52 protein-coding genes and 1 pseudogene (2 of these 53 running past the window's edge) are annotated in these 56,260 nt (G+C 68.5%); 24 read left to right on the top strand and 29 right to left on the bottom strand.

Going from position 1 to position 56,260, the window contains the following annotated elements; all coding sequences use genetic code 11:
- Positions 1-3,294 carry the 3' portion of an ATP-binding protein gene (locus DWG18_RS13565; RefSeq protein ID WP_115647685.1) on the top strand. The gene continues 615 nt to the left of window position 1, outside the view, so only the last 3,294 of its 3,909 coding nucleotides appear in the window; its start codon lies beyond the left edge, outside the window; the stop codon is at positions 3,292-3,294.
- A gap of 213 nt (positions 3,295-3,507) precedes the next feature.
- The gene (locus tag DWG18_RS13570) at positions 3,508-4,569 is read left to right on the top strand and encodes an energy transducer TonB (protein WP_240318535.1); all 1,062 of its coding nucleotides are present in this window, start codon (positions 3,508-3,510) and stop codon (positions 4,567-4,569) included.
- A 457-nt stretch (positions 4,570-5,026) separates the two neighbouring features.
- Here the strand turns inward: DWG18_RS13570 and DWG18_RS13575 are convergent, their stop codons facing one another.
- From DWG18_RS13575 to DWG18_RS13600, 7 genes are all read right to left on the bottom strand, one after another.
- Positions 5,027-6,211: an ABC transporter permease gene (locus DWG18_RS13575; protein WP_115647687.1), complete on the bottom strand. Its 1,185-nt coding sequence runs from the start codon at positions 6,209-6,211 to the stop codon at positions 5,027-5,029.
- Positions 6,208-6,954: an ATP-binding cassette domain-containing protein gene (locus tag DWG18_RS13580; RefSeq protein WP_115647688.1), complete on the bottom strand. Its 747-nt coding sequence runs from the start codon at positions 6,952-6,954 to the stop codon at positions 6,208-6,210. Before DWG18_RS13580 ends, DWG18_RS13575 begins: the two co-directional genes overlap by 4 nt.
- A 6-nt stretch (positions 6,955-6,960) precedes the next feature.
- The gene (locus DWG18_RS13585; protein WP_115647689.1) at positions 6,961-8,466 is read right to left on the bottom strand and encodes an alpha/beta hydrolase; all 1,506 of its coding nucleotides are present in this window, start codon (positions 8,464-8,466) and stop codon (positions 6,961-6,963) included.
- A 40-nt stretch (positions 8,467-8,506) separates the two neighbouring features.
- Entirely contained in the window at positions 8,507-8,671 is a 165-nt protein-coding gene (locus DWG18_RS15345; RefSeq protein WP_162823861.1) for a hypothetical protein, read from the bottom strand.
- On the bottom strand, positions 8,668-8,868 hold the full coding sequence (locus tag DWG18_RS13590) for a helix-turn-helix transcriptional regulator (protein WP_115647690.1): 201 nt from the start codon (positions 8,866-8,868) through the stop codon (positions 8,668-8,670). The genes DWG18_RS15345 and DWG18_RS13590 overlap by 4 nt, the downstream gene beginning before the upstream one ends.
- A 3-nt stretch (positions 8,869-8,871) precedes the next feature.
- A complete protein-coding gene (locus DWG18_RS13595) occupies positions 8,872-9,450 on the bottom strand; it encodes a hypothetical protein (RefSeq protein ID WP_115647691.1) in 579 nt (192 codons plus the stop codon).
- Positions 9,451-9,601: 151 nt separating this feature from the next.
- Entirely contained in the window at positions 9,602-10,327 is a 726-nt protein-coding gene (locus tag DWG18_RS13600) for an FAD-binding oxidoreductase (protein WP_115648195.1), read from the bottom strand.
- A 152-nt stretch (positions 10,328-10,479) separates the two neighbouring features.
- Between DWG18_RS13600 and DWG18_RS13605 the strand changes: the two genes are divergently transcribed.
- The 9 genes from DWG18_RS13605 (at position 10,480) to DWG18_RS13645 (ending at position 21,117) form a co-directional block, all read left to right on the top strand.
- Positions 10,480-11,430: an ABC transporter ATP-binding protein gene (locus DWG18_RS13605; protein WP_115647692.1), complete on the top strand. Its 951-nt coding sequence runs from the start codon at positions 10,480-10,482 to the stop codon at positions 11,428-11,430.
- A 32-nt stretch (positions 11,431-11,462) separates the two neighbouring features.
- Entirely contained in the window at positions 11,463-12,263 is an 801-nt protein-coding gene (locus tag DWG18_RS13610; protein ID WP_115647693.1) for an ABC transporter permease, read from the top strand.
- Positions 12,264-12,343: 80 nt separating this feature from the next.
- Entirely contained in the window at positions 12,344-13,027 is a 684-nt protein-coding gene (locus tag DWG18_RS13615) for a YIP1 family protein (RefSeq protein WP_115647694.1), read from the top strand.
- Positions 13,028-13,034: 7 nt separating this feature from the next.
- Positions 13,035-14,294 (top strand): efflux RND transporter periplasmic adaptor subunit, encoded by a 1,260-nt coding sequence (locus DWG18_RS13620; protein WP_115647695.1) that lies wholly within the window; start codon positions 13,035-13,037, stop codon positions 14,292-14,294.
- Positions 14,291-14,989: an ABC transporter ATP-binding protein gene (locus DWG18_RS13625; RefSeq protein WP_205289360.1), complete on the top strand. Its 699-nt coding sequence runs from the start codon at positions 14,291-14,293 to the stop codon at positions 14,987-14,989. The genes DWG18_RS13620 and DWG18_RS13625 overlap by 4 nt, the downstream gene beginning before the upstream one ends.
- Positions 14,989-16,209: an ABC transporter permease gene (locus DWG18_RS13630; protein ID WP_115647696.1), complete on the top strand. Its 1,221-nt coding sequence runs from the start codon at positions 14,989-14,991 to the stop codon at positions 16,207-16,209. Before DWG18_RS13625 ends, DWG18_RS13630 begins: the two co-directional genes overlap by 1 nt.
- 65 nt (positions 16,210-16,274) lie before the next feature.
- Positions 16,275-16,637, top strand: a complete 363-nt coding sequence (locus DWG18_RS13635; RefSeq protein WP_115647697.1) for a hypothetical protein — start codon at positions 16,275-16,277, stop codon at positions 16,635-16,637.
- A gap of 236 nt (positions 16,638-16,873) precedes the next feature.
- Positions 16,874-18,037: an efflux RND transporter periplasmic adaptor subunit gene (locus DWG18_RS13640; RefSeq protein WP_115647698.1), complete on the top strand. Its 1,164-nt coding sequence runs from the start codon at positions 16,874-16,876 to the stop codon at positions 18,035-18,037.
- A complete protein-coding gene (locus DWG18_RS13645; RefSeq protein WP_240318536.1) occupies positions 18,034-21,117 on the top strand; it encodes an efflux RND transporter permease subunit in 3,084 nt (1,027 codons plus the stop codon). Before DWG18_RS13640 ends, DWG18_RS13645 begins: the two co-directional genes overlap by 4 nt.
- Before the next feature lie 9 nt (positions 21,118-21,126).
- Here the strand turns inward: DWG18_RS13645 and DWG18_RS13650 are convergent, their stop codons facing one another.
- On the bottom strand, positions 21,127-21,918 hold the full coding sequence (locus DWG18_RS13650; protein ID WP_115647699.1) for a TatD family hydrolase: 792 nt from the start codon (positions 21,916-21,918) through the stop codon (positions 21,127-21,129).
- A 124-nt stretch (positions 21,919-22,042) separates the two neighbouring features.
- Between DWG18_RS13650 and hrpB the strand changes: the two genes are divergently transcribed.
- Complete coding sequence (hrpB, locus tag DWG18_RS13655; protein ID WP_115647700.1) at positions 22,043-24,553, top strand: ATP-dependent helicase HrpB; 2,511 nt, start codon at positions 22,043-22,045, stop codon at positions 24,551-24,553.
- A gap of 220 nt (positions 24,554-24,773) precedes the next feature.
- Here hrpB and DWG18_RS13660 read toward each other — a convergent pair whose 3' ends face one another.
- Complete coding sequence (locus DWG18_RS13660) at positions 24,774-25,445, bottom strand: Fe2+-dependent dioxygenase (protein ID WP_115647701.1); 672 nt, start codon at positions 25,443-25,445, stop codon at positions 24,774-24,776.
- A gap of 119 nt (positions 25,446-25,564) precedes the next feature.
- Between DWG18_RS13660 and DWG18_RS13665 the strand changes: the two genes are divergently transcribed.
- Complete coding sequence (locus tag DWG18_RS13665; protein WP_205289361.1) at positions 25,565-25,966, top strand: hypothetical protein; 402 nt, start codon at positions 25,565-25,567, stop codon at positions 25,964-25,966.
- Between the two features lie 144 nt (positions 25,967-26,110).
- Here the strand turns inward: DWG18_RS13665 and DWG18_RS13670 are convergent, their stop codons facing one another.
- From DWG18_RS13670 to DWG18_RS13680, 3 genes and pseudogenes are all read right to left on the bottom strand, one after another.
- Positions 26,111-27,196, bottom strand: a complete 1,086-nt coding sequence (locus DWG18_RS13670; protein WP_115647702.1) for a hybrid sensor histidine kinase/response regulator — start codon at positions 27,194-27,196, stop codon at positions 26,111-26,113.
- A gap of 121 nt (positions 27,197-27,317) precedes the next feature.
- Positions 27,318-27,854: a pseudouridine synthase gene (locus DWG18_RS13675; RefSeq protein WP_115648198.1), complete on the bottom strand. Its 537-nt coding sequence runs from the start codon at positions 27,852-27,854 to the stop codon at positions 27,318-27,320.
- Between the two features lie 45 nt (positions 27,855-27,899).
- A pseudogene (locus DWG18_RS13680) lies at positions 27,900-28,646 on the bottom strand (methyltransferase); the annotation flags it as partial.
- Between the two features lie 233 nt (positions 28,647-28,879).
- Here DWG18_RS13680 and DWG18_RS13685 point away from each other — a divergent pair.
- Complete coding sequence (locus DWG18_RS13685) at positions 28,880-29,068, top strand: hypothetical protein (protein WP_162823862.1); 189 nt, start codon at positions 28,880-28,882, stop codon at positions 29,066-29,068.
- A 48-nt stretch (positions 29,069-29,116) separates the two neighbouring features.
- Here the strand turns inward: DWG18_RS13685 and DWG18_RS13690 are convergent, their stop codons facing one another.
- On the bottom strand, positions 29,117-31,345 hold the full coding sequence (locus tag DWG18_RS13690) for an NADP-dependent isocitrate dehydrogenase (RefSeq protein WP_115647705.1): 2,229 nt from the start codon (positions 31,343-31,345) through the stop codon (positions 29,117-29,119).
- 159 nt (positions 31,346-31,504) lie between these two features.
- Complete coding sequence (locus DWG18_RS13695; protein ID WP_115647706.1) at positions 31,505-31,864, bottom strand: YkgJ family cysteine cluster protein; 360 nt, start codon at positions 31,862-31,864, stop codon at positions 31,505-31,507.
- Positions 31,865-32,080: 216 nt separating this feature from the next.
- Between DWG18_RS13695 and DWG18_RS13700 the strand changes: the two genes are divergently transcribed.
- The 4 genes from DWG18_RS13700 to DWG18_RS13715 all read left to right on the top strand — a co-directional run bounded on the left by DWG18_RS13700 (position 32,081) and on the right by DWG18_RS13715 (position 35,831).
- A complete protein-coding gene (locus DWG18_RS13700) occupies positions 32,081-33,133 on the top strand; it encodes an SPFH and helix-turn-helix domain-containing protein (RefSeq protein WP_115647707.1) in 1,053 nt (350 codons plus the stop codon).
- Between the two features lie 3 nt (positions 33,134-33,136).
- Positions 33,137-34,255 carry a Trm112 family protein gene (locus DWG18_RS13705; RefSeq protein WP_115647708.1) on the top strand — a complete coding sequence of 373 codons (1,119 nt, stop codon included), beginning with the start codon at positions 33,137-33,139 and terminating at the stop codon, positions 34,253-34,255.
- Between the two features lie 3 nt (positions 34,256-34,258).
- Positions 34,259-34,888 carry a 2-hydroxychromene-2-carboxylate isomerase gene (locus tag DWG18_RS13710; RefSeq protein ID WP_115647709.1) on the top strand — a complete coding sequence of 210 codons (630 nt, stop codon included), beginning with the start codon at positions 34,259-34,261 and terminating at the stop codon, positions 34,886-34,888.
- A gap of 61 nt (positions 34,889-34,949) precedes the next feature.
- A complete protein-coding gene (locus DWG18_RS13715; RefSeq protein WP_115648199.1) occupies positions 34,950-35,831 on the top strand; it encodes an MBL fold metallo-hydrolase in 882 nt (293 codons plus the stop codon).
- Positions 35,832-35,850: 19 nt separating this feature from the next.
- On the opposite strand, the gene DWG18_RS13720 is transcribed toward DWG18_RS13715, so the two are convergent.
- From DWG18_RS13720 to DWG18_RS13750, 7 genes are all read right to left on the bottom strand, one after another.
- The gene (locus DWG18_RS13720; RefSeq protein WP_205289362.1) at positions 35,851-36,117 is read right to left on the bottom strand and encodes a DUF5985 family protein; all 267 of its coding nucleotides are present in this window, start codon (positions 36,115-36,117) and stop codon (positions 35,851-35,853) included.
- Positions 36,118-36,381, bottom strand: a complete 264-nt coding sequence (locus tag DWG18_RS13725) for a DUF5985 family protein (RefSeq protein ID WP_115647710.1) — start codon at positions 36,379-36,381, stop codon at positions 36,118-36,120.
- Positions 36,378-36,740, bottom strand: a complete 363-nt coding sequence (locus DWG18_RS13730; protein WP_205289363.1) for a hypothetical protein — start codon at positions 36,738-36,740, stop codon at positions 36,378-36,380. The genes DWG18_RS13725 and DWG18_RS13730 overlap by 4 nt, the downstream gene beginning before the upstream one ends.
- A gap of 178 nt (positions 36,741-36,918) precedes the next feature.
- Entirely contained in the window at positions 36,919-38,106 is a 1,188-nt protein-coding gene (locus DWG18_RS13735; RefSeq protein ID WP_115647712.1) for an ABC transporter permease, read from the bottom strand.
- Positions 38,106-39,008: an HlyD family efflux transporter periplasmic adaptor subunit gene (locus DWG18_RS13740; protein ID WP_115647713.1), complete on the bottom strand. Its 903-nt coding sequence runs from the start codon at positions 39,006-39,008 to the stop codon at positions 38,106-38,108. Before DWG18_RS13740 ends, DWG18_RS13735 begins: the two co-directional genes overlap by 1 nt.
- Positions 39,005-39,721 (bottom strand): ABC transporter ATP-binding protein, encoded by a 717-nt coding sequence (locus tag DWG18_RS13745; RefSeq protein ID WP_115648201.1) that lies wholly within the window; start codon positions 39,719-39,721, stop codon positions 39,005-39,007. The genes DWG18_RS13740 and DWG18_RS13745 overlap by 4 nt, the downstream gene beginning before the upstream one ends.
- 20 nt (positions 39,722-39,741) lie before the next feature.
- Entirely contained in the window at positions 39,742-41,541 is a 1,800-nt protein-coding gene (locus DWG18_RS13750) for a DUF885 domain-containing protein (protein WP_115647714.1), read from the bottom strand.
- Positions 41,542-41,695: 154 nt separating this feature from the next.
- Between DWG18_RS13750 and DWG18_RS13755 the strand changes: the two genes are divergently transcribed.
- From DWG18_RS13755 to DWG18_RS13770, 4 genes are all read left to right on the top strand, one after another.
- The gene (locus DWG18_RS13755) at positions 41,696-42,094 is read left to right on the top strand and encodes a hypothetical protein (RefSeq protein ID WP_115647715.1); all 399 of its coding nucleotides are present in this window, start codon (positions 41,696-41,698) and stop codon (positions 42,092-42,094) included.
- Between the two features lie 95 nt (positions 42,095-42,189).
- Positions 42,190-44,016 (top strand): copper resistance system multicopper oxidase, encoded by a 1,827-nt coding sequence (locus DWG18_RS13760; protein WP_115647716.1) that lies wholly within the window; start codon positions 42,190-42,192, stop codon positions 44,014-44,016.
- Entirely contained in the window at positions 44,013-44,975 is a 963-nt protein-coding gene (locus DWG18_RS13765) for a copper resistance protein B (protein WP_115647717.1), read from the top strand. The genes DWG18_RS13760 and DWG18_RS13765 overlap by 4 nt, the downstream gene beginning before the upstream one ends.
- A gap of 45 nt (positions 44,976-45,020) precedes the next feature.
- Positions 45,021-46,313, top strand: a complete 1,293-nt coding sequence (locus DWG18_RS13770; protein WP_115648202.1) for an NAD(P)/FAD-dependent oxidoreductase — start codon at positions 45,021-45,023, stop codon at positions 46,311-46,313.
- 302 nt (positions 46,314-46,615) lie between these two features.
- Here the strand turns inward: DWG18_RS13770 and DWG18_RS13775 are convergent, their stop codons facing one another.
- The 5 genes from DWG18_RS13775 to DWG18_RS13795 form a co-directional block, all read right to left on the bottom strand.
- A complete protein-coding gene (locus DWG18_RS13775) occupies positions 46,616-47,332 on the bottom strand; it encodes a UPF0149 family protein (protein WP_115647718.1) in 717 nt (238 codons plus the stop codon).
- 113 nt (positions 47,333-47,445) lie between these two features.
- Positions 47,446-47,964, bottom strand: a complete 519-nt coding sequence (locus DWG18_RS13780; RefSeq protein ID WP_162823863.1) for a hypothetical protein — start codon at positions 47,962-47,964, stop codon at positions 47,446-47,448.
- Between the two features lie 14 nt (positions 47,965-47,978).
- Positions 47,979-48,278 carry a LysM peptidoglycan-binding domain-containing protein gene (locus tag DWG18_RS13785; protein ID WP_115647720.1) on the bottom strand — a complete coding sequence of 100 codons (300 nt, stop codon included), beginning with the start codon at positions 48,276-48,278 and terminating at the stop codon, positions 47,979-47,981.
- 83 nt (positions 48,279-48,361) lie between these two features.
- Positions 48,362-49,171 carry an NADPH-dependent 7-cyano-7-deazaguanine reductase QueF gene (queF, locus tag DWG18_RS13790; RefSeq protein ID WP_115647721.1) on the bottom strand — a complete coding sequence of 270 codons (810 nt, stop codon included), beginning with the start codon at positions 49,169-49,171 and terminating at the stop codon, positions 48,362-48,364.
- On the bottom strand, positions 49,171-50,490 hold the full coding sequence (locus DWG18_RS13795; RefSeq protein WP_115647722.1) for an amidohydrolase: 1,320 nt from the start codon (positions 50,488-50,490) through the stop codon (positions 49,171-49,173). Before DWG18_RS13795 ends, queF begins: the two co-directional genes overlap by 1 nt.
- Positions 50,491-50,604: 114 nt before the next feature.
- Here DWG18_RS13795 and DWG18_RS13800 point away from each other — a divergent pair, with 114 nt between their 5' ends.
- On the top strand, positions 50,605-51,939 hold the full coding sequence (locus DWG18_RS13800) for an APC family permease (RefSeq protein WP_115647723.1): 1,335 nt from the start codon (positions 50,605-50,607) through the stop codon (positions 51,937-51,939).
- Between the two features lie 3 nt (positions 51,940-51,942).
- On the opposite strand, the gene fghA is transcribed toward DWG18_RS13800, so the two are convergent.
- From fghA to DWG18_RS13815, 3 genes are all read right to left on the bottom strand, one after another.
- Entirely contained in the window at positions 51,943-52,770 is an 828-nt protein-coding gene (gene fghA, locus DWG18_RS13805; RefSeq protein ID WP_115647724.1) for an S-formylglutathione hydrolase, read from the bottom strand.
- Positions 52,770-53,879: an S-(hydroxymethyl)glutathione dehydrogenase/class III alcohol dehydrogenase gene (locus DWG18_RS13810; protein WP_115647725.1), complete on the bottom strand. Its 1,110-nt coding sequence runs from the start codon at positions 53,877-53,879 to the stop codon at positions 52,770-52,772. Before DWG18_RS13810 ends, fghA begins: the two co-directional genes overlap by 1 nt.
- 72 nt (positions 53,880-53,951) lie before the next feature.
- On the bottom strand, positions 53,952-56,063 hold the full coding sequence (locus DWG18_RS13815; RefSeq protein WP_115647726.1) for a TonB-dependent receptor: 2,112 nt from the start codon (positions 56,061-56,063) through the stop codon (positions 53,952-53,954).
- A gap of 140 nt (positions 56,064-56,203) precedes the next feature.
- Here DWG18_RS13815 and DWG18_RS13820 point away from each other — a divergent pair, with 140 nt between their 5' ends.
- On the top strand, positions 56,204-56,260 hold the start of the coding sequence (locus tag DWG18_RS13820; protein WP_162823864.1) for a hypothetical protein. The gene runs 141 nt beyond the window's last position; 57 of the gene's 198 nt are visible here — the first part of the coding sequence; the start codon lies at positions 56,204-56,206; its stop codon lies off the right edge, out of view.

Here is a 56,260-nt window from a genome sequence, read left to right on the forward strand (position 1 = left end):
TACCGGCTCGAGGGTGGCATCGCCCGTCGAGTCGCCGCGACCCGCGCCGCCGCCGCGCCGATCGAGATGACGACGCTGCCCGCGGACGTCACCCGACTGATCGAACTTCATCACGCCGGCGTCGTCGATGCCTTCGAAGGCCTGCTGCCCGCCTCCAGCGAATGGGGCGATCCGGTGGAACGCGCCTACGTGGTGCCGCTGCGCCGCGCTCCGCAGGACGAACGTGCAAGTGTTTTGTTCGTTGCCGGTCTCAGTCCGCGGCTGGTGCTCGACGGGGAATACGAACGCTTCCTGCAACTGGCCGGTGCGCAGGTCGCCAATGCCACCGCCGACGCCGCCGCGTTCGAAGACCAGGCGCGCCGCGCCGAGCAGCTCGCCGAACTCGATCGCGCGAAGACCGCGTTCTTCTCCAACGTAAGCCATGAACTGCGCACGCCGCTGACGCTGATCCTGTCGCCACTCGACGAACTCGAAAGTCACGTCGACACCGATGCGCGGGAGTTGCTACACACCGCGCGGCGCAACGGGCGCCGCCTGCAGCGCCTGGTCAACACGCTGCTCGACTTCTCGCGCATCGAAGCCGGGCGCATGGAAGCCAACTTCCAGCGCCTCGACGCGGCCGCCTACACGCAGGATCTCGCGAGCATGTTCCGCTCCGCGGTCGAGCGCGCGGGCATCGACTTCGACATCCGCGTCATGCCGGTAGTGGAACCGGTCTACCTCGATCGACGGCTGTGGGAGAAGGTCGTCTTCAACCTGCTGTCGAACGCGTTCAAGTTCACGCTGGCCGGGCGCATCACCGTCGAAGTGATCGACCGCGGGCCGCGCTTCGAACTCGTGGTCAGCGATACCGGTGGCGGCATTCCGCTCGATGCGCAGGCGCGCCTGTTCGAGCGCTTCTATCGTGTCGAAGGCGCGCGTGGGCGTTCGATCGAAGGCAGCGGTATCGGTCTGGCGCTGGTGCAGGAACTGGTGCGCCTGCACGGCGGCCAGGTCGGCGTGCACAGCGTGCCGGGCCAAGGCAGCCGCTTCACCGTTTCGATTCCGACCGGTCGCGCGCACCTGCCCGATGCGCAGGTCGGCGAGCGCGCGGTCGACGACGCCGGCGGCGCGTGGACCACCGGTTGGCTGGAAGAGCTGGAAGGTTGGCTCGACACCGCGGCGGCAGTGTCGCCGGAGGCACCGCGCGCGAGCGGCATCGGCGCCGATCCGACGACGCGCTACCGCGTGCTCGTCGTCGACGACAACGCCGACATGCGCGCCTATCTCGAGCGCCTGCTCACGCCGCTGTACGACGTGGTCACCTGCGCCAATGGCCTCGACGCGCTGGCACAGGTGCATGCGCGCCGACCCGACCTGATCCTGTCCGACGTGATGATGCCGGGCATCGACGGTTTCGAACTGCTGCGGCGCCTGCGCGACGACGATGACACCGCGGCGCTGCCGCTGATCCTGCTGTCCGCGCGTGCCGGCGAGGAAGCGCGTCTGGAAGGCCTGCAGGCCGGCGCCGACGATTACCTCACCAAACCATTCCAGGCGCGCGAACTCATCGCCCGCGTGCAGGGCGTGCTGCAGCTCGCGCATGCGCGCGGCGAGATCGCGCGCGCGAACGAGGCACTGCGCGACAGCGAATCGCGGCATCGCCTGCTCGCACAGCTCGCCGACCACGCGCAGACGCTCGACGATCCGCACGAGCTGCTCACGCAGAGCGTGGCGTTGCTCGGTCGCCATCTCGGGCTCGACCGCTGCACGTTCTGCAAGGTCGACGAGGCGCAGGGCGTGGTCGAAGTGCTGGGCGGTTTCGTGTCGGATCCGGCGCTGGACACGCTCGAAGGGCGCTGGCGTCTGGCCGATTTCGGCATCGACCAGGTCGAGGCCTACCGCGCCGGTCGGCCGTTCGTGGTCGACGACGTCCACGCCGATCCGCGCCTGCGCGACGTGGCCAAGGCCTACGCGGCGCTCGACATCATCGCGCACGTGTCGGTCGGGCTCGTGGTCGACGGCCGCCTCGTGGCGGTGATCGCCGCGCACCAGCGGGTGCCGCGCCGCTGGACCGAAAGCGACGTGCACCTCGTCGAAGCCGTCGCCGTGCGCTGCTGGGAGGCGCTGCAACGCCTCGATGCCCAGCGTGCGCTCACCGAAGCCCTGACCGAACTGCGCGTCGCCGATCGTCGCAAGAACGAGTTCCTCGCCACGCTCGCGCACGAACTGCGCAATCCGCTGGCGCCGCTGCGCACCGCGATCACGCTGCTCGAGCACGACGCGCCGTCGGTCACGCCGGCGCGCCTGCACGGCATGATGCGGCGTCAGGTCGATCATCTCGTGCGACTGGTCGACGACCTGCTCGAAGTCGCGCGCATCAGCCAAGGCAAGATCGAACTCAAGCGCGAACGCATCACCGTGCAGGCGATCGTCGACGCCGCCGTCGAAGCGGCGCGCCCCGTGATCGAGGCGCAGGGCCATCGCCTCGGCGTGCAGTTGCCGCCGCTGCCGCCGATCAGCGTCAATGGCGATCCGGTGCGACTCACGCAGATCCTGGTGAACCTGCTCAACAACGCGGCGAAATACACCGCGCCCGGCGGCGACATCGCGTTGGCGGTGATGCGCGACGGTGCCGACGTGGCGATCGAAGTGCGCGACACCGGCATCGGCATCGAACCGGAACTGTTGCCGCAGCTGTTCGATCTGTTCGTGCAGGGCCGGCACATCGAGGGTGAAGCGATGCCGACCGGCCTGGGCATCGGCCTCGCCCTCGTCAAGCAACTCGTCGAACTGCACGGTGGCCAAGTCGGCGCGCGCAGCGACGGCATCGGCCGCGGCAGCGTGTTCCGGGTGACGCTGCCGACGCTGGCGTGGACGGACGCACCGGCGGCGTATGCGGACGTTCCCACCGCTTCGGCGGACGCAAGCGCGCTGCGGGTGATGGTCTGCGACGACAACCGCGATGCCGCCGACAGCCTGCGCATGCTGCTCGAATGCAGCGTCGATGAGGTCGGCGTGGCCTACGGCGGCAGCCCGCTGCTCGCCGCGGTCGAGGCGCGTGCGCCGGATCTGGTCTTCCTCGATCTCGGCATGCCGCCGCCCGACGGCTATGCGGTCGCGCGCGAGCTGCGCGCACGGTTCGGCACGACGATGACACTGGTCGCTCTCACCGGCTGGGGCCAGGCCGAGGACCGCGAACGCACGGCGGCCGCCGGCTTCGACATGCATCTCGTGAAGCCCGTCGATGTCCCGGGCCTGGAACAGGCGCTCGCCCTCGCGCGATCCAACCGCCGCCCCGCCACCCATTCGTGATCGCCGGCGATCACGTCGCGTCCGTCGGCGAACGCCCGGACGCGGTGTCGCACCACGTCGATCTTTGACGCGCCGGGGCGACCGTCCCGCGCCGCGTGCGACGGACTTCACGATCCGCGCTCGCAAGCGGCTGCGCGGCGCTTGACAAAGCCCGGCGCGCCGAGCGATCTAGGCGCGTGCGCGCGCCGCGTGCACTCCTGGGGAGTGAGACCGATGAACACCGATACCTGCGTCCGGCCGATGCCGCGCGTTTCCGTCCTGCCGCGCGTGGCCCTGGTGCTGGCGCTCGGTGGCCTGCTCGCTGCATGCGGCAAGAACGACACCGCGCCGAACGCCGCCAATCCGGCTGCGTCCGCCGCCGCCCCGGCCGCCACGCCGGCGACGGTGATTTCCGACAAGGTCCAGGCGATGACCGCGGACCAGCTGCGCGACGCCGCCAGCAAGGCCTACAACGAGAACCGCCTGTACGCGCCGGCCGGCGACAACGCGATCGAGTACTACCTCGCGCTGCGCGACAAGTCGCCGAACGATCCGGCGGTGTCGAGCGCGCTCACCGACCTGCTGCCGATGGCGGTCATCGCGACCGAGCAGAGCGTCGCGCGTGACGACTTCACCGAAGCGCAGCGCCTGACCGCGCTGCTCGAAAAGGCCGACCCGAAGCACCCGGCACTGACGCGCCTCAAGACCTCGATCTCCGAGCAGCAGCAGGTCGCGCAGCAGCGCGCCGTGCAGCAGCAGCTCTCGGCCGAGGATCAGGCGAAGAAGCAGGCCGAGCTCGAGAAGCAGCGCCTCGAAGACCAGAAGAAGCAGCAGGAAGTGGCCGCCAAGCAGCTCGCCGACAAGACCAGCGCCGATCGCGTCGCCGCTGATCGTGCGGCGGCGGACAAGGCCGCTGCGGACAAGGCTGCTGCCGACAAGGCCGCCGCCGATCGCGCCGCCGCCGAGCGGGAAGCCGCGCAGCGTGCGGCTGCCGCGCAGACCGCCGCCAGCACGCCGACGCGTCCGGCCGCCGGCGGCAACTCCGAACTGCGCCCGCTGTCGACGCCCGCCCCGGCGTTCCCGCCGGAAGCACTGCGTTCGGCGCAGTCGGGTGAGGTGCAGGTCGAGTTCACCGTCGCCGCCGACGGCTCGGTTTCGGCCGCGCGTGTGGTGCGTGCGAACCCGCCGCGCGTGTTCGACCGTGCCGCCGTCGCGGCCGTGAAGCGCTGGCGCTTCCAGCCGGTGGACGCGCCGGTCACCACGCGTCGAACCATCACGTTCAACCCGGGCACCTGATCGGGCCGAAAGTGACGGACGAGAAAAGCCCGGCTTCGGCCGGGCTTTTTCTTTGGTCGCTTGTGGGCGGGTGATGTCGATGGCATGAATCCACGGCGCTAGCGAAGTCGCGTCGTGCGTGCATGCGCTGGTGCAATGTCGCTTTCGAGCGTCGAGCGTCGAGCCGTGCGGCGCAGCAGTGCCACCGCATCGCCAATGACACGGGATGCGGGACAGCGCGTCGCCGCGATCACGTGCGGCAACTATCGATACCGGCTTCAAGTACGTCGCCATCGGAACGTGCGCGAGGGTCGCTGCGGCGGAGCGAGAGGCGCGCGACTCCGCGAACACCGTGCGTCCCGATTCCGCCGATCGCATGCGCCGCCCACAACATCGCGCGCAACACATCGCCGCACACACTCCCGAAAACAAGCGGGCCGACCCCCGAAGGCCGGCCCGTTGTCATCCGAATGGTGCGTCAGCCCGAGATTGCGAGGCGTTCCTGCTGGTAGCGACGCACCGCGGCGAACCAAAGCACCAGCGCGAGGCCGAAGCCGCAGGCCAGATACACCATCCACACCTGCGGATCGATGCTCTCGCCGCGCACGATCTTCAGCAGCAACTGGTTCTGCGCGAGGAAGGGCACGGCGAACTGCCACAGCTGCGTCTTGATCGGATTCGCCATCAGCACGATCGACGGCAGCATCGGCAGCAGCATCAGCCAGGTCATGTGGCTCTGCGCCTCCTTCATGCTCTTCGCCGACGCCGCGAGGAACGTGAGCAGCGAGGTGCCGATCAGCAGCATCGGCAGCAGCGTGAACAGCATCTTCGCGATCGCCGGGAAGCTGACGTCGAGCATGCGTGCGGTCGTCGCCAGCTGCGCGCTGAGCTTGAACGACAGCAGCGTGAGCAGCATCGACAACAGACCCAGCGAACATGCCGCGAGGATCTTGCCGCTGACGATCGCACCGCGACGCGCCGGCGTGGCGAGCAACGGTTCCAGCGACTGGCGTTCGCGCTCGCCCGCGGTGGCGTCGAGGATCAGGTACGCGCCGCCGAGGAACGAACCGAGGATCAGCAGGTAAGGCAGCAGGATCGACAGCACCTGTCCCTTCTTCGCCTGTTCGCTGGCGACGTCGCGGCTGCCGACGTTCACCGCGCGCGTCACCGACGGATCGACGCCGCGCGCGAGCAGGCGCAGCGCACCCATCTGGTCGCGATAGCCCTCGAGCGCCGCCCGCACGCGCGCCATCGGGATCTCCGCATTGCGACGCGTGCTGTCGGCGACGATCTCGACCACCGCCGGCTTGCCGGCACGCCAATCCTTCGCGTAGCCCTCGTCGATACGCAGACCGACGTCCTCGCGCTGGTCGGCGACCGATGCATCCAGGTCCTTGGCCGCCTTCTTCGCCACGATGCCCTGCGTTGCCAGGAACGCGACGAGGTTCGGCGCGCGTTCCATGCCTTCGACAGGAATCGTCAGCGTGCGATCGAGCTCGGTCTTCGCACGCTTTTCCGCAATCGAACCGGTGCCGATGATGATCAGCGGATACAGCAGCGGGCCGAGCAGCAACGCGATCGCGAGCGTGCGGCGATCGCGCGAGATGTCGCGCAGTTCCTTGCGCATCACCGACCACACGGTGGAGAACAGTCCGGTCTTCATGCGTGCAGGCCCTCGTCCGAACCGATCGCCTTGACGAAGGCGTCCTCGAGATTGCTTTCATTGAATCGCGCGCGCAGCTCGTCCGGCGTACCGCTGGCGACCACCTGTCCCTTCGCGATGATCACGATGCGATCGCAGAGCGCGGCGACCTCCTGCATGATGTGGCTCGAGAAGATCACGCAGCGTCCTTCCGCCTTGAGTTGCTGCAGGAACCCGCGCATTGCACGAGTCGTCATGACGTCGAGGCCATTGGTGGGCTCGTCGAGGATCACGTTCCTCGGGTCGTGCACGAGTGCACGCGCGATCGCCGTCTTGGTGCGCTGGCCCTGCGAAAAGCCTTCGGTCTGCCGATCGAGGATGTCCTCCATCTGCAGCTCGCGGGCGAGCAGCTGCGTGCGCTCGGCGATCGCCGACGCCGACATACCGTGCAGCTCACCGAAGTAGGCGATGTTCTCGCGCGCGGTCAGGCGCTTGTAGACGCCGCGCGCGTCCGGCAGTACGCCGAGTGCGCGACGCACCGACACCGGATCCTTCGCGGTATTGATGCCACCGACCAGCACTTCGCCGCTGTCGGGATGCATCAGCGTGTAGAGCATGCGCAGCGTGGTGGTCTTGCCGGCGCCGTTGGGGCCGAGCAGGCCGGTGATCTGGCCGTCGCGGGCTTCGAATTCGACGCCGTCGACCGCCTTGACCGTACCGGTCTTGGTCTTGAACGCCTTGTGCAGATTGCGTGCGGTGATCATGCCGACTTACGGCTCCCATCCGTTGAAGCTGGTGAACGGCGGCACGGGCGCGACCGTTTCCAGGCATTTCGTGTCGAGCGCTTTCGCGTTCGCGGTTTCGATGAACTTGCCGATGAGCTTGGGCATGCAGCCCGTGCCCATCACGTTGTGGCCCTGGCCCTTCAGCACGACCGCCTTCGAATTCGGCAGCGATTTCGCGACGCGCTCGGCGTAGTAAGGCGGCGTCACCGGATCGAGCTCACCGGACATCAGCAGCACCGGCACGTTGCCGGTCAGCGGCTTGTTGAAATCCGCAGGACGCGTGCCGTGCGGCCAGGTGCGGCAGGCCGCGAAGAACGACTTCGCCGCATCGAGGCCGAGCGCCGTGTCCGCATCACGCGGATCCTCGGCATAGCGATCCGCATCTTCCGCGCAGATCACCGACCACTGCATGCCGCGGTTCATGCTGCCCGCCATCGATTCACCGCCGAGCGAGGCCAGCGCCATCAACGGGCCGTAGCGCTCGTGCACGGCCTCGTCGACCACCACCGGCAAAAGCGCGGCGGCCTGCGGCACGTACGAGAACAGCTGCGTCAGGCCGACGACGGTCTGCGCGGTGAGCTTGTCGTGCTTGGCTTCGCCGGTCGCGGGGTCGCGGTATTCGACGTCGATCGGGGCTTTCGCGAGGCGCTGCTTGAGCGTCGCCAGCTGGGTACGCAGGTCTTCCGGATAACGCGCCTTGCAGGTCTTGTCGGTGTCGCAGGCCTTGGCGCGCAGTTCCAGCGTGCGTTCGAAGGTGCGCGCGAACTCGCCACCGGCGACCACGTCGTTCGGCAGCACGCCGTCGAGCACCACCGCGCGCGTCTGCTGCGGATGGCGCATCGCGTACTGCTGCGCCACGCGCGTGCCGTACGAGACGCCGACGAGATCGACCTTCTCCGCGCCCAACGCCTTGCGCACGGTGTCGAGATCCTCGACCGCGACCGTCGTCGTGAACTGGCGGGGATCGCTCTTGAGCGCGGCGGCGCACTTGCCGGCGTACTCGGCGATCGCGTCGTCGCCGTCGCGATCCTTGTATTCGTCGAGCAACCCCTTCGGGCAGTCGAGCGGCGCGGACTGGCCGGTGCCGCGCTGGTCGACGAGGAAGACGTTGCGCGTCTTCAGCACTTCGCGCAGCGCGCCCTGCACCGCCGCGGCGTATTCACTCGCCGCCTGGCCGGGACCGCCGGCGAGGAAGAACACCGGGTCGGCTGCGGCATCGACGTTGTCGTTGGGACGCAGCCAGGCGATGCGCAGATCGATCTTGCGACCGTTCGGCTTCGACGGATCTTCCGGCACGGCGAGCGTGCCGCACATGCCGTCGAGCGTTTGCGCGGCAAGTGCGCTCGACAACGCGCAGGGCTCGAACGCGACGCGACCGACGGTGCGCTTGGCCGACTCGGCGTCCGGCCGGGCGACGGGCCCGTGCGCGGCGCCGTTGCAGCCGGCGAGCGCGAGCGTCAATGCGCTCGCGAGTATTCGGGTGCGGGACATGGATTCCTTCCGGTAGGACAGCAGTGAACGACGAGGTGGATCAGAGCGGCGCCGGGCAACGACGCTGCGCGCCGCCGAAGGCCGCGATGTAGAGCGCGGGAAACAGTGTGGTCGCGAACATCGGGCGGTCACCGACGATGGCGATCACCGCGCAACCGATCGCGACGACGAAAAGCGCAAGGACGCGCGGGTGCTGCGGGTTCATGCCAGGTCTCCAGGAATGAAGATGGATTCGATCGGTTCGCCGAATAGGCGGGCGATGCGGAATGCGAGCGGCAGACTGGGGTCGTACTTGCCGGTCTCGATCGCGTTGATGGTCTGGCGCGACACCGCGAGGCGATCGGCGAGTTCGCCCTGCGACCAGCCCTGCGATTCGCGAAGCTCGCGCACGCGGCTCTCCATGGCCTAGGCGTACCGCCGCGAGATCACGGCCTTGGCGATGCCGTAGACCAGGCAGATCAGCGGGAACACCCAGATCATCGCGACCGCGGACGGCACGTCGATGACCTTCGCGGCCTGCAGCAGGCCGGCGGTGAAATAACCCAGGGAGACGAGCGCCGTCGCGAAGCTCACCGCTTCGACTTCGATGCGTCGCTGCAGCTCGTCGGTGTCGCGGATGTAGCGGACCACCGCGCGCATCGCGAGCGCGATGAAGGGCACGGGCGCGAGCGCGACGAGCGCGCGCAGCGCGGGATCGGTCACCGACTTCAGCAGCCAGACCGAGCCCATGATGGTCGCGATGTAGCCGACCATCGGCGGCACGAACTCGCGCATGTAGCGGCGGCGCAGCGCCGGCGTGCTGGCGTCGCAGGCGTCGGGCATCTGCGAACGCAGCAGGCCGCCGAACACCAGGGCGATGCCGAGGCCGTAGAGCAGGCCGCGCACGAAGTCCGGCACGTGCGGCGCGAAGAAGCCGATCGCCACGGCGGCCGCGAGGACGGCGGCGCCAGCGGCGATGAAAAGGCGGGGCGACAAACGGGTCATGGCGGCCTGTCAAACAAACTTGACAGGCACGTTAGGACCGGCGGCAGCGGCCTGTCAAGCGAGCTTTACATGGCGGCCGACGGACGGCGAGCGACGGCATAAAGGTTCAGCGAGCTCATTGCGGAGGTGCGACGTGCACCGACGCGCGGCGCTACTTCGAGCTGACGTACTTCTCGCGACGAACCTGCTGCACCGGCAGCCCATGGCCCTTCAGCGCTTCGAAGCAGGCGTCGACCATGTTCGGATTGCCGCAGAGATAGGCGATGTCGCCGTCGGCGTTCGGCGCGAACTCGTCGAGGAACTGCTGCACGTAACCGTGGCGCACGTCCGCATGCGCCTGCGGCGAATCGGCCGCAGGCAGCTCGCGCGAGAAGCACGGCACGAAGCGGAAGTTCGACGGATGCTTCGTCGCGAACGCACGGAACTCGTCGCCATACAGCAACTCGACCGGCGTACGCGCACCGAACAGCAGCACGACTTCGATGCCGCGGCTCGCGATCTGCTTCTCGAGCTCCGGCAGCATCGCGCGGTACGGCGTCACGCCGGTACCGGTGGCGATGAGCAGGTAGCGACGGTTCGCATCGGCCGGCATCAGGCAGAAGCGACCGAACGGGCCGCTCGCGTTCACCGCGCCGCCGATCTCCAGGCTCTCGAACAGCGCCGTCGCCGCGCCACCCGGCACGTAGCTCACCGCGATCTCCACCGCTTCGCCGGGGCCGATCGCGTGATCGTGGATCGTCGCCAGCGAATAGCTGCGCTTGGTCGCCGTGCCGTCCGCGTACTCGAAGTGCACCTGGATGAACTGGCCCGGGATGAAGTCCAGCGGCTGCCCGTCGCTGCGCACGAAGGCGTAGTGGCCGACGCTGGGCGCGAGCATGCGGCGCGAGACGAGCTGGAGCGGAAACTGGACGATGGCCAAGGCGTGGTTCCTGTCGATGCAGGCATCGATGCGGCGGCTGGAACGCAGCGGCGCGCGGGTCGTGCACGGCGGCTGCCTATACTACCGGCATCGCCGTTCGACCCCCTGACATGGCCGCAACCGTTTCGACCGCCGCGCTGTCCGTGCGCGAGCTGCGCAAGACCTACGACAACCGCGTCGAAGCGCTCAAGGGCGTCTCGCTGGACGTGCAGCCGGGCGACTTCTTCGCGCTGCTCGGCCCGAACGGCGCCGGCAAGTCGACGCTGATCGGCATCGTCAGCTCGCTGGTGAACCTGACCTCCGGCGCCGTGGACGTCTTCGGCATCGACCTCACGCGCGATCGCGCGGCGGCGATGCGGCAGATCGGCCTGGTGCCGCAGGAAATCAACTTCAACATGTTCGAGAAGCCGATCGACATCCTCGTGAACTACGCCGGTTTCTACGGCGTGCCGCGCGAGGAGGCGCTCAAGCGCGCGGAGGTCGAACTGCGCCGCTCGCAGCTGTGGGAGAAGGCGAACGTCATGAGCCGCACGCTGTCGGGCGGCATGAAGCGTCGCCTGATGATCGCGCGGGCGATGATGACGCAGCCCCGGCTGCTGATCCTCGACGAACCCACCGCGGGCGTCGACATCGAGATCCGTCGCGGCATGTGGAAGACGCTGCGCGAGATCAACGCGCAGGGCACCACCATCATCCTCACCACGCACTACCTCGAGGAAGCGGAAAGCCTGTGCCGCAACGTCGCCATCATCGATCGCGGCCTGATCGTCGCGCAGGGTTCGATGAAGGCGCTGCTGTCCAAGCTCGACGTCGAAGGTTTCGTGCTCGACATCGACGGCGTGCTGCCGGGTGCGTTGCCGCAGGTGGAGAACACCACGATGGTCGCCACCGACGACCACACGCTCGACGTCGAGATGCCGCGCGCGATGGATCTCAATCGGGTGTTCGCTGCGCTCGACGCCAGCGGCATTCGTGTGCGCTCCATGCGCACCAAGTCCAACCGCCTCGAAGAACTGTTCGTGCGACTCACCGGCGAGAACGCCGGCACCGCCGCGGTCTGATCGTCGAACGTCACGCTTTCACGGAACCATCGATGTCCACCACGCCCGCCACCGTCCAGACGCCGCCTTCGGGCCACCTCATCGCGCTCGGCACGATCGTGCGTCGGGAGGTGCACCGCATCCTGCGCATCTGGGGCCAGACGCTGGTGCCGCCGGCGATCACGATGACGCTGTACTTCCTGATCTTCGGCGGACTGATCGGTTCGCGCGTCGGCCAGATGGACGGCATCAAGTACATGGACTTCATCGTGCCGGGCCTGGTGATGATGTCGATCATCCAGAACAGCTACGGCAACATCTCGTCGAGCTTCTTCGGCGCGAAGTTCGGCCGCCATGTCGAAGAGCTGCTGGTCAGCCCGATGCCGAACTGGGTGATCCTCACCGGTTATGTCGCCGGCGCCGTGCTGCGCGGGCTGATGGTGGGCGCGATCGTGCTGATCATCGCGATGTTCTTCACCCACGTGCGCGTGCCGCACCCGTTCGTCACGTTCACCACCGTGCTGCTCGGCGCGACCATCTTCGCGCTCGCCGGCTTCGTGAACGCGGTGTACGCGAAGAAGTTCGACGACATCGCGATCGTGCCGACCTTCATCCTCACCCCGCTCACGTACCTCGGCGGCGTGTTCTATTCGGTCAAGCTGCTGCCGACGTGGGCCGAAGCGGCGACACACCTGAATCCGATCTTCTACATGGTCAACGCGTTCCGTTACGGCCTGCTCGACCGCAGCGACGTGCCGCTCGCGGTCGCCTACGGTCTGATGCTCGCGTTCGTCGCGGTGCTGGCGTCGCTGGGCCTGTGGCTGCTCAAGCGCGGCGTCGGCCTGCGCAGTTGAAGATGTGACCTCCGGCCCATTGCGATGGGGATCGCAGGGGTCCACAGTCCGCGCCACCTAAGTCCGGGGAGGGACATGGAATGGCCAAGCTCGTCGATATTTTCCTGCAGCCGTCGAAGGTGTTCGCCGAAGAGCGCGAGCGCCCGACGTTTCTCGTGCCGTGGTTGGTGCTCGCGGCGCTCGCCGTGGCGTTGAGCCTCGCCTACTTCATGCGCGTGGATGCCGCGTGGTACGCGGACCACATGTTCGACGCCAAGCGCGCGAGCATGACGGCGAAGGAGATGGCGCAGGCGAAAGCCATGATGCCGGGCACGCGCGTGATGGCGATCTTCGGTGCCGTGCTGGGCCCGGTCGCGGTCGCGTTGATCTTCGCGTTGATCGGCCTCTACTACTGGCTGGCCTCGAAGATCACGGGCGCAGGCCTCGGCTTCAAGCACGGCGTGAGCCTCACCGCGTGGTCGGCGATGCCGGGCGCGCTGGGCTCGGTGGTCGGACTCGTCGGTGCGCTCACGATGACCGGACAGGCCACGATGGAGTCGCTGATGCTGACCCACGTCGATCCGTTGCTGATCGACACGACCGGTTCGCATTGGCAGAAGCTCGCCCAGAGCCTCGACCTGCTGTCGCTGTGGTCGCTGTTCCTCGCCGCACTCGGCTGGCGCACGTTCACCCGCGCGTCGTGGGGCAAGTCGATCCTGATCGCGGTGCTGCCGTATGTCGTCCTCTACGGCGTGATGGCGGCGGTCGCGGTGGCCTTCGGCTGAGACGTTGATGAAACCGAATACCAAGAAGGCACTGGCCGGCGGGCTGGTGGTCGCGGTCCTCGTGCTGCCGTTCGCGCTGCGCGGCATGCGCGGTGAACACGGCACGCCGGTGCAGATGCAGCCGGCGGCGGCGCGCGCAGTGCGTCCAACCATCCTCGCCTCCGGCACGTTGGCCTACGGCACCGAGGTGAACCTCACCTCGGAAGTCGTCGCCAAGGTCGATCGCATCCTCGTCGCGGAAGGCGACACGGTGCAGAAGGGCCAGCTGCTGCTGACGCTGGATCCGAAGATCTACCGCAACGCGATCGACCGCGAATCCGCCGGGCGACGCCAGGGCACGATCGACATCTCGCGCCAGCGCGCCACGCTGCAGCTGCGCGCCGCGCAGTACGCGCGTGCGCAGAAGCTCGCGTCGCAGCAGCTGATCGATCGCAATTCGCTGGAAGAGGCACGCCTCGCCCTCGAACAGGCCCGCGCCGAGCTCGCGACCAGTACGCAGAGCCTGCAGCGCCAGCAGGCAGTGCTCGGCGACGCCTACGAGCAGCTGTCGAAGACCGAGATCCGCGCGCCGATTTCCGGCCGCATTGTCGACCTGCCGATCAAGGTCGGTGAAACCGCGATCCCGTCGACGAACGCCCTCGCCGGCGCCAAGCTGATGAAGATCGCCGACGTCTCCGCGCTCACTGCGGAGCTCAAGGTCGACGAGGCCGACATCGGCCAGGTGTCGATCGGCCAGGCGGTCGACGTCTACCCTGCCGCGTATCCCGATACCGCGCTGCACGGCCGCGTCGACAAGATCGCGCTCGCCCCGACGGTCGAAGGCCAGGCGCGTGCGTACAAGGTGACCGTGTCGCTCACGCTGCCGGGCTCGCTCAATCCGCGTTCGGGCATGAGTGCGCGTGCGGACATCTATCTCGGCGACGGCCGTCCGCAGCTCGCGGTGCCGGTCGAAGCGGTGATGGACGACGGCGACGAACTCGCGGCCGCCGCGGCCGAAGGCGACAGCAATGCGCCGAAGCACGAAGAGGCGAAGGCGACCGTCGCCAAGACCTACGTCTGGATCGAGCGCGACGGCCGCGCGCGCAAGCAGTCGGTGAAGACCGGCGTGGCCGACGATCGCTGGCAGGTCATCGCGTCCGGCTTGAAGTCGGGCGACAAGGTCATCGTCGGCCCGGCCAAGACGCTGCGCACGCTGCACGACGGCGATCGCGTGAGCGAGAAGAGCGCGAAGGAGCTCGAAGCCGCGAAGGACGGCGACGCGAAGTGATCGAGCTCGCCGGCATCGTCAAGCGCTACACGATGGGCGAAGAGACGGTGCACGCCCTGCGCGGCGTCGATCTCTCCATCGGTCGCAACGAATACGTCGCGCTGACCGGGCCGTCGGGTTCAGGCAAGTCCACGCTGATGAACCTGCTGGGCTGCCTCGACTCGCCGAGCGAAGGTCATTACATGCTCAACGGTCGCGACGTCGCCGGCATGGCCGACGACGAGCTCGCGCACGTGCGCAATCGCGAAATCGGTTTCGTATTCCAGAGCTTCCATCTGCTGCCGCGTCACAGCGTGCTGCAAAACGTCATGCAGCCGCTGGTGTATCGCGGCCTGCCGCGTGCCGAGCGCGTGCGTCGCGCCACCGACGCGCTGACGAAGGTCGGGCTCGGCAACCGTCTCGATCATCGGCCCAACCAGCTGTCCGGCGGCCAGCGCCAGCGCGTCGCGGTGGCGCGTGCACTGGTCGGCGAGCCGTCGCTGCTGCTCGCCGACGAACCTACCGGCAATCTCGATTCGCAGACCTCCGCCGAGATCATGGCGCTGTTCGATGCGCTGCATGCGCAGGGGCAGACCGTCGTCGTCGTCACGCACGAACCCGACATCGCCGCGCACTGCCATCGCGTGCTGCGCGTGTTCGACGGCCGCATCGTCGAAGACACGACCAACCCGCCGCGCGACAAGGCGGTGCACTGATGCAGGCCTATCTCGAGGCGTTCCGCGCCGCGCTGTCGAGCCTGTCCGCGCACCGCATGCGCAGCTTCCTGACCACGCTCGGCATCCTCATCGGCACCGCCAGCGTCATTGCCGTCGTGTCGCTGGTGCAGGGCTTCTCGGCCTCGATCAGCAACCAGTTCGCGGATCTCGGCGGCAATACGCTGAGCGTGGAAGCGCAGAACGACAACGACAACTTCCGCACCGGCAAGATCAACACGCTCACCGCCGAAGACGTCGACGCCCTGCGTTATCGCGTCACCGGCATCCAGGACGTCGCGCCGACCCTGGTCGTGCCGGGCGGCCTTGCCGGCTACCGCGGCCGCAGCAGCCAGCCGCAGGTGATCGGCACCACCGCCGCGTTCCAGCAGGTGCGCTCGCGTTTCCCGCAGGTCGGTCGCTTCCTCGTGCCGGTGGACGATGCGGGGCGTCGCCATGTCGCGGTGATCGGCACCAAGGTGCGCGAGGAACTGCACCTGCCGGCGAACCCGGTCGGCCAGTACATCAAGCTCGGCGGCGACTGGTTCAAGGTCGTCGGCATGATGGAGCCCAAGGGCGAAGTCTTCGGCTTCAGCCAGGACAACTACGTCGTGATTCCGTTCGAAGTCGCGCGCGGCATGAACGGCAACACGATCGAACCGATGATCGGCGTGTCGTTCACCGTGCGTCGCATCGAGGAACTCGACGGCGTGCGCGAACGCGCGCGGCGTGCGCTGCGCGCCAGCCGCGGGCTCAAGCCCGGAACGGACGACGACTTCAAGATCGAAGCGGCGAGTTCGGTAAAGGATCAGCTGGCGAAGATCACGTCGACGGCCACCGCCGTGCTCGGCGGCATCGTCGGCATTTCACTGCTGGTCGGCGGCATCGGCATCATGAACATCATGCTGGTGTCGGTGACCGAGCGGACGCGCGAGATCGGCATCCTCAAGGCACTGGGCGCGACGCGCCGCGACATCCTCGTGCAGTTCCTGCTCGAAGCCGCGCTGCTCGCACTGCTCGGCGGCGTCATCGGCATCGTGCTCGGCTACGCCGCGGGCGCGGGCATCGCGATGATGATTCCGAACTTCCCGCCGGCGAGCGTGCCGCTGTGGGTGGTGCTGGTGGCTGCGGGTTTCTCGGCGCTGGTCGGCGTGGTGTTCGGCCTGATGCCGGCGTCGAAAGCGGCCGGTCTCGATCCGATCGAGGCGCTCCGTTACGAGTGATGGCGTGACGGGGCGGTTCAAATACGCCCCGCTACACTGCCGCGCCCGCCTGCAGGACGTCGCTCATGCGCCGCATCACTCTCGCCGTTCCTCTGCTCGTCGCCACGTTCGCCGCGTCGGCCGCGAACCCGCCGCCGATGAGCGCGGCGCAGGTGATCCAGCTGACTGCCGCGGGCGCGGTCGCGGCCGGCAACTGCGCGAAGGGCAACATCGCCGAGCATCGCCGCAATGCGCATGAGGCGGCGAAGCAGATGCTCACCGCACAGCACAAGCTGCCCAAGGACTTCGACGCGCAGTTCGCGCGCGCCTACGACGCGGAAGCGAAGTACATGAAGGCGAAGTCCGCGAGCGAGCGCCAGGCCGTATGCGCACGACTGGAAGCGCAGGGCGTGCACTTCAACGCGACGCCGCCCAAGAAGAAGCACTGATTCCGCGCGTCTTGAATGGAAGGCTGGGTCTCGTAACGCCCGGTCTTCGCGCAGTTGCAGTCCGAGGCCCGCCGCGAAACCGGTGGGCGTCGTTCGTTATGGACGCGTATTTGCGGGAATTTCGCCGCTGAAACCGCACGTGGGTGGACGCCACCCCACGTCGTGGGCATGCGCACATCGCCCTGCACATACCGACCCGTATCCTTGGCGGCCTCGACCCTATCCGCCGCCTCCGAATGCGCCTCACGACGCTCCACGCCTGCGCCCTGCTCGTCCTCGCCACGCTCGCGCTCGGCGCCTGCAGCAAGAAGGACGACGCCAAGCCCGCCGACGCCGCGCCCGCAATGGCGGTGACCGTCGTGCCCGCGCGCGCGCAGGAGATCCCGCGCGAGATCCGCGTGTCGGGCCCCGTGGCCGCGCGCGAGGAGATGCAGCTCGGCGTCGAGGTGAGCGGCCTGCGCGTCACCGGCCTGTATGTCGACGTCGGTGATTTCGTGCGACGCGGCCAGGTGCTGCTCGATCTCGACGCGCGCTCCCTGCAGAGCGAACTCGAACAGGCGCAGGCGAGCTATCGCGAAGCGCAGGCCGCGGCGTCACTCGCGCAGGCGAACCTGCGTCGCGCCGAACCGTTGGTGGCGCAGAAATACATTTCGGCCGGACAGGTCGACGAATTGCGCGCCGCACGTGATCAGGCGAACGCGCGCGTCGCCACCGTGCGTGCGCAGCTCGACGCCGCCAGGCTGCGGCGCAGCTACGCGGAACTGCGCGCGCCGGACGACGGCATCGTCAGCAGGCGCGCGGTGCAGCCGGGCCAGATCGTCGCATCGGGTACTGAACTGATCGGTCTGATCCGCGATGGTCGCCTTGAATGGCGCGCGGATCTCGCCGACACCGAACTGGCTGCGGTGAACGTCGGTGACGCGGTGATGGTGCGCGCGCCGGACGGCCACGACGTCGAAGGCGAAGTGCGCGCGGTGCCGCCCGGTGTCGATCCGGCCACGCGCACGGGCACGGTCTACGTCGACCTGCCGGAACCCGAAGGCCTGCGCACCGGCGCGTATCTGCCGGGACGCATCCTCGTCGGCAACGCGCAGGCGCTGGTCGTACCGGCGACGGCCATCGTGCAACGCGACGGCAACCCGTACGTGTTCACCGTCGACGCCAAGGGCGTCGCGCATCGTGTGCGTGTGCGCACGGGCACGACGTCGAATGGCGTGGTCGAGATCCTCGACGGCCTCGCGAGCAGTGCGCAGGTGGTTGACCAGGGCGCGGGCTTCCTCGGTGATGGGGACAAGGTGCGCGTCGTGCCTGCGGTCACCACGACGTCGGCGACGCCGGTCGCGACGGCGCCATCCACCACGCCCGCGCGCGCCGCGTCGGAGTCGGACGCCGCGCCATGATCAACATCTCCGCGTGGGCCATCCGTCGGCCGCTGCCGGCGCTGATGATCTTCTTCGTGCTGTGCGTCGCCGGCCTCTGGGGCTTCTGGAAGCTGCCGGTCGCGCGCTTTCCCGATATCACTCCACCGTTCGTCATCGTGACGGTCAGCGAGCCGGGCGCGTCACCGAGCCAGCTGGAAACGGAAGTTACGCGCAGGGTCGAGGATCAGGTGGCGACACTTATCGGTGTCAAGCGCGTTACCTCGACCGTGGCCGAAGGCGTGAGCACCACCACGATCGAATTGCGCCTCGACGCCGACGTCAACGCGGCACTGGACGACGCGCGCGCAGCGGTAAGCCGCATTCGCGCCGATCTCCCACAGGACATTCAAGAACCGATCGTCACCAAAGTGACGATGTTCGGCGGCGCGCTGATCACCTACGCCGTGCAGTCCGACCGCATGGGCACCGACGAGCTGTCGTGGTTCGTCGATCGCGACGTCACGCGCACGCTGTTCGGCGTGCCGGGCGTCGCGCAGGTCGCACGCCAGGGCGGTGTCGACCGCATGGTGCGCATCGATCTCGATCCCGACGCGCTCCAGGCATACGGCACCACCGCGGGCGCGGTGAACGCGCAGCTCGCGCGTTCGCAGGTGGAACGCCCGAGCGGCAAGGCGGAAGTCGGCGCGAGTCAGCAGGTACTGCGCACCATCGCGACGGTGCAGGACGCGAAGCAACTCAAGGATTTCGCCATCACGTTGCCGGACGGTCGCGGCGTGCGCCTCGGCACATTGGCGCGCATCAGTGACGCGACCGCCGACCCGACGCAGGTCGCACTGCTCGATGGCAGGCCGGTCGTCGCGTTCTCGGTGTCGCGCACGCGCGGCTCCAGCGAGCTGGAAGTCGCCGACGGTGTGAAGGCCGCGCTGGACCAGCTCGCGAAGAAGAACCCGGGCATGCGCTTCCAGATGGTGACGTCGACCGTCGGCGAAACCGAGCGTTCGTATCACTCGTCCATGGAGATGCTGGTGGAGGGCTCGCTGCTGGCGCTCGCCGTCGTCTGGCTGTTCCTGCGCGACTTCCGTGCGACCTGGATCTCCGCCATCGCGCTGCCGCTGTCGATCATCCCGACCTTCGCGGTGATGTACTGGCTGGGCTTCTCGCTCAACATCATCACGCTGCTCGCGCTCAGCGTCGTCGTCGGCATCCTGGTCGACGATGCGATCGTCGAGATCGAGAACATCGTGCGCCACCTGCGCATGGGCAAGACGCCGCTCGAAGCCGCACGCGAGGCGGCGGACGAGATCGGCATTGCGGTGATCGCGACGTCGATGACGCTGGCTGCGGTATTCGTACCGGTCGCGTTCATGCCGGGCATCGCCGGCAAGTTCTTCCGCGAATTCGGTTGGACTGCGGCGACGGCGGTGCTGTTCTCGCTGCTGGTGGCACGCCTGCTCACGCCGATGATCGCGGCGTACCAGCTGAAGTCGCATGGTGAAGAGGAAAAGGAAGGGCCGCTGATGCGGCGCTACCTGCATCTCGTCGACGCGGCGCTGCGGCATCGCTGGATCACGCTGGCCATCTCGACGCTGTTCTTCATCGGCTCGCTCGCGCTTGTCCCGCTGATCCCGACCACGTTCATTCCGTTCACCGACATCGGCCGCAGCAATCTCCAGCTGGAACTGCCACCGGGTACGCGTCTCGAGCAGACCACTCGCGTTGCCGAACTCGCGCGCGCCAAGCTGCGCGCGATTCCGGAACTCAAGCAGGTCTATACGACCGTGGGCAGCGTGCTCGACGTCGGCGATCCCAACAAGACCGGCGTCGGTGAACCGCGCAAGGCCACACTCGTGCTCGACTGGGGCAATGCGAAGGATCGCGACCGCGACCAGAAAGTGCTCGAACGCGAAGCCCGTACGCAGCTGGCGGATCTCCCCGGCGTGCGCCTGTCGTACATCTCCAACGAGCCGGGCGAGAACCTGATGCTGGTGCTCGCCGGCGATGACCCGCAGCGCCTGCAGGACGCGTCGATCACGCTCGAACGCGAACTGCATACGATCAAGGGCCTGGGCAGCATCAGCTCGTCGGCCTCGCTGCTGCGCCCCGAGATCGAGATCCGTCCCGACCCGCAACGCGCGGCCGATCTGGGCGTGTCGACCGCCGATATCGCCGAAGCGGCACGCATCGCCACCAGCGGCGACTACACGCAGCGACTCGCCAAGTTGAACCTGCCGGAGCGGCAGATCCCGATTCGTGTCGGCTTCTCCGAACAGACGCTTCGCGATCCGGCGTTGATTGGGCAGCTGCGCGTGCCCGGTCGCAACGGCCCCGTGCCCCTCGCGGCCGTCGCCGACATCGAACCCGGCAGCGGCCCCTCGGTGATCTCGCGCTACCAGCGTCAGCGCAACGTCACGTTCACCGCCGAACTCAATGGACGCCCGCTCGGCGACGTCATGAAGGAAGTCGACCAGCTGCCGACGGTGAAGAATCCGCCGGCGGGGCTCAGCTTCATCAACACCGGCGACGCCGAAGTCTTCGTCGAACTGTTCACTGGTTTCGCGCTCGCGATGATCGCCGGCATCGCCTGCATCTACATGGTGCTGCTGCTGCTGTTCAACCACGCACTGCAACCGCTGACCATCCTCACCGCGGTGCCGCTGTGCGCCGGCGGTGCATTCGGCGCGCTGCTGCTCACGCACAACCTGCTGTCGCTGCCGGCACTGATCGGCCTTCTGATGCTGATCGGCATCGCCACCAAGAACTCCATCCTGCTGGTCGACTACGCGGTGATGGCCGAGGACGAACACGGCCTGACCCAGCACGACGCGCTGGTCGACGCCTGCCGCAAGCGCGCGCGACCGGTGCTGATGACGACGATCGCGATGGGCGCCGGCATGCTGCCGATCGCGCTGGGCCTGTCGGGCGATTCGAGCTTCCGTCGCCCGATGGCGGTGGCAGTGATCGGCGGCCTGATCACCTCGACGCTGCTGTCGCTGGTGGTGATTCCCGCCGCGTACACGGTGGTCGACGATCTGGGCGGCTGGCTGCGCCGCAAGCTGCGTCGCGGCGCGCCTGCGCACGCGGTGGCCGAGAACGGCTGACGCGCGTCGTCAGCCCGGGAGGCGGAAGAACTCGCGCGCGACCTGCGTCGTCATCGCGGCCACCGCCTCGACCGTCTCGCCGCGATCCCGCGCGAGTTCCTCGACGATGTGCGCGAGGAACGCCGGTTCGTTGCGACGGTCTTTCGGCGTCGGTCGCAGCGTGCGCGGCAGAAGGTAGGGCGCATCGGTTTCGATCATCAGGCGGTTCGCCGGCAGGTGCGGCACGATCTCGCGCAGATGCTGGCCGCGGCGTTCGTCGCAGAGCCAGCCGGTGATGCCGATATGCCAGTCGCGGTCGAGGTAGGCGAAGGCTTCCTGGCGCGTGCCGGTGAAGCAGTGCACCACTGCCGGGCCGACGCGGCCCTCGAAGTTCTTCATGATCGCGACGAAGTCGTCGTGCGCGTCGCGCTGGTGCAGGAACAGCGGCTTGCCGGTGTCGACCGCCGTCTGCAGCTGCATCTCGAATGCGCGGCGCTGCGCGGGGCGTGGCGAAAAGTCGCGGAAGTAGTCGAGGCCGCATTCGCCAACGGCCACCACTTCGTCATGCGCCAGCAGCGCGCGCATCTCGGCGTCGCACTCGGCCGTGTATTCGACCGCATGGTGCGGATGCACGCCGGCGGTCGCGAACAGTACGCTCGGATGCGCCTGCGCGAGTTCCAGCGCCTGCGGCGAATGCTCGCGGCTCGCGCCCGTCACGACCATCTGCACGACGCCCGCGTGGCGCGCGCGTTCGAGCACCGCGTCGCGGTCGCGATCGAACGAGTCGTGGGTCAGGTTGGCGCCGATGTCGATGAGCTGCACGTCGGGGGCTCGCGGAAAGGCTGCATAGGATAGCGAGCGGCGCGGCAACGCCGCTGCGACGGGCCGACACGCACTCGAAACCTTGGCGTGCAGGCCTTGCGCGTCGACGCTCTATCCTTGGCGCGTGAATCGCCCCGCCTTTCCCATCGATCCCCTGCTACCGCGCATCCGCGAGTCGCTCGCGGCGCATCCGCGCCTGGTGCTCGAAGCGCCGCCCGGCGCCGGCAAGACCACGCAGGTGCCGCCGGCGCTGCTCGACGCGCCGTGGCTCGATGGCCGCAGGATCCTGATGCTGGAACCCCGCCGCGTCGCCGCGCGCGCCGCGGCGATGTTCATGGCGAAAAGCCGCGGCGAAGAGGTCGGCGGCACGATCGGCTATCGCATCCGCTTCGAAAACCGCGTCTCCAGCGCAACACGGATCGAGGTCGTCACCGAAGGCATCCTGACGCGCATGATCCAGGACGATCCGATGCTCGAGGGCGTCGGCGCGATCCTGTTCGACGAATTCCACGAACGCCACATGGCCGCCGACCTCGGCCTCGCGCTCGCGCTCGATGTGCAGTCCCAACTGCGCGACGACCTGCGCATCGTAGTGATGTCGGCGACGCTCGACGGCGAGCGGTTGGCGCACTTCCTCGATGCACCGCGCCTGTCGAGCGAAGGTCGCAGCTATCCCGTCGACGTCGCGCATTTTCCGGCGCGACGCGAGGAGAAGAGTGAGCACCAGGTGCGCCGCGCGATCGAGCACGCCTTGGCGACGCACCCGGGCGACGTGCTGGTATTTCTGCCCGGCCAGCGCGAAATCGCGCGCGTGCAGCAGCTGGTCGAACACGTCGACGCGGAGGTGCTCACGCTGCACGGCGAGTTGCCGGTCGAACAGCAGACGCGCGTGCTGCAGCTGGCGACCGACGGCCGACGCCGTGTGGTGCTCGCGACCAACGTCGCCGAGTCCAGCGTCACCCTGCCCGGCGTGCGTGTGGTCATCGATACCGGGCTGGCGCGCGAGCCGCGCTTCGATCCGGTCAGCGGGTTCTCGCGCCTCGACGTCGTCGCGATCGCGCAGGCGTCCGCCGATCAACGCGCCGGTCGCGCGGGACGTGTGGCGGATGGCTGGGCATATCGCCTGTGGCCACAGTCGCAGCGGTTGGAGCCACAGCGCCGCCCCGAAATCGCGCAGGTCGACCTGTCCGCACTCGCGCTGGAACTCGCGCTGTGGGGTGGCGATGACCTGCGTTTTCCCGATGCACCACCGTCGGGCACGTTCAATGCCGCTCGCGATCTATTGCGTCGTCTGGGTGCGCTCGACGGCACCGCGGTGACTTCGCTGGGCAAGCGCATGCTCGCGCTCGGCACGCATCCGCGTCTCGCCGCGATGTTGCTGGCGCCACGCGATCCTCGCGAACAGGCGATCGCCTGCGACCTCGCGGCGTTGATCGAAGCGCGCGATCCGTTGCGTGTATCACCGGGCCGGCCGCGCAGCGATGCGCTCGCCGACCGCTGGCAGGCCCTCGCGGCGTTTCGCAGCGGCCGAGTGCCCGCGGACGCGTCGCGCAGCGGACTCGCGCAGATCGACCAGGCGGCGAAGCAATGGCGACGGCGCCTGCGTCTCGAGGCCGCACCGCCATCGCACGTGGCCCCGCATCTGCTCGGCGACGTGCTGCTGCATGCATTTCCGGACCGCATCGCGCGCCAGCATCCGACCGACGCGCTGCGCTACCAGCTCGCCACCGGCCGCACCGTGCGTCTATTCGACGAATCCCTGCTGCGCGGCGAGCCGTGGCTCGTCGTCAACGAGCTGCGCGACGAGATGCGCGATGCCCGCATCCTGCAGGCGGCGCCGCTCGATGAAGCGCGGCTCGAACGCGATTTTCCGTCGCGTTTCGTCAGTGAGGATCGCGTGGTCTGGGACGCGAACACGCGCGGGATTGCCGCGGTGCGCGAGCGCCGCTTCGATCGCATCGTGCTCGAGTCGAAGCCGCTGCCGAAGCCGGATCCCGCGCGCTATGCAGACGCACTGGTGGACGCGGTGCGCCAGCTCGGCCTCGACGCGCTGCCGTGGACCGATTCGCTGCGGCAGTGGCGCGCTCGCGTGCGGGGTATTCGCACATGGATGCCCGCGCTTGTCGACGCACTGCCCGATCTTTCCGACGACGCATTGCTCGCGTCGCTCGACACGTGGCTGAAGCCCGTGCTCACCGGCAAGACGCGATTGGATGCATTGAGCGAGCAGGACCTCGGCGAAGCGCTGAAGTCCGCGGTCGACTGGTCGACACGCCAACGTATCGATGCACTCGCACCGGTGCGTATCGCCGTGCCGTCCGGCATGGAACGCGCGATCACCTACGCCACGGATATCGACGGCACACCACAGTCACCGGTGCTCGCGGTGAAGCTGCAGGAACTGTTCGGCCTTGCCGATACGCCGCGCATCGCCGAAGGCCGCGTCCCGCTCACCCTGCACCTGCTGTCGCCTGCGGGCCGTCCGCTGCAGGTCACGCAGGACCTGGCCGGCTTCTGGGAACGCACCTACCCGGAAGTGAAGAAGGAAATGAAAGGCCGCTATCCGAAACATCCGTGGCCGGACGATCCCTGGACCGCGACGGCGACGCACCGGGCGAAGCCGCGCGGCACCTGAGCCGCGGCGAGCCTTACGTAGCGACCGACACGTTCGATGCGGGCAGTGGCACGATTTATCCGCTGCGGTGGCGACGTGTCAGCACGAGCTTGCGCGCACGCGATGCGCGTATCGTTCGCGACGCCGAGCGGGTCGCGCAGACGCGCGTATCGTTCGCGACGCCGAGCGGGTCGCGCAGACGCGCGTTCCGACGCCGGCACGCGCGACGTTCTCGATCAGATCAGGTGTCCGCCCACATGCGGAACAGGTTCGAGCGCACCGCCGCCAGAAGTACCTCGATGCGCGCCGCGTCGCCGGGCCCGCCGCGTGACATCAGCGCGCGCGCCTCCTCGATCTGCACCAGGATGTCGCGACGTGCGCTGTCGGCGATCCAGCTCTGCAGCCAGGTGATCGCCGCGATGCGCACGCCGCGCGTGACCGGCGCGACCTGGTGGATCGTGGTTGACGGATAGATCAGCGCGGAGCCCGCCGACAGCTTGTACGCGAGCTCCTGTTCGCCCAGCTGCATGGTGAGTTCGCCGCCGTCGTAGTCGGCGGGATCGCTGAGAAAGACCGTGCACGAGATGTCGCTGCGCATCGGCGGTGTCGACGGAAACAGCGCTTCGTCGACGTGCCAGCCGTAGGTCATGCCGGGCTCGTAGCGCACCACTGTCGTGCGCGCCATCTGCTTGGGCAGCATCAGTCGACGCGCGTCCGGATGACGGCCCAGCGCGTCGCGAACGAGTTGCGCGATGCGCTCGTTGGCGGCGTCGCCCTGCGGTGCCTGCAGGTTGCGCTTCACGCCCGACTCGGGATTGGTCATGCGGCCGTCCGCGAGCGTGACCTGCGGCAGCCACTCACGCACCTGTGCGAGTTCCGACGGCGTCAGGACATCGGGCAGCGTGCGGATCATGGTGCGGTCTCCTGTCGAGCGCGCATCTTCGGCGTTCAGCCGCCGGTCGGCAATCGCTCACATTGTTTCGACGAAATCGCGACAACACTGTCGCTCGATTCCCCGCAGGACTGCCGCCCATGAGCACGCTGGACCGTCTCCCCTCCCGCATGTTGGACCTCGCCAGCCAGGCCGGCGATCACCTGAGTCACCTCGGCCCGCGCGCGAGCGAATGGCTCGATGCTGGCGCCAAGCTCGGTGCCCTCAAGACGGCGTCGAAGGTCGGCGTCAAAGTCGTCCGCCGCAATCCGGTGATCTTCGGTGCCGCGCTCGCCGGTGCGGGCCTGCTCTGGTACGCGGCGCGCCGCCGTGCCAAGCGTGCCGAGAACGGCAATGGCGACGCGATCGAAGGTCGCTCGCGCCGCATCGAGACGCGCAGCGGCGACGAGGACAGCACGCCCCGTACGCGCACCCAGCGCCGCACGAGCACGCGTCGCACGTCGCCGAGCCGCGCGCGCCGCGAATCGCGCACGGAACACTGAGTCAGCGAAGGGTCGGCCCGGGCCGACGAGCGATGCCGCCGGTTTCGGCGGCATCGTTGTTTCTGCGCGTGGGCAACTGCCGCTTGTTCGCGGCGAGCGCTGCGGTGCGGTAACGAGGGAACGCGCCGCGACGGCGCCGGGTGATCAGCCGACCTGCGGCAGTTCGATCACGAAACGCGCACCGCCGTTCTTGCGGTCTTCGTACCAGAGCTGGCCGCCGGCCTGCTGGATGATCTGCTTCGCCAGCGACAGCCCGAGGCCCGACGAAATGCCGTCATCGCCTTCGTGCAGGCGCACGAACGGCTTGAACAGTTCGCGTTGCTTCGCCGCCGGAATCCCGGGGCCGCGGTCTTCGACCACCAACTGCCAGTAGCCGGGGGCGCCCGGTCGCGCGGCGATGGTGAGTTCACTGTCCGGCGCGTACTTCATCGCGTTGGTGACGAGGTTCTCGCTGACCTGGCGCAACACGCGTTCGTCGATGCGCACCTGCACGTCGGTCGCGGGGCGCTGCACGTTGACGCGGATGCCGCGCGCTTCCAGCTGGTATTCGTAGCGCTGCACCAGCCAGTCGATGGTCGCGGTGAGCGGCGCGCTCAAGTCGGTCGCGGCTTCGTCGCGGCGCCCGGTGCTTTCGAGGTACTGGCGGATGTAGCCGAGCGCGTCGGTCGCGCTCTCGTGGATCATCGTCATGTAGCGCGGCACGCGCTCGGGTTTCGTCGCGCCGGTGATCAGCATTTCGCTGGCGAACAGCACCGACGACAGCGGGTTCTTCAGATCGTGCGCGACGAGGTTGACGAGTTCCTGCCGTTCGCGCGCCACACGCTCGAGCCGATCGCGCGTGAGCTTGAGACCCACGTGCGCGGACACCCGCGCAAGCAGCTCTTCCGGAAGAAACGGCTTGGTGACGTAGTCGACCGCGCCGGCGTCGAACGCGCGCAACAGCAGATCGCGATCCTGCGCGGCGGTGACGAAGACGACGGGAAGGCTCGGCGGCGCGGCACCCGCGCGCATTTCCTCCATCACCTGGAAGCCGTCCATGCCCGGCATCATCATGTCGAGCAACACGAGATCCGGCGGTTCGGTCTCGCAGATCTCCAGCGCCTTCGGGCCGCTGTCCGCGGTGACGACCTGGTAGCCCTGGCGCGACAGCAGCATGCCGACGACACGAAGGTTCGCCGGTTGGTCGTCGACGACCAGGATTCTCGCGGCAGTGCCGGTATTACTGACCATTCGTCCTCGCGGGAGCGCGCCGCTCCGTGGCGCGTTCAGGAGCCAACGACGTTAACAGACGGTTGCGCTTTATGCCGCGCAACCTATTCAGGTTTGGTGAACGGTTACAGCGGCTGCGCATTCAGTCGACGCGGCGCCACGCACCGGGGGCGAGTCCATCCAGCCGGTGCGCGCCGATTGCGACGCGCACCAGTCGCAGCGTCGGCAGTCCCAACGCCGCCGTCATGCGCCGCACCTGCCGGTTGCGACCTTCGCGGATGACGATCTCCAGCCATGCATCCGGCACGGTCTTGCGAAAGCGCACCGGCGGATCGCGCGGCCACAGCGCGGGTTCATCGATGCGGCGCGCCTCGGCGGGGAGTGTGGGCCCGTCGTTCAGCGCGACCCCGCGACGCAGGGCGTCCAGCTGCGCCGGCTGCGGATCACCTTCGACCTGCACCCAGTAGGTCTTGGGCTGCTTGTGGCGCGGGTCGGTGAGCCGGTGCGCGAGGCCGCCGTCGTCCGTCAGCAGCAACAGGCCTTCGCTGTCGTGATCGAGCCGGCCTGCTGCGTACACATCGGGCGGCAGTCCGAAGCCGGCGAGGGTGGGCCGTGGCGGCGTACTGCGGTCGGTGAACTGGCACAGCACGCCGTAGGGCTTGTTGAATGCGATCAGCACGTCGCGCACCCCGCGCGTGCCGACCTCCCGCGTCGCAACGTTCGATCAGGCACGCGGCTTCACGAAGCGCAGGGTCATGCGGTCGCTCTCGCCGATCGCCTTGTACTTCGCATCGTCCTTCGGGTCGTGCTGGTTGGTCGGCGGCAGCGTCCACACACCGCCGGGGTAGTCCTTGGTGTCCCGCGGATTGGCGTTGATCTCGCTCTTGCCGTCCAGCACGAAGCCCGCGGCCTTGGCCATCGCGATCACCTGCGCCTGGCCGACGTAGCCGGACTTGTCCGCATCGGTGACGTCCGCCTTCGCGCGGTGTTCGACCACGCCGAGCACGCCGCCCGGCTTCAGCACGCTGTAGAAACCCTTGAACATCTGCGGCGCCGTGCCGGCCATGCGCCAGTTGTGCACGTTGCGGAAGGTCAGTACGACGTCGGCGGAATTCGCGGGTCCGAACGACGGATTCTTCGGATCGAACGCGACGATCTTCGCGCGGTCGTAGTGCGCGGCGTCGGCGGCGAACTTCTGTTCGAGCACGTCGCGATTCTTCTGGTAGTAGTCGCGGTTCTTCTGCTCGGCCTGCGACGCCGGGTCGATCACCGCCGCGATGTACTGGCCGTTCTCGCGCAGGTACGGCGCGAGGATCTCGCTGTACCAGCCCGGCGACGGCGTGATCTCGATGACCGTCTGGTCGCCGCGCACCTTGAAGAAGCTCAGCGTCTGCTTGGGATGGCGGTAGACGTCGCGTGCGACGTTCTTGGGATCGCGCCAGGAGCCGGCGATCGCCTGGTCGAGGGCTGCGCCCATTCCGTTGGTGACCATCGACTTCGCCGCGGGCGGGGCGGCCCAGGCAACAGCGGCAGTGGACGCGAGGAGGGCGGCGAACAGGGTCGTGCGCATGGATCGCTCCGGCAGGGGGATGCGCGGAGCTTAACGGCATGCCGCGGCCGCCGCGGAACTGCAACGCGCGCGGCATCGCGGTGTCACACCGCGGCGCCAGCCTGTGCGCGTTCCCCGACACGGAGACCGCCGCCATGGAACTGTTCCGCGCACCCGGCATCGAGCCGCAGTCGCTGTCCGTCCTTCACTTCGGAACCCGCGGGTCCCGCCGCTACGGCTACCTGCGTGCGCTGCGCGAGCCCGATGCGCCAGCCGCGAACGACGCCGACGCGTTGCCCGCGCCGAGCGTCGACCAGGAGTTCGAGGAGTACTTTTTCGAGTGAGTCGGAGCAGGCCGGGCGACGCAGGGAAGGCGTCGCCCGGCCGGACGCTCAGCCGCGCAGGGCGTCGATCACCGCATTGAACGTCGCGCTCGGGCGCATCGCCTTCGACAGCTTGTCCATGTCCGGCTTGTAGTAGCCGCCGATGTCGACGGGGTGGCCCTGCACGTCGACCAGTTCCTTGAGGATCTGCGCCTCGCCCTCGGTCAGCGCCTTCGCCACCGGCGCGAAGCGCGCGGCGAGCTCGGCGTCCTGCGTCTGGTCGTCCAGCGCCTGCGCCCAGTACTGCGCCAGGTAGAAGTGGCTGCCGCGGTTGTCGAGCTCGCCGACCTTGCGCGCGGGCGAACGGTTGTTGTCGAGGATCTGCGCGTTCGCGCGGTCCAGCGCATCGGCGAGGATCTGTGCGCGCGGGTTCTTCGCGAAGTTCGCGAGGTGTTCCAGCGACGCCGCGAGCGCGAGGAATTCGCCCAGCGAATCCCAGCGAAGGTAGTTCTCCTCGACGAACTGCTGCACGTGCTTCGGTGCCGAACCGCCCGCGCCGGTCTCGAACAGGCCGCCGCCGGCCATCAGCGGGACGATCGACAGCATCTTCGCCGACGTGCCGAGTTCCATGATCGGGAACAGGTCGGTGAGGTAGTCGCGCAGCACGTTGCCGGTGACCGAAATCGTGTCCTGGCCGTTGCGGATGCGCTCCAGCGAGAGCTTCATCGCCTCGACCGGCGACAGGATGCGGATGTCGAGTCCCGAGGTGTCGAAGTCCTTGAGGTAACGCTCGACCTTCGCGATCAGCTGCGCGTCGTGCGCGCGGTTGGCGTCCAGCCAGAACACCGCCGGGGTGTTCGACAGGCGCGCACGCGACACCGCCAGGCCCACCCAGTCGCGGATCGGCGCGTCCTTGGTCTGGCACATGCGGAAGATGGCACCGGGTTCGACGGTCTGCGACAGCAGCACGTTGCCGTCGGCATCGACCACGCGCACGGTGCCGGCGGCGTCGAGCTGGAAGGTCTTGTCGTGCGAGCCGTATTCCTCGGCCTTCTGCGCCATCAGCCCGACGTTCGGCACCGAACCCATCGTCGCCGGATCGAACGCGCCGTTCGCCTTGCAGTCCTCGATCACCGCCTGGTAGATGCCGGCGTACGAGCGGTCGGGGATGATGGCCTTCGCGTCCTGCAGCTTGCCTTCCGCGTTCCACATGCCGCCGCTGTCGCGGATCATCGCCGGCATCGAGGCGTCGACGATGACGTCGCTCGGCACGTGCAGGTTGGTGATGCCCTTGTCGGAGTTCACCATCGCGACCGCCGGCCGGTTCGCGTAGACGGCGGCGATGTCGGCCTCGATCGCGGCGCGCGTCGCGTCGTCGAGCTGCGGCAGGCGCGCGTACAGGTCGCCGATGCCGTTGTTCGGGTTGAAGCCGATGCGCTCGAGTGCGGTCGCGTGCTTTTCGAGCGCCTCGCGATAGAAGCGCTTCACCGCGACTCCGAACAGGATCGGGTCGCTGACCTTCATCATCGTGGCCTTCAGGTGCAGCGAGAACAGCACGCCGTGCGCCTTCGCGTCGGCGATCTGCGCATCGATGAACGACGCGAGCTTGGACGTGCTGAGTGCCGCACTGTCGATCACTTCGCCGGCCTGCAGCTTCAGGGCGTCCTTGAGCACGCGCGTGGTGCCGTCGGCGCCGACGAACTCGATGCGCGCGGTGGTCGGCGCGTTGACCGTCGTCGACGTCTCGCTGCCGTAGAAGTCACCGCCGTCCATGTGCGCGACGTGCGACTTCGAGTCCTTCGACCACTTGCCCATGCGATGCGGATGCTTGCGCGCATACGCCTTCACCGACGCCGGCGCGCGGCGGTCGGAATTGCCTTCGCGCAGCACCGGGTTCACCGCCGAGCCCATCGCGCGGCCGTAGCGCGCCTTGATGTCGCGCTCGGCATCGGTCGACGGTTCGTCCGGATAGTCCGGCAGCGCGTAGCCCTTGCCCTGCAGTTCCTTGATCGCGGCCTTGAGCTGCGGCACCGAGGCCGAGATGTTCGGCAGCTTGATGATGTTCGCCTCGGGCGTCGTCGCGAGCTGGCCGAGTTCGGCGAGGTCGTCGCTCACTTTCCTGTCGCCGAGCATGTCGGGGAACTGCGCGAGGATGCGGCCGGCGAGTGAGATGTCGCGCGTCTCCACCGCGATGCCGGCGCTGCGCGCGAAACCTTCCACGATCGGCAGCAGCGAGGCCGTGGCGAGGAAGGGCGCTTCGTCGGTGAGCGTGTAGAGGATCTTCGGGGTGTTCGACATGGAGGCACTCGCGGGATCGGGCACGCGCGACGCGTGCGGAGGCGATGGGGCATCGCGGGACCGTGCATTGTCGCCTCCGCCGCCGGCGCGCGGCAAAAGCGGCGAAGGCATGTCGAGCGAACCGCCGCTGCCCGTGCGAGGGCGTACGGCCGCTGGCGCTCAGGCGGCGACGCCGTCCCAATCCGACGGCTGCAGGGGTGCAAGGCCGTGCCCCGCGCGTGCGCGATCGCAGTGCGCGTCGGGCGCGCCGTATTCCCAGCTCGCCTTCACGTCGCGGCAGGGCGACGGCCGCTGCGCGTAGATGTCGCACGACGTGGCGACGCCCACCTCGCCTCGCAGCGCGACGCAGCGGATCGCCGTGTCACCCCACGTGCCGCGCATGGCGACGCGGTGCGGATCCAGCGGTTCGGTCAGCGCCTCGGGCGTGAGTCCGCCGGGCGCGGCGTCGGTTTCCGCCCAGTGGAAGGCGACGCGGAAGTAGGCGCAGCAGGCGCCGCATGTCAGGCAGGGATGGGACATGGCCGAGCAGGGAAAGAAGCACGGCGATTATCGCGTGCGAGTCGCGGTCCGCGGCTCGAGCCGAACAGGCTCCTGCGGAAAGCCCCCGCATTGCGGCCGGCCACGCTTCATCCGGCTGGCGGGACACTGGCATGACCTTCTGCGGTATCACCGCGACCTCGGCGCATGCCTAGAATCGGCCCCACGGCGCCGTTCGCCGGATCGGAGACGAAGAACATGGGCGTTCTGGATTTCATCAAGGGCCAGGTCCTCGAGATCATCGAGTGGACCGACGACTCGCGCGACACGCTGTCGTTCCGCTTCCCGGACGACGACAAGGAGATCAAGAACGGCGCGCAGCTGATCGTGCGCGACAGCCAGATGGTGCAGTTCGTCGCCGCCGGCCAGTTCGCCGACCTGTTCGGCCCCGGCAAGCACACGCTCAAGACCGAGAACATTCCGATCCTGTCGCGGATCCTCGGCTGGAAGTACGGCTTCGAGTCGCCGTTCAAGTGCGACGTCTACTACCTCAACACCCGCATCTTCACCGGCAACAAGTGGGGCACCGCGAACCCGGTGATGATGCGCGACGCCGACTTCGGCCTCGTCCGCCTGCGCGCGTTCGGCACCTACGATTTCCGCATCGTCGACCCGCCGAAGTTCCTGCGCGAGGTCGCCGGCACCGACCAGAATTTCCGCCTCGACGAGTTCGAGGGCACGATGCGTTCGCGCATCGTCAGCGTGTTCACCGAAGCACTCGCCACCGCCAAGGTGCCGGCGCTCGACATCGCCACGCGTTACAGCGAACTCGGCGATGCGCTGCTGCCGATCGTGAATCCGATCATGCAGGGCAAGTACGGCCTGGAGATCACGTCGTTCGTGGTCGAGAACGTATCGGTGCCGCCGGAAGTCGAGCAGGCGATCGACAAGCGTTCGGGCATGGCGGCGGTCGGCAACCTCAACGACTACGTGAAGTTCCAGATGGCCAGTGGCATGGGCCAGGGCGGCGGCAGCGTCGCCGCGGCGCCGGCGGAAATGGCGATCGGTTTCGCGATGGCGCAGCAGATGGCGCAAGGGTTGGCGAATCCGGCGGCAGGCGCGCCCGTCGCTACGCCGAGCGCCACGCCGACGCTCGACGTGCTCACGCCGGAACAGGCCGCGCAGGCGCTCGGCGTGTCGGCCGAAGACGTCATCGCGGCGATCGAGAAGGGTGAACTGAAGGGTCGCAAGATCGGCAACGCGTACCGCATCGCGCGCGCGTCGCTGGACGAGTACCTGCGCGGCGCCTGATCGATGGCCGACGTGCAGCAACCCGTGGCGTCGGCGACGCTCGACAAACGCGCCTGTCCCGAATGCGGCGGCGATCTCGAATGGAACGCCGCCAAGCAGGCGCTGGTGTGCCCGTTCTGCGGCACGGTCGCGCCGTGGAAGCCGGATGCCGCAACGCCTGGTGCGATCGTCGAACTCGACCTCGCGCAGGCGCTGGCGAAGGCCGATGACGGCGGACGCGGCTACGGCGATTCACGTCGCGAAGTGCAGTGCCAGAGCTGCAAGGCGATCAGCGTGTTCGAGGCCGACAAGGTCGCTGCGCGCTGCGCGTTCTGCGGCTCTCCGGCGATCGTGCCGTACACCGCACTCAAGGACGCGATCACGCCGCAGAGCCTGCTGCCGTTCCGCGTGTCCGAATCGCAGGTGCGCGAGGCGATACGTCGCTGGTACGGCACGCGCTGGTTCGCGCCGAACAAGCTCAAGCGCGCCGCGCTCACCGACACGCTGCGCGGCCTCTACCTGCCGTACTGGACCTTTGACGCGCATGTGCACGCCTCGTGGACGGCCGAGTCCGGCACGTACTACTACACGACCGAGACGTACACGCAGAACGGGCAGACGCGCACACGCCAGGTCCAGCACGTGCGCTGGGAGCCGGCGTCCGGCGAGCTCGACCACTTCTTCGACGACGACCTGGTGCCCGGCAGCGAAGGCGCGCAGCGTGACCTGCTCGAAAAGATCCAGCCGTTCCCGACCACCACCGACCTGCAGCCCTACGCGCCGGAGTTCGTGCGCGGCTGGACGGTGGAGCGCTACCAGGTCGACCTGCGCCTCGCCGCCGACCTCAACATGACGCAGATGGAGTTCGAGGTGCGCCGCCTGTGCGAGCGGGCCGTGCCCGGCGATACGCATCGCAACCTGCAGGTGCAGTCGACGTATCACGGCCGCACCTTCAAGCACGTGCTGATGCCCGTGTGGTTGGTCAGCTACACCTACGGCACGCGTGCGTTCCAGCTGCTGGCCAACGGCTACACCGGCACGATCGCGGGACAACGCCCGTACAGCTGGATCAAGATCACCCTGGCGGTGACGGCTGCGCTGTTCGCGTTCTTCGTCTACGTTTGGCTGAACGGGCAGAACTGAGCGATGACGATCCGCTGGTACTTCGATTTCATCTCGCCGTTCGCCTACCTGCAGCGCGCCCGCGTGCGCGAACTCGCGGCGACGCATGCGATCGAATACCGCCCGATCCTGTTCGCCGGCCTGCTGCAGCGGCTCGATCACAAAGGCCCGGCCGAGATGCCGGACAAGCGGCGCTTCACCTACCGCCATGTCGTCTGGCGCGCGGCGAAGCTCGGCATCCCGCTGCGGTTTCCGCCGGCGCATCCGTTCAATCCGCTGGCCGCGTTACGGCTGTGCATCGCTGCCGGCTGCACCGACACCGCGATCGATGCGATCTTCGATCACCTCTGGCGCCACGGCCTGCGCGGTGACGATGCCGAATCGCTCAAGCCCGTTGCCGAACGTCTGAACCTGGACGCCGCGACCGCGATCGCCGACCCGAACGTGAAGGCGCAGCTGCAGGCCAACTTCGAAGCCGCCGTCGCCGACCACGTGTTCGGCGTACCGACCTTTGCCGCCGACGGCGAGGTGTTCTGGGGCGAGGACGCCACCGCGATGTTCGAGGACTGGCTGCGCGACCGCGCCGCGTTCGAGTCCGGCGAGATGACGCGCGTCGACACGCTGCCGATCGGCAGCGTGCGTCGCAGCGGCTGATTCGCCGCCACGTGCGCGTGGCACCATCGACGCATCCGTGCACGGAATGCCCGAGGTCGCCATGACCACGCCCGCCCGCGTTGCCCCGTTCTACGACCCCGACACCAGCACGTTCACCTATGTCGTCTACGACCGCGACGGTGGCGCCGCCGCGATCATCGATCCCGTGCTGGACTACGACGTTGTCGCCGCGCGGGTGTCGACCCGGTCCGCCGAAGCGGTGGCCGCGTTCGTCGATGCGCACGGCCTGCGCGTCGAATGGATTTTGGAAACGCATGCGCATGCCGACCACCTCACCGCTGCTGCATGGTTCAAAGATCGCTACGACGCGCCGGTCGCGATCGGCCGCGGCATCGTCGACGTGCAGCGTCGCTTCAAGGCGCTGTTCGGTTTCGGTGACGAGTTCATCGCGGACGGTCGCCAGTTCGAACGCCTGTTCGATGACGGCGATACCTTCCGCATCGGCGATCTCGATGCCCGCGTGATCGCGACGCCCGGCCACACCGGCGACTCGCTGAGCTACGTCGTCGGCGATGCGGCGTTCGTCGGCGATACGGTGTTCGCGCCGGAAACCGGCACTGCGCGCTGCGATTTCCCGGGTGGCGACGCGGCGCAACTGCGTGCATCGATCGACCGCCTGCTAACGCTGCCGGTGGGGACCCGCCTGTTCCTCTGCCACGACTATCCCAAGGATCGCGAGCCGCAGGGCGAGTGGTCGATCGATGCGCAGCGCGACAGCAATGTGCATCTCGCCGGTGTCGACGCGGCGCGCTATGTCGAGATGCGCCGTGCGCGCGACGCCACGTTGCCGGTGCCGCGCCTGATCCTGCCCGCCTTGCAGGTCAACATCCGCGCCGGTCGTCTGCCCGAACCCGATGCGAACGGCCTGCGCTACCTGCGCATGCCGATCGATGGCCTGGTGCGTCTGTCGTCGATTGACTGATGCGATACGCGTTCGAGGCTCAGCGTCCGCGGCGCGCGCGCAGGTTCTTGTCGATCACGCCGACGAGGATCAACAGGAAGAACACCAGGCGTGCGATCAGGTACGGCGTCGCCGCTTCGTCGCGCGCGCCCTCCCAGGCGAAGACCGCACGATTGATCGCTTCCAGCGCGAACGCAGAGGCGAACCACAGGAACAGGCGATCACGTCCACTGCGCCAGAAGCGCATGAACAGCAGCGCCACCACCGCGGAGCCCATCGAGATCATGCCGAGCAGGAAGAGCTGCACTCAGCGGTCCTCCATGATGAGTCCGTAGATCAGCGCGCCGATGGCCAGCACCGAGAGACCCTGCCGCACCGGCCACAGCCTGACGTCGGGCCCCGGAAAGACCACGAAGTCGAGCACCAGCACGATGTTCGCGAGCGTGAGCAAACCGAAGCAGATCGCGCTCCACACCAGCATGCGCGAACGCACGCGGCGCGCGCCCAGGCCCAGCAGTACCGCGCAGCCCAGCGCGGCGAGCGCGCACAGCACGTAGATGGCGATGCTCACTCGTCCCTCCGCAATACGAACGCATCGGCGAAGTCGCGCGCCTGGCGCCCCACGCCGGAGTGGATCAACTCGGTGACCGCCACGACATGGCGGCTGTACGTCGCGGCGAGCGCGTCGACGATCTGCTCGACGTCCGCACTCGTCGGCGCATAACGCGCGCGGTCCCCGTCCATCGTCGCCAAGCGCTCATGACAGAGCTCGCCGAGAAGCTGGCGCACCCGCGACTCGGGCAGGTAGAGGCGCGCGGCGAGTTCGCCCGTCGCCCAGCCGTCGTCGCGCGAGCGCAGCAACAGCAGCGCCTCGAGCATCGGAACCGAATGGATTTTCGCGACGACGAACCGGCGAAGGTCCGACGTCATCACTGCACCCGCCATCGGGAGATGCTCGCCCGGTAACCGTGTCGCCGCAAGCCTTGACGTCGCTGGATCGAGCACAACGCGCGACGTGTCGCGATTTCACGCGATGCTCACGTCCGCGACGGGGCGAACGCGAAACGCTGAGGGTGAAGATCAACCGGCTCGGGCATTACGCCCGCACTCAGCGCATCACGAACACCTCGACCGGTTGCAGTCGACGCACCGGCGCGAGGCTTGTGAGCGTGCCGGCGACCGCGACGATCAGCACCGCCGCCACGCCCGCGAGCGGCGTGTACACCAGCATGCGGAACGGGAAACCGAAGTGCATCGCCACGACCCCCGCGATCGCACACACGCCCAGGCCGATGCCGGCACCGATGGCCGCGGCGGTCAGCGCCTGCAGAACGACCATCGCCGACAGCGTGCGCGGGGCGAGGCCCATCGCGCGAAGCACGGCGTAATCGCGGCGACGATCATGCGTGAATAGGTAGAGCATGATGCCGCTGACACCGAGCCCCATCGTCATCGCCAGCACGAGCATCGCGCTGATGTCGCCGACGTCCTCGGAATTGACGAGGTACCAGCGCACGGTGTCGCTGATCAGATCGTCGGACGTGCGCGCGCGCAGCCCCGTGCCTGCGCTGATGCGCGCCGCGAGGGCGGCCGCATCGGTCCCCGGCATCGCGCGCACGAGGACGAAGGTGGTGTCGCGACGTTCGTAAGGCAGCACCTGCAGCGCGGTGCCGCGCGTCATGTAGACCAGCGGGCGCGGCGGGAAGCGGGGGTGGATCGCGGTGACGCCGCGCACCTGCACGATGCGGTCGTTGATGAGTAGCTCGTCGCCACCGGCGAGCGCACGCAGGGGCGCGTCGAGGTGCGGTCCGTCATGCGGCCAGCGATCGACTGCACGCAGCGGCGCGAGCAGCTTGCCTTCGGTCGCGCCGGCGTCGACCAGCGCGCTGTCGCTTTCGCGCAGGACCGCAGCGGGCGTGGTCGATGCGGGCACGCCGTCGAGCGTGATCTCGTCGACCGCGACGACCTGCACCGGCAACACGCGACCGTTCGCGAAGCGCGCGTCGATCGACGCCAGCCGCAACGGTCGTGCATCGAGCACGCCCGGCACGCCGCGCACGCGTTCGAGTGCGGATGGCGGCAGATTGGTGGTCTGCTCGACCGCTTCGACCGCCGGATCCATCACCCACACCTCGACCTGCGGGTTCTCGCTGACCAGCGCGTAGCCATTCGTCATGAAGCCGCAGAAGTACGACGCCGCGAACGTCACCAGGAACGAGGTGAAGGCCAGCCCGAACACCAGCCCCGCGAACTTCGCGCGGTCGGCGGCGAGCATGCGCAGCGCCACGCGCCACATCAGCGTGGCGCCCTCGATGTTTCGATGTAGGCGTCCATCTGCTGGCCGAGATACACCGGCAGATCGCCGCGCGGAAAGCTGTAGACGAGCTGCAGCACGCGCAGGTCCGGGCGTTCGGTGCCCTGGCCGGTCAGCACCGGCTTCGGCGTCACGTACGGCTCGACATATTCGAACTTCAGCGGGATGCGCAGGCGCGGTTCACCGCGCACCATCGCGACCGCCGGCGCGCCCGGCTTCACGCGCCACGCATCCGATTCGTCGACGTTGACGCGCAGGTAGAGGCGGTCGTCGTCGCCCATCAGCACCGGCGGTGTCGCGCCCGCGTTGTCCGCGTACTGGCCCACGCGCGCATTCACCTGAAGCACGCGGCCCGCGCGCGGTGCGTGCACGACGAGAAGGTCGAGATCGGTCAGCGCCTGCCGTTCGCCGGCTTCGGCGGCGGCGAGCGTCGCGCGTGCGGCGGCGACATCGTCGCGTGCGGCGGTGACGCTGTCGCGGCTGATCAGCTGGCGGCCGGCGGCGTCGAGCCGTTCGAGATAGCCGAGGCGATGCAGCGGTTGCGCGAGGCGTGCGCGCGCCTCCTGCACCGAGGCGCGCGCGGTTGCGAGCTTCGCGCGTGCGTCGCGGTCGTCGATGGCGAACAGCGGCGCGCCCGCGGCGACGCGATCACCCACCTGCACGTCGACTTCGCGCACCACGCCCGTCACGTTGGTGGCGATCGCGACGTTGCCGCGCCCGGTCTCGGTGATGCCGCTGCCGACGACGAACGCGGGAAACGGCGGGGCGGGCACGGCGGCCGCAGGCGCGGGCGGCGTCGACGTGCGCCCGGTGGTGAACACGGCGACCGCCGCGATCACCAGCCCGAGGACCGCCAGCCCACCGAGAATCCAGAGTCGTTTCATGCGGAAGTCCGTGCCGGTCCGTCGCGGTCGTCGATGACGTGGCCATCGTCCATTTCCACGATGCGATCGGCGTAGTCGTAGATGCGTGGATCGTGGGTCACCACCAGAAGCGCCCGCGTCGCATCGCGGGCGATGTCGCGCAGCTGCTGCATGACCGCCTGGCCGGTCGCGTGGTCGAGCGCGCTGGTCGGCTCATCGCAGACGACGAGGTCGGGCGCATGCACCAGCGCACGCGCGATCGCGACGCGCTGCTGCTGACCGCCGCTGAGCGTGGACGGCCAGGCATTGCCGCGGCCGTCGAGCCCGAGCGTCGCGAGTGCGCTGCGTGCGTGCGGGATCGCATCACGTTCGCGCATGCCCTGCAGCAGCAGCGGCACGGCGACGTTCTGCGCCGCCGTCAGCGACGGCAGCAGGTTGAAGTTCTGGAACACGAAGCCGAGGTGCCGACGGCGAAACGCGGCGCGTTCCACTTCCGGCCGCGTGGCCAACGACTGACCCAGCACTTCGCAGCTGCCGGCATCCGGCGCGAGCAGTCCGGCGATGATCGACAGCAGGGTCGTCTTGCCGCAGCCCGACGGGCCGACGAGCAGCGTGAGCTCGCCGGCCTGCACGTCGAGGTCGAGCGCGCGCAACGCCGGCGTGGCGGCGTCGCCGCGACCGTAGGTCTTGACCAGGCCGCGGCAGCGCACTGCAGGTGTCGCTGCCGCGGTCATCGCGGGGGCCGCCGCGCCGATCACTCGATCGGCTGATCCGTCATCAGCTCGCGCACGAAACGCACCGGCGGCGCGCCGTAGCTCAGCACCTTGTCGTGGTAGGCCTTAACGTTGAACGCCGCGCCTTCCTTCGCTTCGACCGCCTTGCGCGTGTCGTACTGCTCCTGCACGCCCACGAAATAGGTCGGCAGCTGCGCCGAGCTGAGCTGCGCGCGCACCCACTTGCCCGCCGCCTCGCGTTCCTGCTGGAAGGTGTCGTGCATCATCAGGTGCATCGCCTGTTCGCGGCTCCAGCCGTCGACGTGCACGCCCTGATCGAGGATCGCGTTGCCGATCGTGCGCAGGTAGAACTTGAGCTGCACGAGGCGGAACAGCGGATCGTTGTTCATGTAACCCGACGTCGTCATCAGGTTCTCGGTGTAGACCGCCCAACCTTCCGCGAACAGGCCCGAGCGCAGCACGCCGCGCAGCGTCGACGGATAGCGCGCCGAGTACGCGCCTTCGAGGTAATGGCCCGGCATCGCCTCGTGGATGGTGAGCAGATGGATCATGCGCGAGTTGTATTCGCGCAGGAACGATTCGGTCTGCTCCTTGGTCCAGTCGTCCGGAATTGGCGAGATCGCGAAGTAGGTGTCGAGGCCCTTGTCCAGCGGACCCGGGGAATCGCAGTACGCGACCGCAACGCCGCGCTGGAATTCGGGCATCAGGATCACCTTGACCGGATCGTTCGGCACGCTGACGAGATTCCTGTCGCGCACGAACTGCGTGGCCTGCGTGAGCGCGGCCTTGGCGGCGTCGACCACGCCGTCGCGCGCCGGATGGTCGCGATACGCGAGTTCCAGCGCGGCTTCGATCGCCTTCTGGCGCTGGTCGTCCGTCGGGTTCGCCGGGAGCGGCGGCGCGCCCTTCCTGCCCTTGAGCACGGTCCGCGCGATGCCGTACATCTCGCCGCGCACGCGGCTGAGTTCGGCCTTGGCGCGCTCGCCGATCTCCTGCCGCGACAGCGACGACATCAGCGCCATCTGCAGCTTCTGGTCGTAGAGCTTGGCGCCGATGCGGAAGTCGCCCTTGGCGTTCGGCACCAGCGTTTTGTCCAGCCACGTCTGCTGGTCGGCGACGGCCTTCTTCAGATTGGCGACGGCGGCGTCCAGGCGCGTGCGGTCCGCACCCGTGAGCTGGCCCGCATTCGGCGTGATGAATTCATCGACCAGCTGCAGCACGCCGGCGTTCTGCTTGGCGACGGTCTGCGCGTGGATCAGCGGCACGCGCGCGGGGTCGAGGTTGGCGCGCATCTGCGCGAACAGCGCCGGAATCTGCTCCATGCGCGCGGTCGCCGACTTCAGGCGCTGCGGCATCGGCGCAAACTCGCGCGCCATCAAGTTGTAGATCGCGCCGCCGGCGAGGCCGTTATAGACCTGCGGGTCCCACGCCCACGACTGGAACGTCTCCATGTTCCAGATGTCGCTCTGCAACTGGTTGCGCAGGATCAGCGCGTCGACCTGGTTCTCACGCGTGAGCTGCGTGCGGTCGATGGCGTCGAGTCGGGTCAGCAGATCGCGACTGAAGTCGACCAGCTGCTGGCGACCGGTGGCGGACAGGTCGTCGATGCGATCGTCGAAGCGGTGGTCGCCCAACTGCGTCGCCGCGACCGGGTTGAGCGCCATCCAGCGGTCGAGCCAGGCGTCGGACACCGCCTTGAAGCGGGCATCGGCCGTCTGCGACGGCGCGGGCATCGCCGGCGGCGCATCGGTCGCGACCGGTGCGGTCTGGCAACCCGACAGGGCGAGGACGGTGGCGAGGGCGAGCAGGGACGCGCGCATGGCGGCTCCGATGGGCAGGGAAGTCGCAAGCATAAGCGGCGGTGGATGCAGCAACGCGTGTCGGGCTGCACGCCCGCGCGGCTGGGCGCATGATGGGGGTGCCGCGACGATCCGCTCGCGGCGGCCGGCCCCGTCGACCGGCCAAGGAGCGCGCATGAGAACCGTGCTGCTGTGCGTCGTGTCGACCGTGGTCCTCGCCGGCTGCGCGAGCATGCACATGACCCACGTTCCGGCGATCCACACCGAATACGTCGTCGGTCGTTACGTGACCGTCGGTGGGCATCACCATCTGATCGCCTGCGGTGATCGCGGTGGGCTGTATGACGTTGATAATCCGCAGGTCTTCGATGCGTTGGTCGGCCCCGGGCGCGAAGAGCCCTTCGTCGCCGCTGGCGGCACCGTGGAGACACGACGTTCGACGTTCGATCACGCGATGCGGCCGGCGATCACGGTGGCGTCGGCGATCGCACTTCCGGACGCGCCGATGGGGTGCCAGATCACGCCTACGCCGGCGATGTCCGCCGTTGCGCCGGCACCGACCGGAGGCGGATAACCACCGCAACTTTGGGGTTCGCTACCCTGAGTGTCGTCATGCCGCGCGTTCATGCGTGGCGTAGCCAGGCGTGACCACCTCGACTGCGGACTTTCATGCTATTTCCATCCTTCGACGCCGGCACGAGCCGCGCCACTCTTCTCTCACGCCGCCGCTTCGTGCAGGGTCTCGCCGCCGGCGGCGCGATGCTCGCGTTCGGATCGCGTGCATCCTCGGGTGTCGTGCAGGCGCCGCGGGTGCCGGAGCTGCGCGGCGCCGACCTCGATCTGGTGATCGGCGAAACACCGGTGAACTTCACCGGTCGCGTGCGCACTGCGGTGACGGTGAACGGTTCGCTGCCGGCACCGACGCTGCGCCTGCGCGAGGGCACCACCGCAACCTTGCGCGTGCGCAATGCATTGCCGGCGAATTCCGTGCACGGCCACGAGACCTCGCTGCATTGGCACGGCATCGTGCTGCCCGCGAACATGGACGGCGTTCCGGGCCTGTCGTTCGACGGGATTCACCGCGGCGAGGCCTACGTCTACCGCTTCGACGTGCGCCAGGCCGGCACCTACTGGTACCACTCGCACTCCGCGTTCCAGGAGCAGGCCGGCCTGTACGGCGCGCTGATCATCGACCCCGTCGAACCGGAACCGTTTTCGTACCAGCGCGAGCACGTCGTGCTGCTGTCGGACTGGACCGACCTCGCGCCGGAGGCACTGTTCGCGCGCCTGAAGACGATGCCGGGCCACGACAACGTCTATCGACGCACCGTCGGCGACTTCATGCGCGACGCGTCGAAGGACGGCCTGCGCGCGACGCTCGGCGATCGCGGCATGTGGGGCCGCATGCGCATGACGCCGAGTGATCTGTCCGACGTCAACGCGAACACCTACACCTACCTCATGAACGGCACGACGGGACCGGGCAACTGGACCGGCCTGTTCGCGCCGGGCGAGAAGGTGCGGCTACGCTTCATCAACGGCTCGTCGATGACGTATTTCGACGTGCGCATTCCCGGCCTCGACATGACGGTCGTCGCCGTCGACGGGCAATACGTGCATCCGGTGACCGTCGATGAATTCCGAATGGCGGCGGCGGAGACGTTCGACGTCATCGTCGAACCGCGCGGGCAGGACGCCTACACGATCTTCGTGCAGGACAGCGCGCGCACCGGTTTCGTCTCCGGCACCCTCGCCGTGCGCGAAGGCCTGCGCGCGCCGGTGCCCGCACTCGATCCACGCCCGATCCTCACCATGGCCGACATGGCGCACGGCGGACACGCGATGCCGGGAATGGATCATTCGCAGCACGCCGGCATGGCGATGCCGCACGACATGGCGGGCATGGATCATTCGCAGATGGCCGGCATGGATCGCGCCATGCCGGGCATGACGCACGCCGCATCGTCGACGGCGCCCGTGCATCCGGCGAGCGAAGTCGGCAATCCGCTGGTCGATATGCAGGCGATGGCGCCGACGTCGCGACTCGACGATCCCGGCAACGGTCTACGCGACAACGGCCGTCGCGTGCTGCGCTATTCGATGCTGCGCAGCCTGTTCGATGATCCGGATGGGCGCGAACCGGGGCGCAGCGTCGAACTGCATCTGACCGGCCACATGGAGCGCTTCGCGTGGTCGTTCGACGGCACCAAGTTTGCCGACGCCGCGCCGTTGCAGCTCAAGTACGGTGAACGCGTGCGCGTGGTGCTGGTCAACGACACCATGATGTCGCACCCCATCCACCTGCACGGCATGTGGAGTGATGTCGAGGACGATGCCGGCGCCTTCATGGTGCGCAAGCACACCGTCGACATGCCGCCCGGCAGTCGCCGCAGCTATCGCGTGCGCGCCGACGCACTCGGCCGCTGGGCGTATCACTGCCACCTGCTCTACCACATGGAATCGGGAATGATGCGCACGGTGGAGGTGCGCGAGTGAGCGCGCGTCCGGTGTTCGCCGCGTTGATCGCGGTGTCGTTGGCGGCACGCGCGCAGCATGCGGGGCATGACATGTCGCAGATGGGGCACGCGATGCAGCCGCCGCCGGCCGAGGCTACGAACGCCAAGGCACCGCCGGCTTCCGCCACGCCTGCACCGTCGCCCGATCCGCACGCGGCACACACGATGCAGGGCATGGACCATTCCATGCACGACATGCCGACGATGGACATGTCGCAGACGAAGGAACAGGCCGCGCCCTACACGCCCGTCCCCGTGCCGACCGACGCCGATCGCGCTGCCGCGTTCGCGCCGCTGACGCCGCATGCGATGCACGATCGCGAGGTCCATCTGTTCACGCGTGTCGATCGCTTGGAGGTCGACGACGGCGAGGGCGCTGCAACCGAAATCACCGCATGGCTGGGCGGCGACGTGAACCGCGCGTGGTTGCGTGCGAAAGGTCGCACCGATGCCGGGCGGCTCGAGCATGCGAGTGTCGAGCTGCTGTACGGCCGGCTCGTCGCGCCGTGGTGGGATGTCGTCGCCGGGGTGCGCCATGACACTGGAGGCGGACCATCACGCAACTGGGCGGCGATCGGCGTGCAGGGTGTCACGCCGTACAAGATCGAGCTGCGCGCGACCGGCTACGTGGGTGATAGCGGCCGAACCGCCGCGCGCGTCGAAGCCGAGTACGACACGCTGCTGACGAATCGCTGGATCCTGCAGTGGCGTGCGGAAGCCGATGCGTACGGGCGCGATGATCCCGCGCGTGGCCTCGGCAGCGGCCTGTCGTCGTTCGAGGCCGGCGCGCGGCTTCGTTACGAGATCACGCGCGAATTCGCGCCGTACCTGGGTGTCGAAGTCGAGCATGCGTACGGCGATACGGCGACATTCCGTCGTGCGCATGACGAGGATGCCCACGACACGCGCATCGTCGCCGGCCTGCGCCTGGTCTTCTGACCGGGGTTGCCGCGTGGACTGCAGGGTGTCGAAGGGAACCTGACCATGCGAACGCCGTTGCGCATCGCGATCGTCGGCTACGGCACGGGCGGCCAGGCCGCCGCGGTGCTGCTGTCGCGCGACGGGCATCGCGTCGAAGTGTTCGAACGCGCCGCAGAACTCGGCCCGGTCGGCGCCGGCTTCCTGCTGCAGCCGGTCGGGCAGGCGGTGCTGTGGGACATGGGCCTGCTCGACGCCGCCTGCATGCATGGCGCGCGCATCGCCAGCCTCTACGGCGAGACGGCGACCGGTCGCGCGGTAATGGACATGCGCTACGCCGAGCTCGACGCGCGCCTGTTCGGCCTCGGCCTGCAGCGCGGCGCGCTGTTCCAGTTGCTCGACGCGGCATGGACCGAGCACCGCGTCCTGCATCGCGGACATCGCATCGTCGATGTCGACGTCGAGCGCGGTGCGCTGGTGGATGGTGATGGCAGGCGTCATTCGGGTTTCGATCTGGTGATCGTCGCCGACGGCGCGGCTTCGGTGCTGCGTTCGCGCGTCGCCGCGGCCGCGCTCGATCGTCCGTATCCCTGGGGTGCGCAGTGGTGCCTCGCGCCGATGGGTGACTGGGCGTCGGCCGATGTGCTGAAGCAGCGCTACATCCGCGCGCGTCGCATGGCCGGCATGTTGCCGGTCGGCACGCGACCGGATGACCCGGTGCCGCGATTGAGTTTCTTCTGGAGCGTGCCGGTCGGCGAACTCGATCGGGTGGATGTCGATCGCGAGGCGTGGCGGCGTGACGTCGCCGAGGTCTGGCCCGAGGCATTGGCACGTCTCGATGGTATCGACGCACCGAACGCACTCGCGCAGGCGCGCTATCGCGATACCACGCATCGCCACTGGCATCGCGGCCGCGCCGTGCTGCTGGGCGACGCCGCGCATGCGATGAGCCCGCAGCTGGGGCAGGGCGTGAACATGGCGCTGCTCGATGCACAGGCGTTGCGCGATGCGTTGCGTGCTGAAGCGATGGTTCCGACCGCGCTGCAGCGTTACGAGCGCGAGCGACGCGCGCACCTTTCGGCGTATCACTTCTGGAGTCGTGCGTTGACGCCGCTGTTCCAGTCCGAACGCGACGCGGCGGCGCGGATTCGTGACCTCACGTTCCACCCGCTCTCACGACTGCCGGTCGCACGCGGAATGATGTTGCGTGTGCTGACGGGGACGCGACGCGGGTGGTTGTCGACGTTTCGATTGCCGCGTGGGTTTGCGGATGTGCTGGCCACATTGCCGGTCGCGCGGCATGAGGCGGTGCGGGCGCCGGTGGATGCGCGACGGGATGCGGCTGTCGCCATCGATTGATGCGACGGCTGCGGCGTTCGTCGGACACGACCCGCTGCGACGCGTGCGGCGATGACTCCGCCGCGATTCCTCGTCGCGACACGCAACCCCTTGCACGGCATGTCGGGGGTCACGGCCGGTCCTCGCGCGGCGCGACGAAATGCCAAAACGGCAGGACGTGCGCTCGCTACCCGCGGCGGTGCCAGTGATGTTCCGGGTGATGAGCACGCCTTGGGGCAGGGCTTCGGCGTGTGTCGCAGTCGGTGCACCACCCGGCCATCGCTAGGCGCGATGGCGCTCGCAGCGGCAAGACGCTGCGCGTCTTAAGCGCCGCTGCTCGCCCCACAACACTTCTTGTACTTCTTCCCGCTGCCGCACGGACAGGGCGCATTGCGTTCGGGCGTCTCCGCGCGTCGGATCGGTTCGCGCGGGGTCAGTGCTTCAATGCGGTGGTGGTGCAGGTCGTTGAGCATGCCGGGCAGGCTGCCGATGATCTCGAGGCGTTCCTTGTAGGCGATCGGCGTGCCCGGTTGCGTCGGGTCCTCGGCGACGACTTCGCCGCTGGCCAGGCGATCGAGCAGGTCGAAGATCTCCTCGATCCAGTCGTTTTCGTCCAGCCACTTCTCCCACGCGGCCTCGCGCAGTTCGACGGCGCGAAAGAAACCCATCGCCCAGTCGCGGCCGACGTCGAGTTCGTCGTCCTCGTGCTCGTCGAGGTTTTCCGGCAGCCACAGCAGCGGCGCGTAGGTGTCGGGCAGATCATCGTCACCGTAGCGCACGCGCTGTTCGGCGGTGGCGGCGTGGGTGGCGAGCAGCGCGCGCACGTCGCGGGCCTCGTCCTCGTCGGCCCAGCGCGGCGTGCTGCCCCAGACCGGCGTCTCCCACTCCTCGAACGTCACCGCTTCGGGCGACAGCGCGAGCGCGGTGAGGTAGCCGTCGAGCGCTTCCAGGTTGAAGCCCTTGAATGGCACGGCGCGTTGGTCGAGCAGTTCGGACAGGCGCTCGATCTGCGCGTCGGACAGCGGCGGGGCGACTTTCATGGCGGTACTCGGTACGGCGGGCGCGACATGGTAGTGCGACGCGGCCCACAGGGCGAAAAAAAGGGGCGCAACCGGCCGGTCGCGCCCCGTGTGTCACGACGTCATGCCGCGTGTCACTTCACCTCGAAATCCATCGACTGCACGGTCGCGCCATCCAGCGTGATGTCGACGTGGTATTTGCCGGGCGGCCAGCCGTCGGGCTTGCTGACGTGGAACTCGTGCGTGGCCGCCGCGGCGCCGCTGACGTCCTTGCTCTGGGTGTCGACGTCGGTCGGGGCGGCACTGCCGTCGGCGCCGAGGTAGGTCCAGTGCGCGCCCAGTTTGCCGGTGGTGTTGGGGGCGGTGTTCACCGACGCATAGATCGTGTCCTTGGTGCCGAACGCCATCGCTGGCGTGCCGACCTTGTTGTCGGCGCCGACGGCCGAACCGAGCTGCAGGCCGGTGACGCTCGTCGACGCCGCGGGCGTGCTCGGCGTGGGCGTCGGCATCGGTGCGGGTTCGGTGGTGGCCGGCGTGGTCGCGGCCGGGGCCGGCTCGGTCGCGACCGGCGTTTCGTCGTGCTTCTTGCAGCCGACCAGCGCGAGCGCGGCGATCATGGCGACGGCAAGGACGCGGGGAGCGGTACGGATCATCGGAACGTCTCCTCTCAGTTGGTGGAATCGCGCGCGGGAATGACCAGCACCTGGCCGGGACGGATCAGGTCCGGGTTATCGAGCTGGTCGCGGTTCGCGTCGAAGATGGCGTGCCAGTGGTTGGCTTTGCCGTAGAAGTGCTTGGCGATGTGCGACAGCGTGTCGCCCGGCTGCACCGTGTAGTGCTGCGACGCACCGCCACCGCCGGCCTGCACGGTGCTGGTGCCGTCCTGCACGTTGGAGAAATCCGGCGTCGACGGCACGGAGGACGTGCCCGAACGCACGTTCGAGAAATCGGGATTCTGCGGGGACATGGGAGTGGCCTCTGTTGGAGCGCGGCCACCGTGGCATCCCCGTTGTTAAGCGGGCGGCAGTTCGTCGTGAACTGCCGCCAACTTCATTGCCGTTCGTCGCGCGCCGCGGGCGGGGCGGGAGTGCCGGGCGTCGCACGCCACGGATTGATGTCGAGGCCGCCACGGCGCGTGTAGCGCGCTTCCACCGACAGCATGTCGGGCCGCGCGAGCGCGGACAGGTCCGTGTAGATGCGTTCGACGCACTGCTCGTGGAATTCGCAGTGGTCGCGGAACGAGACGAGGTAGCGCAGCACGCTCGGGTGATCGAGCGCGGCGCCGCGATACGCGATGGTGACGCGCGCCCAGTCCGGTTGACCGGTCACCGGGCAGTTCGACTTCAGCAGCTCGCTGGTCAGGGTTTCCTCGACCGCGCCGCGGGTGGCGTCGATGGCGAGCAGCTTCGCGTTCGGCGGGCCGTAGCAGGTGATGTCGGTCTCGAGCGTGTCGAGCAGGACGGCCGGGCGGCGGCGGTCCACCGGCGGCAGGCCGAAATTCACCGTGACGTCGCCGCCCGCGGCGGCCGACAGATCGCGCGCGATGCGATCGCGGACTTCGTGATAGCTCTCGAACACGGTCGAATTGAACGAGTTGAGATAGAGCTTGAGCGACTTCGATTCGACCAGGTTCGGCGTGCTCGCCGGCACGCAGATCGTCGCCGTCGCCACGTGCGGCTTGCCGCGCGCGTCGAGCCAGGACAGCTCGTAGGCATGCCAGCGATCGAAGCCGATGAAGGACGGTTCGCCACGAATGCCGATTTCCTCGCGGCCCTGCGAGCGCGCGATCGGAAACAGCAGCGACGCGTCGTAGGTCGTCGGGTAGTCGACGTGCCGGCCGAGCGGAATCGAGCTGTCCATCACGCGCCGGCCTGCGGGGCGTCGAGGTAGTCGAGCGTGGCTTCCAGCATTGCGCGCACGCCGACGTCGAGTGACTGCTCGTCCAGCTTGAACTCCGGCGAGTGATTGCTGGGCGCGGTCTGCGGATCGACGCCGATGCTGGTCGCACCGACGAAGAAGAACAGGCCGGGCACTTCCTTCGCGTAGAACGAGAAATCCTCGGCGCCCATCTGCAGCGGTGGCTCGATGACGTTGGCGTCGCCGACGACGGCCTTGAGGCTCGGCAGCATCTTCTGCGTCAGCGCCGGATCGTTGTAGGTGACCGGATTGCCGAGCGTGTCCGGCACGTTGGCTTCGACGGTCGCGCCGTTGGCGGCGGCGACATGCTCGGCGACGTTCTTCAGGTCGGCGAACACCTTCTGGCGCATGCCTTCGTCGAAGGTGCGGATGGTGCCGATCAGCTTCACGTCGTCCGGAATGATGTTGTAGCGGATGCCCCCGTTGATCGCGCCGAAGCTCACCACGGCCGGCAGCTTGGCGATGTCGGTGCGACGCGCGACGATGGCCTGCGCGCTGGTCACGATCTCGCTCGCGGTCACGATCGGATCCACGCCGCCCCACGGGCGCGCGCCATGCGTCTGCTTGCCGTGCACGGTGATCGCGAACCGATCGCTCGCGGCCATCTCCGGACCGCTGCGTACGCCGATCTGGCCGACGGGGATCGTCGAGAAGACGTGCATGCCGAACACGGCGTCGGGCTTGAAGTCCTTGAACAGGCCTTCCTTGAGCATCAGCGACGCACCGCCTTCTTCGCCGACCGGCGCCCCTTCCTCGCTGGGCTGGAAGATGAGCATCACCTGGCCCGGCAGATCCTTGCGCATCTTCACCAGCGACTGCGCGATGCCGAGCAGCATGGCGGTGTGCGCGTCGTGGCCGCAGGCGTGCATCACGCCGGTGGTCTGGCCGTTGAATGTCGTCGTGACCTTGGACGCGAACGGCAGGTCGACGCGTTCGGTGACCGGCAGCGCGTCCATGTCGGCGCGCAGCGCAAGCTTCGGCCCGGGCTTGCCGCCTTCGATGATCGCGACCACGCCGTGGTGGGCGATGCCGGTACGCGGCGTCAGGCCCATCTTCTTCAGCGCATCGGCGACGACCTTGGCGGTGCGCTCCTCGCGGTTCGACAGTTCAGGATGCTGATGGAAGTCGCGGCGCCACGCGACCACCTGCGCCTGCACGGCCTTCGCGGCGGCATCGACCTCCGGCCGCGCGGCGGCATGGGCCGTCGGAGCGCTGGTCGCGAGGACGGCGGCGAGGGCGGTGGCGAGCAGGGTGAAGCGCATGCGTAGATCCGGGTGGAAACGGGCGATCGATGCTACTCCAGAGTTCCAGCGGCCCGGCTGCAATCGAAGCCGCGTCGTGCGACGCTCGCCGCAGTTCCCGCTCATGGGCTCCGCATGTCGACCACCCCGTCCCGTTCCCTCGAGGGCGACGCCGCCCTCGTCCGCGCCATCGGCGTGTTCGCGCTGGCCGCGGCCATCATCAATTCCACCGTCGGCGGCGGCATCTTCCGCATGCCGGGTGCGCTGGCGACGCAGGTCGGCGCCGCCGCACCGCTGTCGCTGATCGTCGGTGCGATCGCGATCATTCCGATCGCGTTGTGCTTCGCGGCCGCAGGCAGCCGCGCGCATGCGACCGGCGGGCCGTACACCTACGTGTCGGTCGCGTTCGGGCCGTTTCTCGGTTTCGTCGCCGGTGCGCTGATGTGGATCAGCCACGTCGCATCGAGTGCGGGCGTCGCCGCATCGTTCGCGCAGCAGGTCGCGAAACTCGCGCCTTCGACGGACGCACCCGGGCCGCGCGCCGCACTCATCATCGGCACGTACGGCCTGCTGTTCCTGCTAAACGCGTTCGGCGTGAAGCTCGGCGCGCGCGCGGTGGCGACGCTCGCGAGCGTCAAGCTCGCACCGCTCGCGTTGCTCGTGCTCATCGGCATTCCGTTCGTGGACTGGAGCGCGGTGAGCTTTAATCCGGCCGACGTGCCGTCGATCGCCGCGCTCGGCGGCTCGCTGGTGCTGGTGATGTTCGCGTATTCCGGCCTTGAAACCGCGCTGGTGCCGTCGGGTGAATTCGACGACCCGTCGAAGACGGTGCCGCGCGCGACGGTGGTCGCGATCCTGCTCGTCGTCGCGCTGTATCTCGGCCTGCAGATCGTCGGCCAGGGCGTGCTCGGTGCGGCGCTCGCGACCAGTCCGGTGCCGCTCGCCGACACCGCGGGAAAGATCTTCAGCGCGGGCCGCACGTTGCTGCTCGCCACGGCATGCGTGTCGATGGCGGGCTTCCTGCTCGGCAACCTGCTGGGTTCGTCGCGACTGCTGTTCGCGCTCGGCCGCGACGGTTACCTGCCGTCGATCTACGGTCGCGTGAGCGCCTCGCACCGCGTGCCGCTGCTGGGCCTGCTGACGCACGCCGGCATCGCCTGCTTCCTCGCCGTGCGCGGTTCGTTCGACGGACTCGCCGCGGTGTCGGGCGGCGCGATCTGCGTGGTGTACGCGGTGGTTGCGCTCGCGGCGTGGCAGCTGCAGCGTCGCGGCATCGTCGAACGCGGTACGCCGTTCCGCATGCCCGGCGGCGCGCTGATGCCGCTGATCGGTGCCGGCATCATGATCGCGATCCTGTTCACGCTGAAGCCGGACGAATGGCGCGCGATCGCGATTTCGCTCGGCGCGCTGATCGCGATCTACGTCGTGCTGCACCTGATGCGTCGCGGCCAAGCGCCCGCGACGCCGTAATCTTCAGCGCAACGCGGCGGCGTGGTGGGCGATGTGCTCGCCGATGAAGCTCGCAATGAAGTAGTAGCTGTGGTCGTAACCGGGTCGCATGCGCAACTCGAGCGGATGGCCGGCCGCATCGCAGGCCTCGCGCAGCAGCTCCGGTTTCAGTTGCTGCGCGAGGAATTCGTCGGCCTCGCCCTGGTCGACGAGCAGCGGCAGGCGTTCGCGCGCGGTCGCAACAAGTTCGCAGGCATCCCATGCACGCCAGGCGTCGCGATCGTCGCCGAGGTAGGTCGTGAAGGCCTTCTCGCCCCACGGCACGCGTGAAGGCGCCACGATCGGCGAGAACGCCGACACGCTGCGGTAACGCCCGGGATTGCGCAGCGCGATGACCAGCGCACCGTGCCCGCCCATCGAATGCCCGCTGATGCTGCGCGCGTCCGTCGCTGGGAAATTCGCTTCGACCAGCGCCGGCAGCTCACGCACCGCGTAGTCGTGCATGCGGTAGTGCGCATCCCACGGCGCTTCGGTCGCGTCGAGATAGAAGCCCGCGCCGATGCCGAGGTCGTAACCCTCCACATCCGGGATGCCCGGCCCGCGTGGACTCGTATCCGGCGCGACGAGGATCAGGCCGTGCTCGGCCGCGTAGCGCTGCGCGCCGGCCTTGGTGATGAAGTTCTGCTCGGTGCAGGTCAGACCCGAGAGCCAGTACAGCACCGGGCACGCGCGCTGCGATGCCTGCGGCGGCAGGTAGACGCCGATGCGCGTATCGCAGTCGAGCGCATCCGACCGCAGTTGCCACACCTCCTGCGTGCCGTCGAAGCACGCATGCGATTCGACGCGCTGCATCAGAAGTGCACCACGCTGCGGATCGACTCGCCCGCATGCATCAGGTCGAACGCGCGGTTGATGTCGTCCAGCGGCATCGTATGCGTCACGAACGGCGCGAGTTCGATGTCGCCGCGCATCGCGTCCTCGACCATGCCCGGCAGCTGGCTGCGGCCCTTGACGCCACCGAACGCGGTGCCCATCCACTTGCGCCCGGTGACGAGCTGGAACGGCCGCGTGCGGATCTCCTGGCCTGCGCCGGCGACGCCGATGATCACGCTCTGGCCCCAGCCGCGATGCGCGCATTCCAGCGCCGCGCGCATCACCTCGACGTTGCCGATGCATTCGAACGAATGGTCGACGCCCCAGCCGGTCATCTCGACGATCACCTGCTGGATCGGCTTGTCGTGCTCACGCGGATTGACGAAGTCGGTCGCGCCGAACTGCCGCGCCATGTCGAACTTCGACGGGTTCGTGTCGATCGCGATGATGCGGCCCGCCTTCGCCTGCCGCGCGCCCTGCACCACCGCGAGCCCGATACCGCCGAGCCCGAACACCGCGACCGAATCGCCCGGCTGCACCTTGGCCGTGTTGTGGACGGCGCCAATGCCGGTGGTGACGCCGCAGCCGAGCAGGCAAACCTGCTCCGGATTCGCGTCAGGATTCACCTTCGCCAGCGACACCTCGGCCACCACCGTGTACTCGCTGAAGGTGCTGCACCCCATGTAGTGATACAGCGGCTGGCCTTCGTACGAGAAGCGCGACGTGCCGTCCGGCATCACGCCCTTGCCCTGCGTTGCACGCACGGCCACGCAGAGATTCGTCTTGTTCGACTTGCAGAACAGGCACTCGCCGCATTCGGCGGTGTACAGCGGAATCACGTGATCGCCCGGTTTCACCGACGTCACGCCTTCGCCGACCTTGACCACTATGCCCGCGCCTTCATGGCCCAGCACCACCGGGAACAGGCCTTCCGGATCGTCGCCCGACAGCGTGAACGCATCGGTGTGGCAGACGCCGGTGTGCGTGATGCGCACCAGCACTTCGCCTGCGCGCGGCGGCGCGACGTCGATCTCGACGATCTGCAGCGGTTGTCCGGGGGCGAAGGCGACGGCGGCACGGGACTTCATCGAACGACTCCGGGGAGGAAAGACGCGATCGTACAAACCGCGCGCGGCCGATGTGTTGCCCGTGCGTGACGCTCAGTCGCCCCAGCGCCACTCGACACCGAGCGTGAGCGTGCGTCCAGCGCCCGGCTCGAAGTAGCGTCCGTTCGCATCGTTGACGATCACCGAGCCGACATAGTCGCGGTCGAGGAGATTGGCGATGCCGGCGAACACGCGACCGTGGCCGGCGTCGTTGCGCACGCGGTAGCCGATGCTGGCGTCGAGCACCGTGTAACCCTCCGTGCGCACGTCGCCCGCAGTGGTGGCGGTGACACCGCCGATGTGCTGTGGGGTCAACTGCGCCTGCCACCCGGTGTCGCCGCCGTAACGCAGCGCCGCCACGACCTGCGAGCGCGGCACGCCCGGCAGCGGCGTGCCGGCGGGCACCGTCGCGATGGGCGCACGACACCCGGTGCCGGTGCAGGCGGGAAAGTCGGACCGGAATTCGGCGTCGAGCCACGTGCCGGACAGATCGAGCCGCCAGCGTTCGGCCAGTGGAATCGCGAGCGAACCTTCGACGCCGCGACGCCGCGTCGGGCCTGCATTGCGGAACGTGGTGCGGCCGCCGACGCTGGTGTTCACGACGAGCTCGTCGCGGGTGCCGCTGTCGAACAGCGCGAGCTCGCCGCGCACGCCGTGCGTGTCCCACCGTGCACCCAGTTCCGCATTGCGCGTGCGCATCGGCCGCAGTGCGAAGTTCAGGCCGCTGCCGCCGTCGCTGCGGTAGCCGAGCTCGTTGAACGTCGGTGTTTCGAAACCGCGGCCGACCGAGGCGTACATCGACCATGTGCTGGAGCGCCGCCACGTCGCGCCGATCACCGGCGACGTCGCCGAATACGTCACGCGTCCGCTGTCGTCGGGATTGCGGGCGGTGATGTACGCATCGCGCGAGTCGAAGCTCACGCGGCTCGCGCGCACGCCGCCACTCACGCTCCACGTCGGCGTGAGGTCCCACGTCGCCTGCAGGTACGGGTCGACGTTGCGCACGCGATCGCGCTGATCCTGCCGCAACGCACCCCGCACGCCGACCTGCGTGCCGACAAAGTTCTCGTAGCCGCGACGATCCTGGCGCTGCTGTTCCACGTCGAGCCCGAGCACGACCTCGAGCGGGCGCGCGGCGACGTCGCGTCGCCAGGCCATGCGGGCGTCGACGCCGGCGAACGGCGAGTCGAGGTCGATCCAACCGCCGGCGCTCAGCGGGTTCACTTGCGCCGAAGGTGGCGTCGACAGCACCTGTTCGACGTGGCGTTGTCCGCCGTAGCCGAGCACGCGCACGTCGGTCGCGCCAGACGAGCGATCGAATACGGCACCAAGCTGCACCTGGCGCGCACTCTTGCGCGTGTCGAACAGCAGGGCGCTCGGGCTCGCCTGGCGTGGATCGGCCTCGACCTGCGCGCGCGTCAGGCCCTGCGGGTCCTGCGTGTCCGGCGAATCGAAGGCATTGCCGAGCAGCGTGAGTTCGCCGCCGGCGACATCGAACCGCAGCTTCGCGTCGACGCTCTCGCGTCGTGCGCGGCTGTGCTCGCGCCACCCGCCGGTCGCGAAATGCGAGGCGCCGACCGCGTAGTCGACGCCGCCGACCGCGCCGCGCGCGTTCGCGCCGACGCGCCACGTGTCGAAACTTCCGATCGACGCATCGACACCGATGCGATCGGGTTCACCGCCATCCGCCGTCGTGAGCTGCACGACGCCGCCCGCGCCGTTGCCGTACAGCGCGGCGAACGGGCCGCGCAGCACTTCGATGCGCGTGGCGTCGCCGAGCGGGAAGTGCGAGACCTGGCCCTGGCCGTCCGGCATCGTCGCGGGAATGCCGTCGACGTACAGGCGCACGCTGCGGATGCCGAAGCTCGCGCGCGTGCCAAAGCCGCGGATCGAGATCTGTTCGTCCTGCGCCCAGTTCTGGCGTGTGCGCGCGAGCACGCCGGGCACGCCGACGAGCTTCTCGGCGAGCGTCGCGCCGTTACCGCTGGTATCCAGCGCGGCGCCGTCGAGCACGCTCACCGCGGCGGGCGTGCGATCGAGTGCACGCGGCGCGCGCGTGGCGATCACCTGCACGCGGTCGAGCTGCACCGGATCGGCGGCCGAAGGAGCGGACTGCGCCTGCGCCACGCCGACGACGGCGAGCAGGCAACCGGAGAGCGATCGCATAGGGCGCACAGGGTAGTGACCGGCGACACGATTGGCGTGACGAACGGCCGCTGAACGACGCGCGCGATGTCGACGCGCTTTCACGAATGCTTGAAATCGGCGTGCCTAGCGTCGACGACGACCTCCAGGGAGTCGCCACCATGCTTGCCAAGCTCGCCGCCACGCCGCAGTTGTCCAACCCGCGTCCGCTCACCGAA

It is taken from the genome of Lysobacter sp. TY2-98, from assembly GCF_003367355.1.
Classification (GTDB): domain Bacteria; phylum Pseudomonadota; class Gammaproteobacteria; order Xanthomonadales; family Xanthomonadaceae; genus Cognatilysobacter.

Coding starts and splice junctions, on each gene's coding strand:
- DWG18_RS13695 (WP_115647706.1), bottom strand. CDS start 31,864: ATGTCCCATCCCTGCCTGACATGCGGCGCCTGCTGCGCCTACTTCCGC.
- DWG18_RS13780 (WP_162823863.1), bottom strand. CDS start 47,964: ATGATCCGTACCGCTCCCCGCGTCCTTGCCGTCGCCATGATCGCCGCG.
- DWG18_RS13685 (WP_162823862.1), top strand. CDS start 28,880: ATGGAACTGTTCCGCGCACCCGGCATCGAGCCGCAGTCGCTGTCCGTC.
- DWG18_RS13710 (WP_115647709.1), top strand. CDS start 34,259: ATGACGATCCGCTGGTACTTCGATTTCATCTCGCCGTTCGCCTACCTG.
- DWG18_RS13715 (WP_115648199.1), top strand. CDS start 34,950: ATGACCACGCCCGCCCGCGTTGCCCCGTTCTACGACCCCGACACCAGC.
- DWG18_RS13585 (WP_115647689.1), bottom strand. CDS start 8,466: ATGTCCCGCACCCGAATACTCGCGAGCGCATTGACGCTCGCGCTCGCC.
- queF (WP_115647721.1), bottom strand. CDS start 49,171: ATGGACAGCTCGATTCCGCTCGGCCGGCACGTCGACTACCCGACGACC.
- DWG18_RS13575 (WP_115647687.1), bottom strand. CDS start 6,211: ATGAAGACCGGACTGTTCTCCACCGTGTGGTCGGTGATGCGCAAGGAA.
- DWG18_RS13665 (WP_205289361.1), top strand. CDS start 25,565: ATGAGCACGCTGGACCGTCTCCCCTCCCGCATGTTGGACCTCGCCAGC.
- DWG18_RS13775 (WP_115647718.1), bottom strand. CDS start 47,332: ATGAAAGTCGCCCCGCCGCTGTCCGACGCGCAGATCGAGCGCCTGTCC.
- DWG18_RS13755 (WP_115647715.1), top strand. CDS start 41,696: ATGAGAACCGTGCTGCTGTGCGTCGTGTCGACCGTGGTCCTCGCCGGC.
- DWG18_RS13605 (WP_115647692.1), top strand. CDS start 10,480: ATGGCCGCAACCGTTTCGACCGCCGCGCTGTCCGTGCGCGAGCTGCGC.
- DWG18_RS13660 (WP_115647701.1), bottom strand. CDS start 25,445: ATGATCCGCACGCTGCCCGATGTCCTGACGCCGTCGGAACTCGCACAG.
- DWG18_RS13690 (WP_115647705.1), bottom strand. CDS start 31,345: ATGTCGAACACCCCGAAGATCCTCTACACGCTCACCGACGAAGCGCCC.
- DWG18_RS13590 (WP_115647690.1), bottom strand. CDS start 8,868: ATGGAGAGCCGCGTGCGCGAGCTTCGCGAATCGCAGGGCTGGTCGCAG.
- DWG18_RS13580 (WP_115647688.1), bottom strand. CDS start 6,954: ATGATCACCGCACGCAATCTGCACAAGGCGTTCAAGACCAAGACCGGT.
- DWG18_RS13740 (WP_115647713.1), bottom strand. CDS start 39,008: ATGAAACGACTCTGGATTCTCGGTGGGCTGGCGGTCCTCGGGCTGGTG.
- DWG18_RS13620 (WP_115647695.1), top strand. CDS start 13,035: ATGAAACCGAATACCAAGAAGGCACTGGCCGGCGGGCTGGTGGTCGCG.
- DWG18_RS13745 (WP_115648201.1), bottom strand. CDS start 39,721: ATGACCGCGGCAGCGACACCTGCAGTGCGCTGCCGCGGCCTGGTCAAG.
- DWG18_RS13795 (WP_115647722.1), bottom strand. CDS start 50,490: ATGCGCTTCACCCTGCTCGCCACCGCCCTCGCCGCCGTCCTCGCGACC.
- DWG18_RS13600 (WP_115648195.1), bottom strand. CDS start 10,327: ATGCTCGCGCCCAGCGTCGGCCACTACGCCTTCGTGCGCAGCGACGGG.
- DWG18_RS13800 (WP_115647723.1), top strand. CDS start 50,605: ATGTCGACCACCCCGTCCCGTTCCCTCGAGGGCGACGCCGCCCTCGTC.
- DWG18_RS15345 (WP_162823861.1), bottom strand. CDS start 8,671: ATGAACCCGCAGCACCCGCGCGTCCTTGCGCTTTTCGTCGTCGCGATC.
- DWG18_RS13640 (WP_115647698.1), top strand. CDS start 16,874: ATGCGCCTCACGACGCTCCACGCCTGCGCCCTGCTCGTCCTCGCCACG.
- DWG18_RS13645 (WP_240318536.1), top strand. CDS start 18,034: ATGATCAACATCTCCGCGTGGGCCATCCGTCGGCCGCTGCCGGCGCTG.
- DWG18_RS13760 (WP_115647716.1), top strand. CDS start 42,190: ATGCTATTTCCATCCTTCGACGCCGGCACGAGCCGCGCCACTCTTCTC.
- fghA (WP_115647724.1), bottom strand. CDS start 52,770: ATGCAGCGCGTCGAATCGCATGCGTGCTTCGACGGCACGCAGGAGGTG.
- DWG18_RS13770 (WP_115648202.1), top strand. CDS start 45,021: ATGCGAACGCCGTTGCGCATCGCGATCGTCGGCTACGGCACGGGCGGC.
- DWG18_RS13735 (WP_115647712.1), bottom strand. CDS start 38,106: ATGTGGCGCGTGGCGCTGCGCATGCTCGCCGCCGACCGCGCGAAGTTC.
- DWG18_RS13615 (WP_115647694.1), top strand. CDS start 12,344: ATGGCCAAGCTCGTCGATATTTTCCTGCAGCCGTCGAAGGTGTTCGCC.
- DWG18_RS13670 (WP_115647702.1), bottom strand. CDS start 27,196: ATGGTCAGTAATACCGGCACTGCCGCGAGAATCCTGGTCGTCGACGAC.
- DWG18_RS13815 (WP_115647726.1), bottom strand. CDS start 56,063: ATGCGATCGCTCTCCGGTTGCCTGCTCGCCGTCGTCGGCGTGGCGCAG.
- DWG18_RS13750 (WP_115647714.1), bottom strand. CDS start 41,541: ATGCGCGCGTCCCTGCTCGCCCTCGCCACCGTCCTCGCCCTGTCGGGT.
- DWG18_RS13810 (WP_115647725.1), bottom strand. CDS start 53,879: ATGAAGTCCCGTGCCGCCGTCGCCTTCGCCCCCGGACAACCGCTGCAG.
- DWG18_RS13610 (WP_115647693.1), top strand. CDS start 11,463: ATGTCCACCACGCCCGCCACCGTCCAGACGCCGCCTTCGGGCCACCTC.
- DWG18_RS13700 (WP_115647707.1), top strand. CDS start 32,081: ATGGGCGTTCTGGATTTCATCAAGGGCCAGGTCCTCGAGATCATCGAG.
- DWG18_RS13705 (WP_115647708.1), top strand. CDS start 33,137: ATGGCCGACGTGCAGCAACCCGTGGCGTCGGCGACGCTCGACAAACGC.
- DWG18_RS13570 (WP_240318535.1), top strand. CDS start 3,508: ATGAACACCGATACCTGCGTCCGGCCGATGCCGCGCGTTTCCGTCCTG.
- DWG18_RS13630 (WP_115647696.1), top strand. CDS start 14,989: ATGCAGGCCTATCTCGAGGCGTTCCGCGCCGCGCTGTCGAGCCTGTCC.
- DWG18_RS13730 (WP_205289363.1), bottom strand. CDS start 36,740: ATGACGTCGGACCTTCGCCGGTTCGTCGTCGCGAAAATCCATTCGGTT.
- DWG18_RS13785 (WP_115647720.1), bottom strand. CDS start 48,278: ATGTCCCCGCAGAATCCCGATTTCTCGAACGTGCGTTCGGGCACGTCC.
- DWG18_RS13635 (WP_115647697.1), top strand. CDS start 16,275: ATGCGCCGCATCACTCTCGCCGTTCCTCTGCTCGTCGCCACGTTCGCC.
- DWG18_RS13595 (WP_115647691.1), bottom strand. CDS start 9,450: ATGACCCGTTTGTCGCCCCGCCTTTTCATCGCCGCTGGCGCCGCCGTC.